Raw genomic sequence first — 57,671 nt, 5'->3', positions numbered from 1 at the left:
GCGCAGCGCCCGACCCCACCACCGGCGCGCGTGCCACGCCGATCTACCAGACTACGTCGTTCTCGTTTCGCGATACCGATCATGCGGCGTCGCTGTTCAACATGGAGCGCTCGGGCCACGTCTATTCGCGCATCTCCAATCCGACGGTCGCCGTCTTCGAAGAGCGCGTCGCCGCGCTCGAGAACGGCGCGGGCGCGATCGGCACCGCGAGCGGCCAGGCCGCGCTGCATCTCGCAATCGCCACGCTGATGGGCGCGGGCGCGCACATCGTCGCGTCGAGTGCGTTGTACGGCGGCTCGCACAACCTGCTGCACTACACGCTGCGCCGCTTCGGCATCGAGACGACGTTCGTGCGCCCCGGCGACCTCGCCGCATGGCGCGCTGCGCTGCGGCCGAATACGCGGCTGCTGTTCGGCGAAACGCTCGGCAACCCGGGCCTCGACGTGCTCGACATCGCAGCAGTCGCTCAGATCGCGCATGAGCATCGCGTGCCGCTGCTGGTCGACTCGACGTTCACGACGCCCTATCTGCTGCAGCCGTTCGCGCACGGCGCCGATTTCGTCTATCACTCCGCGACCAAATTCCTCGGCGGCCACGGCACCACGATCGGCGGCGTGCTGGTGGACGGCGGCACGTTCGACTTCGATGCGTCGGGCCGCTTCCCCGAATTCACCGAGCCCTACGAGGGCTTCCACGGCATGGTCTTCGCCGAGGAAAGCACCGTCGCGCCGTTCCTGCTGCGCGCGCGGCGCGAAGGGTTGCGCGACTTCGGCGCGTGCCTGCATCCGCAGGCTGCGTGGCAACTGCTGCAGGGTATCGAGACGCTGCCGCTGCGGATGGAGCGCCACGTCGCGAATACGCGCAAGGTGGTCGAATTCCTCGCGGCGCACGCAGCGGTCGAATCGGTGGCTTACCCCGAGCTTGCATCGCACCCGGATCACGCGCTCGCGCAACGTCTGCTGCCGCGCGGCGCGGGTGCGGTGTTCAGCTTCAACCTGCGCGGCGACCGCGCGGCCGGGCGAAGTTTCATCGAGAGCCTGTCGCTGTTCTCGCATCTGGCGAACGTCGGCGATGCGCGCTCGCTCGTCATACACCCCGCATCCACCACGCACTTCCGGATGGACGCCGCCGCGCTCGCGGCAGCAGGTATCGCGGAAGGCACGATCCGGCTGTCGATCGGTCTCGAAGATCCCGACGACCTGATCGACGATCTGAAACGCGCGCTCAAGGCCGCGCAGAAAACCAGTGCGCCGGCAGCTCCCGCGCGCAAGGAGTCCGCATGATCGTCGACGTCCGTGGCACCCCCGCCTATGTCTACACCGGCGGCAAACCGTTCGACCCCGCACTGCCCTGCGCCGTGTTCCTGCACGGCGCGGAACACGATCACAGCGTATGGGCGTTGCAGACCCGTTACTTCGCGCACCACGGTTTCACGGTGCTCGCCCCCGACCTGCCAGGCCACCATCGCAGCGCTGGTCCCGCGCTGACCAGCATCGCCGCGCTGGCCGACTGGCTCGCCGCGCTGCTCGACGCGATGAAGGTATCGCGCGCGTTCGTCGCGGGACACAGCATGGGCTCGCTCGTCGCGCTCGATTTCGCCGCCCGCTACCCCGACCGCGCGACGCATCTCGCGCTGCTCGCGACCGCCGTGCCGATGACCGTTTCGGCGACGCTGCTCGACGCAGCACGCGACCGCGAACCCGAAGCGATCGACATGGTGAACCAGTGGTCGCACTCGACGATCGCCGCTAAACCGTCGAGCCCCGGCCCCGGCTTCTGGCTGCACGGGATGAATCAGCGTCTGATGGAACGCGTATCTGCGACCGGCGAAACACACCTGTTCCACACCGACTTCGCCGCCTGCAACGACTATGCGGACGGCATCGCCCGCGCGGCGAACGTGCGCTGCCCGGTGCGCTTTGTCGTCGGGCGGCGCGATGCGATGACGCCACCACGCGCGGCGCGAGCGCTGGCCGATGTGTTCGCCGCAGCAGGCGTCAAGGCAGACACCGTCACGCTCGACGCCGGCCACGCGCTGATGACCGAGCAGCCGGACGCGACGCTCGACGCGCTGTTTACGTTCGCATCGAAGGCACCATCGGGCACCATTGAACTGAACGCCACGACCTCAAGATAACCGCGCCCGAGGCCGCGCGCCATTGGCCGAACGGCCTGGTTGCGCGCCACGGTCGATCGCAGCACAATGGTCTGGCAGAAGGGTAACGAGCTACGGAACAGGGGGCGACCATGGGCCAAACCACTCATACCGACCACTTCGCGAATTTCGCGGAGTTTTATCCGTTCTATCTCGACGAGCATCGCAACCGCACGTCGCGGCGGCTGCATTTCATCGGGTCGCTAGGCGTGATCGGCTGTCTTGCGATGGCGCTCGCCACCGGCGACTGGCTATGGCTGCCGGCTGCTGTTGTGTGCGGTTACGGCTTTGCGTGGGTCGGCCACTTCTTCTTCGAGAAAAACCGGCCGGCCACGTTTCGTCATCCGCTCTACAGCCTGATGGGCGACTGGGTGATGTTCAAGGACATCTGTGTGGGGAAGATTTCGCTTTAGGAAGATTTCGCTTTAATCCGTCCGGCAAGAATCAAGGCTGTTTTCACACGCTCGACGCCCGGAAAAGCATGCCAAACGAACGATCTGATTTCTTTACCCGGGTCTATCGAGAGAACCTTTGGAACAACAACGAGAGCCGGTCCGGACACGGCTCCGGGCTGGACTACACCCGGCCGCTGATTGAATCGCTTCCCGCGGCGCTACGCTCGCTGGAGGTGTCTCGTCTGCTCGATCTGCCATGTGGAGATTTCCACTGGATGAAAAACGTCGACCTGACCGGCATTGACTATGTTGGCGGCGACATCGTGTCGAATCTGGTGGAAGCCAATAACGCCACGTATGGTTCTCCGTCCCGCCAGTTTGTCGTGCTGGACATCGTCAAAGACTTGCTGCCGCCGGCAGATATGGTCTTTGTCCGTGACTGCTTCATCCATTTCTCGAACGCGCTCATATTCGACGCGCTGAAAAATATCGCTCGTAGCGATATCCGGTATCTGTGTACGACGACGCTCGACGCGGCCCACTACCAGGGTGTGGCGAACGTCGATCTTGATCGCACGCAACATGGAGTGAACTTCGAGTTCAGGCCGATCCTGTTCGAAGCGCCACCGTTCTCTTTCCCACCCCCCGTTCAGAAAATCAGGGACGACGGCGGCGGTACGGGAAACTGGCGGACGATCATGGGAGTCTGGGAAGTTGCCACCCTTCGCGATCTGCTGCGTGGCGCGATGAAGTGACCAGAAGCGCGCACGGCGCACCGCGCAAAATCACGCCGTCTGATGCGGCATCGCCGACGCGCGGCGACCCTCCTCAGCCGCACGCGCACGTGCCGCCGCACGCGCGGCCAGCAACGTCGCGAGCGATACGCCCAGCTTGTCGTTATCGAGCGCGCCGAGCAGCACCGTGCCGTCGACCCGCGTCGAATCCAGCTTGAGCTGATACTCCAGTTCAGAGCGATCGATCACGAACAGATCGAACAACCGCTCCACGGTCACCTGCGCCGGATTCGCCAGCAGCACGAAACGCGGTCGCGCGCTGTTCTCCTCGATGCGCGCAACCCATTCGATATCTTCGAGTTCTTCGAGCAACCGCGTCGTGGTCTCGAGGTCGCGGCGCAGCATCCGTGCAAGCTGCTGCACCGGGTGGCCGCGGTTGCCCGCATCGCGTGCTTCCGCTAACCGTGCGAGCAGTTCGAGCGAGTCGAACAGATCGCTGCCGGGAAACTGCGGTCGGTGGAATTGTCCGGTGCGGATCGCCGGCAACGCCGACGAGATCATCGCGCCAGCCAGCGTGATGAACCACGTCAGGTACATCCATAACAGGAACATCGGCACGACGGCAAATGCGCCGTACACGGCCGTGTAAGTCGGAATGCGCCGGATGTAATAGCCGAAGCCGCGCTTCGCCAGCTCGAATGCGACTGCTGCGCAGATTCCGCCGACCACCGCATCGCGCCACTCCACCCGACAGTTCGGCAGATAGACATAGAGCATCGTGAACGCGAGGATCGTCAGCGGCAGCGCCGCGCCGGTCAGCGCCCATTCGATCACCGGCGTGATGCGCTGCGCGGCATGAAACGCCATCGACTGCGTGAACAGATACGACGAGATCGACAGGCTCACGCCGATCAGGATCGGCCCGAGCGTCAGGATCGCCCAGTAGACAAGCACGCGCTGCGCGAACGGCCGCGCCTTGCGCACGCGCCAGATCACATTGAACGCGGACTCGACGGTCATCATCGTCATCACCGACGTGACCACCAGCACGATCAGCCCGAGCGTGGTCAGGCTCTTCGCCTTCGCCGCGAACTGGTTCAGGTAGCGGAAGATCTGGCTGTTGAACTGCGCGGGCATCAGATGATCCGCGAGGAAGCCCTGCAGCGATGCCTGGAACGACGAGAAAATCGGGAACGCGGTGAACAGCGCGAACGCGACCGTCGCCAGCGGCACGAGCGACAGCATCGTGGTGAACGTCAGACTGCCCGCCACCTGGGGAATACGATCTTCGCCGCTGCGCTGCGCGGCAAAACCCGCGAGACGCTTGAGCATGTCGAGATCGATGCGCACTCTGCGCCCTGTGGACAACGACAAAACCTTTCTCCTTCCATACCGTCAACCTGCAGAACCTGGCCACCGCGCAGCCTTGCCGCAAGCCCGGCACAAAGCCTAACCCCTATAATAACCGCTCAACGAAAAGGCCTATGAAAGACATCCTCGTGCTTTACTACAGCCGCTACGGCACCACGCGCGATCTCGCCCTCGCGATCGCGCAGGGCGTCGACAGCGTGGCCGGCATGCAGGCGCGCATCCGCACGGTGCCGCCGGTTTCGACAGTCTGCGAAGCGACCCAGCCGGACATCCCGGCCGAGGGTCCGCCGTACGCCGAACTGCGCGACCTCGAAGAATGCGCGGGCCTCGCGCTCGGCTCGCCGACCCGCTTCGGCAACATGGCCGCGCCGCTCAAATATTTTCTCGACAGCACGACGCCGCAGTGGCTGTCCGGCGCGCTGGCCGGTAAGCCCGCGTGCGTGTTCACGTCGACCGGCAGTCTGCACGGTGGCCAGGAAACGACGCTGCTGTCGATGATGCTGCCGCTACTGCATCACGGCATGCTGATTGTCGGTGTGCCGTACACCGAGAGCGCACTCACCACCACGCAAACCGGCGGCACGCCGTACGGCGCATCGCACTTTGCGCGCGCCGGATCTGCGCACCAAGGTCTTTCCACCGACGAAAAAACGCTCGCAGTCGCGCTCGGCGTACGCATCGCGCGCACCGCCTCCGCACTGGACGAACGGCCATGAACGCGCCTCAAGCATCGATCTCCGCGGACGTACCGGTCAGCGCCAACCGCTTCGCGGCGACCGTCGCGTCCGTTGCACTGCTGGCGCTGATCGCGCTGTGCATCGCGTGGGAATGGCGGCTCGCGCCGCTGCGTCCCGGCGGTTCGCTGCTCGTGCTGAAAGCGATTCCGCTGCTGTGCGCGCTCAATGGCGTACTGCGGCGCCGGCTGTACACGCTGCAATGGGCGTCGATGCTGATACTGCTGTATCTCGCCGAAGGCATCGTGCGCGGGATGTCGGACCCAGGTTTCAGCGCGACGCTCGGCTGGGTCGAGGTGGTGCTGTCGGTCATCTTCTTCGTCGCGGCGCTCGCGTATGTCGCGCCGTTCAAGCGTGCTGCGAAGCGCGCGCGTCAACCGCATTAGCCACGTTAACTGCCTATGAGCGAAACACGTTGCGCGCATTGCGTCGTACAACGCTTCATACGCCATTGCGTGCACCATTCCACGCACCGCCTCGAATACCTGCCCCGATCATGACCGACACTGCCGCCCCCACTTCCGCCCAGCCGTTCGTCGACGCATGCCGCAACGCGATCGGCGCCGCGCACGTGCTGACCGATCCGCACGACACCGCGCCGTTCCTCACCGACTGGCGCCGCCGCTACACCGGCGCAGCGTGCGCAGTGCTGAACCCGGCGACCGCGGAAGAAGTCGCAGCACTCGTGAAGCTCGCGGTCGAGCACCGCATCGCGCTCGTCCCGCAAGGCGGCAACACGGGCCTCGCAGGCGGCGCGACGCCGGATGCGACCGGTCATCAGGCAGTGCTGAGTCTGCGTCGACTGAACCGCGTCCGCGACATCGATCCGCACAACAACACGATCACCGTCGAGGCCGGCGTCGTGCTCGCCGACGTGCAGACACGCGCAGAAGAAGCGGGCCGTCTGTTTCCGCTGAGTCTCGCCGCCGAAGGCAGCTGCACGATCGGCGGCAATCTCGCGACGAACGCGGGCGGCACCGGCGTGCTGCGCTATGGCAACACGCGCGAGCTGTGTCTCGGGCTCGAGGTCGTGACACCGCAGGGAGAACTGTGGGACGGTCTGCGTGGACTGCGCAAGGACAACACCGGCTACGACCTGCGCGACCTGTTCATCGGCGCGGAAGGCACGCTCGGCATCATCACGGCTGCGGTGATGAAACTGCATCCGCAGCCGGCCGCGCGCGTGACGGCGCTTGCCGCGCTCGCGTCGCCGCATGCCGCGCTCGATTTCCTCTCGCTCGCTCAACGGATGGCCGGTCCGCTGCTGACCGGTTTCGAACTGATGTCGGATTTCTGTCTGCGGCTGGTCGGCCGGCATTTTCCGCAACTGCGCTATCCGTTCGCCGATACGCACGCGCAGATCGTGCTGCTCGAACTGTCCGACAGCGAAAGCGAAGCGCACGCGCGCACGCTGTTCGAGCAGTTGATGGAAGCCGCGCTCGAAGCCGGTATCGTCGACGATGCGGTGGTCGCGGAAAGTCTCGCGCAGTCGCAGGCATTCTGGAATCTGCGCGAGCACATTCCGCTCGCGCAGGCTGAGGAAGGGCTGAACATCAAGCACGACATTGCGGTGCCGATCTCGCGGATCGGTCACTTCATCGACGAGACCGATGCCGCGATCGCGCAAGCCGTGCCGGGCGTGCGGATGGTGACGTTCGGGCATCTCGGCGACGGCAATCTGCACTACAACGTGCAGGCGCCGGAGGGGATCGATGCGAAGCGTTTTCTCGCCGAATGGCAGGACCCGATCAACCGGATCGTCTATGACAGCGTGCATCAGCATCGCGGCAGCATCAGCGCCGAGCACGGGCTCGGTCAGTTGAAGGCCGACGAAGCGGCGCACTACAAGCAGCCGGTCGAGGTGCGGTTGATGCACGCCGTGAAGCACGCACTCGATCCGCTGGGGCTGATGAATCCGGGCAAGGTGCTACGCCAGGCGCCTCCCTTCGTTGTCCATCCGCAGGAGTCGCATCCGTGAAAATTCGCGTGCTGTCCGATCTGCATCTGGAGTCCGACGAACCCGAGGCGATTCCGCATGCAAACGCCGACCTGATCATCCTCGCCGGCGACATCCACAATCACGCGGCGGGCCTGCGCTGGGCGGCCGAAACGTTCGACGGCAGTGTGCCCGTCGTCTATGTGCCGGGCAATCACGAGTACTACGACGGCGAGTTCGGCGCGCTCGAAGCGGCGATGCACGACGCGGCCGCGTCGGTCGACAACGTGCACTTCCTGAACAACGCGACGCTCGTCGATCCTGATGGCCATTGGCGCGTACTCGGCACGACGCTGTGGACCGACTTCGCGCTCTACGGCGCGGACGACGACACGCTCGCCGAATCGATCGCGGCGGCGGAAAAAGCGATGCTGGATTTTCGTGGACTGATTCAGGTGACGTGGCCGGATCCGGCGGCTGGACTACCGGCGACGCACGCCGGCCGCAATTTCACCGCCGCCGACAGCCTTGCGCTGCACGAGCGGTCCCGCGCATGGCTCGCGGCGGAACTGGCGAAACCGTTCGCCGGCAAAACGATCGTGGTGACGCATCACGCGCCGCATCGGCTGAGTCTGGCTGCGCGCTATGCGGACGACCGGGTGTCGTCGGGTTTCGTCAGCGATCTGCCGGATCTCGTGCGTGCGCCTGTTGCGCTGTGGGTGCACGGTCATACGCACACCGCGTTCGACTACACGCTGAACGGCACGCGCGTGGTGTGCAACCCGCGCGGCTATATCGACCGGCGCACCGGCCGGCTCGAAAACCCCGACTTCACGTGGGACCGGATCGTCGAAGTGTGATCCGGTCCCCGCGCTGCATTCAGCGGCGCGGTACGTCGCGGCGCACGCGCACCGGAACCAGTTGCGGCGCGCTGCGCATCCGGCGCAGCAGATCGCGCGACGCGGCAACGCCGACCAGCGCGAGCACGACGGCGATGCCGATCATCAGGTTCGTGTCCATGATTCCCTCTTCGTTTCGATGTGTTCAGTATGAAAAGCTGCGCGCGGTGCGATACAAAACCCCGCGCGGTTAACTACACGTTAGCAGGCCCGTTCGCGCGAGGAAGTAAGCAAGTGTTGCACCGAACCATCGGCCTGTCACACCTGCCTGCTCTCAGGTCCGCGCGAACCGCTTCAGCCCATCGGTATCCGCTGCAAACGTCGCCGGCAATTCGTCGCGCAGAAACTCGACCCACGTGCGGATCTTCGCGTCCAGATACTGCCGCGACGGGTACAGCGCATACAGGTTCATCTCCTGCGACATGAGCGGCGGCAGCACCCAGACGAGCTCGCCGCTGCGCAGCCCACCGATCGCCGAATACAGCGGAATCAGTCCGATGCCCATCCCCTCTCGCACCGCCACCACCAGCGCCTCGGCGACATTGACCTGAAACGTCGCCGGGCCAAGTGTGACGGTCTGCTGGCCGTCGGGGCCGTCGAACGTCCATTCGTCGGCGGGAAAGACAGGCGTCACCATGCGCATGCACACGTGATTCTTCAGATCGGCCGGTGTTTGCGGCACGCCGTAGCGTTCGAGATAAGCCGGCGACGCGCACGCGATGCTGAACACCGCGCCCAGTCGTTGCGACACGAGCCCCGAATCGGGCAGGCCGGTCGCGAGCGTAAGCGACACGTCGAAACCTTCGTCGAGCAGATCGGGCATCCGCTGCGCGAGCGTCAGTTCGACCTGCACGTCCGGATAACGCTGCTGATAGCGACCGACCGCCGGCACGACGTAGTGCTGTCCGAAGCTCGTCATCGCGTGGACCTTCAGCTTGCCGGACGGCCGCGCGTGCGCGTCGCTCGCTTCGGCTTCGGCCTGATCGACGTACGCGAGGATCTGTTCGCAGCGCTGCAGATAGCGCTCGCCGGCCTCGGTCAGCGCGATGCGGCGCGTCGTGCGGTTCAAGAGCCGGGTGCGCAGATGCGCTTCGAGATCGGACACCGCGCGCGACGCGTAGGCTGTCGTCGTATTGAGGTACTGCGCGGCACCGGTGAAGCTGCCCGCTTCGACGACGCGGACAAATACGCGCATATTCTGAAGCGTATCCATATCGATTCCTTGCTGGGACGCTCAGATTGTTGCATGGTTTGTGAAAACGATTATCTCAAGATCGGTAAGAATGCTTCGCACTTTTACGGGTTATTCGTTAATCGCCCCGAAAATATAATGCGACGCAGGGTTCTATCGCATTCACGGAGGAAATCGTGCAGTCTCCGGTACGAATTGGGGTCGCCGCAGCAGCGGTTCTTACGATCTCGTTGATAATCGCTGGCTGTGCCAGCACCGGAGGCGTCGCGCCGCAAACCAGTGCGACCGATCCGTCGTCGCTCGACGCCGGCGCCGCCATTCGCGCCGCCGCTGCCGACGCGCACTGGCCGACCGCCGGGTGGTGGCACGCCTACGGCGATCCGCAGCTGAACGCGTGGATCGACACCGCCGAAGCCGGCAGTCCGACGCTCGCGGTTGCGCAGGCGCGCGTTCGCGAAGCGCAGTCGATGGCCGGCGTCGCCGCCGCCGCGCTCGCGCCGCAGATCAACGGCAACCTGTCGATCCAGCGACAGCACTGGCCGGAAAACGTCTACTACGGTCCCGGTCCGCTGTCGAACGCGAACACGTGGAACAACACCGGCACGATCGGTCTGTCGTACAGCCTCGACCTGTGGGGCCGCGACCGGAATGCAGCCGAACGCGCGCTCGATCTCGCGCATGCGCGCGCCGCCGATGCCCGCGCCGCGCAACTCGAACTCGAAGCGAACGTCGTGCGCGCGTATATCGACATGTCGATGAACTACGCGCTGCTCGACATCGCGAAGGCGACCCGCGACCAGCAGCAGCAGATTCTCGCGCTCGCGCAGCGGCGTCTGAAGGGCGGCCTCGGCACGCAACTCGAAGTGAGCCAGGCCGAAACGCCGCTGCCCGACGACGAACGCCAGATCGACTCGCTCGAAGAATCGATCGCACTGAATCGCAACCAGCTTGCCGCGCTTGCGGGCAAGGGCCCGGGTGCCGGCGATGCGCTCACGCGTCCGCAACTCGCGCTGACCACGCCGGCCGGCCTGCCGTCGGTGCTGCCCGCCGAATTGATCGGTCACCGGCCCGATGTCGTCGCGGCACGCTGGAGCGTCGCCGCGCAGGCACGCGGCATCGACGTCGCGAAGGCCGACTTCTATCCGAACATCGATCTGCTTGGCTCGCTTGGCGGCTTCGCGGCGGCCGGTCCGTTGTTCCAGTTCCTGCGTTCGGCGAACGGCGGCTGGACTGCCGGCCCGGCGCTGTCGCTGCCGATCTTCGACGGCGGACGGCTGCGCTCGCAGTTGGGCGCAGCATCGGCGGGCTACGACGAAGCGGTCGGCCAGTACGACCAGACGATCGTCCGTGCGCTGAAGGAAATCGCCGACCAGGTCGTCCGGATGCGCTCGCTCGACACGCAGGCGAAGGACGCGCAGCGTTCGGTCGACGTCGCGCGACGCAACTACACGCTGTCGCGCGAAGGCTACCGGCGCGGGCTGACCGATTACCTGAACGTGCTGGTCGCGCAGAACCAGTTGCTGCATGCGCAGGAAGGCGTCGCGCGGATCGCGGCCGAACGTCTCGCCGCGCACGCGACGCTGGTTGCCGCATTGGGCGGCGGTCTCGCCGATCCGTCTGACGGCCCGGCCCCAGCCGACACGCTGCCCGCTCACGGCAAGAAGAGCGGCACGCCCACGCCCGCCGCTCAGCCGGCAAGGTAAGCGGAGCCGCCAATGTCCACGACACCCTCTCCGACTCCGCGCGTCGCTCCATTCGCCGCCTTCCTCGCAGCCGCCGCCGACTGGGCCCGCACCGACGGCCGCACGTGGCTCTACATGGCGAAGGCCATCGGCGCATCGCTGCTCGCGCTCGGCATCGCGATGAAGCTCGATCTGCCGCAGCCGCGTACCGCGATGACGACCGTGTTCATCGTGATGCAGCCGCAAAGCGGGATGGTGTTCGCGAAGAGCTTCTACCGGATCTGCGGCACGCTCGTCGGGCTTGTCGTGATGCTCACGTTGATCGGCCTGTTCGCACAGCAGCGGGAACTCTTCATTCTCTCGACCGCGATCTGGGTCGGCATCTGCACCGCAGGGGCCGCACGCAATCGCAACTTCCGTTCGTACGGCTTCGTGCTCGCCGGCTATACGGCCGTGCTGATCGGCATCCCGGCGTCACAGAATCCGGACGGCGCGTTTCTCTCTGCGCTCACGCGGGTCACCGAAGTCGTCCTGGGGATTCTCTGCGCGGGCGCCGTCAGCGCGCTGGTGTTTCCCCAGCATGCGGGCGAGCAGATGCGCACGACCATCCGTGCGCGCTTCTCGTCGTTCGTCGACTACGTGTCCGCGACGCTGTCGGGACAGGTCGACCGCACGCAGGTCGAAGCGACCAACGCGCGCTTCGTCGCCGACATCGTCGGCTTCGAGGCGACCCGCAGCGTCGCGGTCTTCGAAAGCCCCGACTCGCGGATGCGCAGCGGCCGGCTCTCGCGACTGAACAGCGAGTTCATGGCCGCGTCGACGCGCTTTCACGCGCTGCATCAGTTGATGAACCGGCTGCACGACAGCGGCGCGACCGTCACGATCGACGCGCTCGAACCGTACTTCAAAGAGATCTCGCCGCTGCTGCAGAAGTCGGGCGAACCGGTGCGCACCGCCGCCGACGCCGTCCACGCCGCCCGTCAGCTCGACGCATACAAGGCGGATTTGCCGAAGCGCGTGCGCGCGACGCGCGCCACCCTCGAAACGCGCGCCGACGTACCGCTGCTCGACTTCGACACGGCCGCCGAACTGCTGTACCGCTTCATCGACGATCTGCACGCGTACACCGCGACCTACGCGTCGCTCGCAGTCGATACGCACGAACGCGAGCGCTGGATCGAGCGCTACGAGCCGAAGACCAATTCGATTGCCGCGGCTGTGTCCGGCGTGCGAGCCGCGATCGTGATGATCGTGCTCGGCGTGTTCTGGATCGCGACCGCATGGCCGAGCGGCGCGACGCTGCTGCTGAACGCGGCGACGACGACGGCGCTCGCCGCATCGTCGCCGTACCCGACGCGCACCGCGTTCCAGATGGCCGCCGGTACGGTGCTCGCATCGGTGCTGGGGTACGTGATCGTGTTCGACGTGTATCCGCACATCGACGGCTTCCCGCTGCTGTGCGCCGCGCTCACGCCGTTCCTGCTGCTCGGCTCGTTCATCACGACGAAGCCGAAGCTCGCCGCGTACGGGATGGGCTACTGCATCTACATCTGCTTTCTCGCCGGTCCGGACCTCGTGATCCACTACGATCCGATGAGCTTCCTGAACGACGCACTGGCGCTGATGCTGTCGATGGCGGTGGCGGCAATCGCGTTCGCCGTGCTGCTGCCGCCGTCGACGCCGTGGCTGCGCAATCGCCTGTTCGCGGATCTGCGCGGCCAGGTGGTGTTCGCATGCCGCGCGCGGCTCTCGGGTCTGCGCACACGCTTCGAGAGCGGCGCGCGCGATCTGATGTTCCAGATCAATGCGCTCGCCGAAAGCGAACCGGAACTGCGGCGCGACACGCTGCGCTGGCTGTACGCGGTGCTCGAAGCGGGCAATGCGGTGATCGATCTGCGGCGCGAGATCGACGGGTTGCCGGCCGACGCGCGCTACGCCGAAACGATGCCGTGGCGTGCCGCGATCCTCACGATGCGGCAGCGGATCGTCGCGCTGTACGGCAAGCCGCGTGCAGATCGGCTCGACGCCGCGCTCGCCGCGACCGCCGATGCAATCGCCGCCGTCCAGCAGATGCTCGCCACCTTCACGCCGCCGCGCGACGAGCGACATCAACTGCAACGCATTCTGAGTCACCTGCATTTCATCCGTACCGCGCTGCTCGATCCGCAGTCGCCGCTCGCCGAACTGGTCGGCGGCGCACGCGATTCGAACGGCCCGGACGACGCCACCCGCGAAGGAGCCCGCCATGCCCCGTGAGATTGCCGTCTTCGACGCCTACGTACCGGCCGTCGTGCTGCTGTTCATCGCCGGCGCGATGCTGACCTGGGTGCTCGACCGGCTGGTCGCCCTGACGGGCGTCTACCGTTTCGTGTGGCACCCCTCCCTGTTCCGGGCGAGCCTGCTCGTCTGTGTGTGCGGCCTGTTGGGCCTCGCCGTTTATCGTTGATCAGAGTCGAATCATGACCATCCGAAATCTCCTGGGCTTCGTCGCGACAGCCGTCATCTTCATCGTCGCGATCCTGATCGGCCGCGCGCTGTGGATTCACTACATGGACGAGCCGTGGACCCGCGACGGCCGCGTGCGCGCCGAAGTCGTCAACATCGCGCCGGACGTGTCGGGCGCCGTCGTCGAACTGCCGGTGCACGACAACCAGCTCGTGAAGAAAGGCGACCTGCTGATGCAGATCGATCCGTCGCACTACCAGATCGCCGTCGAACAGGCGCAGGCCGCCGTCGCCGCGAGCAAGGCCACCCTGCAGATGCGTCGCGACGACGCGCAGCGCCGTGCCGATATGGACAGCCTCGTCGTCTCGAAGGAAAACCGCGAGAACGCGTCGCACTCGGCGACCGCCGCCGAAGCGCAGTATCAGCAGGCGCTCGCCGCGCTCGATGCCGCGAAGCTGAATCTCGAACGCACGCGCGTCGTGTCGCCGGTCGACGGCTACGTGACGAACCTGTCGGTGTTTCGCGGCGACTACGCGACCGCCTCCGTCGCGAAGCTCGCGATCGTCGACAGTCACTCATTCTGGGTGTACGGATACTTCGAGGAAACCAAGCTGCCACGCGTGAAGATCGGCAACAAGGCGGAGATCCGCCTGATGAGCGGCGGTGTGCTACATGGGCACGTCGAGAGTATTTCGCGCGGCATCTACGACCGCGACAATCCGCAGAGCCGCGAACTGCTCGCCGACGTGAACCCGACGTTCAACTGGGTGCGGCTCGCGCAGCGCGTGCCGGTGCGCATTCACATCGACAGCGTGCCGGACGGGCTGGTGCTGTCGGCGGGCACGACGTGTACCGTGGTCGTGTCGCCGAGCTAAATGAAGCGCTGTTGGGCAGCGTTAAGCGTGTAGCCGGAACTTGCCCACGAGTTGCTTGAGCGCGCGCGCCTGATCGTCGAGCGAGCGCGCCGCCGCAGTAGCTTCTTCGACGAGCGCCGCGTTCTGCTGCGTGCCTGAATCCATCTGCGTGACGGCGAGATTGATCTCCTCGATGCCCGCGCTCTGCTCTGCGGACGCCGCCGAAATCTCGCCCATGATGTCGGTGACGCGCTTCACCGCCTTCACCACTTCGTCCATCGTCTGACCCGCATCCTGCGCGAGCGTCGAGCCGTTCGACACGCGCTCGACCGATGCGCTGATCAGCGTCTTGATCTCTTTCGCGGCGGCCGCACTGCGCTGCGCGAGATTGCGCACCTCGCCCGCGACGACCGAGAAGCCGCGCCCTTCCTCACCCGCGCGCGCCGCTTCGACGGCTGCGTTCAACGCAAGAATGTTGGTCTGAAACGCGATGCCTTCAATGACGCCGATGATGTCGCGGATACTCTTCGCGCTGTCGTTGATCTGGCCCATCGTCGCGACCACGCGACTCACCACCGCGCCGCCCTTCTCCGCGATCTCCGATGCGTTGTACGCGAGCGTGCTCGCCTGCTTCGCGTTGTCCGCGTTCTGACGCACCGTCGACGTCAGTTCTTCCATGCTGCTCGCGGTACGCTCGAGTGCCATCGCCTGCTGTTCGGTGCGCTGCGACAGATCGAGATTGCCCATCGAGATTTCGCCCGACGCGAGCGCGATCGCTTCCGCGCTCGCCGCGATGCCGGACACCGTCGTCGACAGTCCGCCCTGCATGTCGCGCAACGCGGACAGCATGCTCGACGTGTCGCGACGGCCGAGCGCGATCTCGTTCGACAGATCGCCCGATGCGATGCGGCTCGCGATTTCCTTCGCGTAGACCGGCTCGCCGCCGAGCTGCCGCGCGAGCCGCCGCACCACCCATTCGCTGATGACGAACGCGAGTACGATCAGCGCGACGGTCATCCCGGCGATCATCACGAACGACGAACGAAAGATGAAGGCCGACGCATCGATGGTCGCCTTCGCGGCGGTGCCGCGCTGCTCGACGAGCGTATCGACGAGTTTTTCGAGCTTGCCCGTTTCGACGAGCAACGACACGTCCTGCGTGCCGACCTGCCAGTTCATCTGCGACAGATCGAGTGGCTGCGCTTTCACGAGCTTCACGAAATCGCGCAGATGGCCGCTCCACACGCCGACCGCCGTCGCGAACGCCCTCTGCTCCGCGACCGCTTTCGCATCCGACGGATCGACGTAGTGCTGCAGCGTCGTGAGCTGGGTGCCGATCGCGTTCAGACCGCTTTCGATGTCGGCGCCGAGGTCGTCGCGTTCCTTTGCCGTGGTGGCCGTCAGCAGCATCTTCTGCGCGCGGCTTGCACGCAGCACGTAGCCGCGTGTTTCCTCGGCAGCGCGGCTCGCGACGTGTCCCTGATCGTAGATCGAACGGGTCGAACCGTTGAGCCGGCTGATCTGCGTCAGCGAGAACACGCCGATCGCGAGCGTGCCGATCAGCAGCACCGCGAACGCGAGACGCAGTGTCGTCTTGACGGACATGCCCTTCAGCCGTCCACCCGACGTGCCGCCGCTGTTCGATTGCGATGCGTCCCCGGCCGACTCGCCATCCGGAACGAACCCCGCGCCCGGCTGGCTACCCAGCGAAACTGCTTTCATATTTTTTACCCTCACGTGTCGGGCACCGGAAAGGTCTGTTCCGGCATTCCGGCCTGTCTTTCCGGGTCTACGGCATATGTGGTGCGTATCTTTAGCCGCGCCTCCCGCACACGACAGCCCGGTCCCGGGGACGCCGCTTCGTGGGCCGCGCACCCGCGACCGCTTTATACATGGCCAAAATTCGCGTGACGTAGTCGGGCGTGCCCGCCACTTGCGGACCGCTCGTGCGACAACCGCTCCTTTTCGCGAAGACAGCGCGCGTGCTATAGACCTCCGGACCGATGCGACCTGTGCGATGTTCATTCAACGGCCAATCGACGGCCGCCCCTATCCGTCCATGTCCGATCTGCGACAAAGTTTGGCCGGACAATTCATGCGAGCCACATTAAACTTGCATGAAACATAGCCTGAACGATTACCCGCCGGTCAATGCGTCGCGACGTCGCAGCGAGGAGATACCGGTCCTCTCTTACTTTCTTCAGATCAATATGGAAACCAGCCTCGACAAGCGCACGCTGGCCGGCGGCACCGCCCCGGCGAACGCCGCCGGCAGTCCGGCGGCCAAGGTGCAGCGCACTGTGTATTCGGTGCTCGGTGCGATCAGCTTTTCGCATCTGCTGAACGACATGATCCAGTCGCTGATCCTCGCGATCTATCCGATGCTGAAGGACAACTTCTCGTTGTCGTTCGGACAGATCGGGCTGATCACGCTGACTTACCAGATCACCGCATCGATGCTGCAGCCGCTCGTCGGCATGTACACGGACAAGCATCCGAAGCCGTATTCGCTGCCGGTCGGCATGGGCTTCACGCTGGCGGGTCTGCTGCTGATGTCGGTCGCGCCGAACTTCGGTGTGCTGCTGGTTGCGGCGGCGCTGGTGGGTTGCGGATCGTCGGTGTTTCATCCGGAGTCGTCGCGGGTTGCGCGGATGGCATCGGGCGGCCAGCACGGTCTCGCGCAGTCGCTGTTCCAGGTCGGCGGAAATGCGGGCTCGTCGCTTGGACCGTTGCTCGCGGCGCTGATCGTGATTCCGCATGGACAGCGCAGCATCGCGTGGTTCTCGGTGGCGGCGCTGGTCGCGATGGTCGTGTTGACGCAGATCGGCCGCTGGTACAAACGGCATCCGGCGACGAAGAAGGCGCGCGGCGCGCAGGCCGGTCATCCGGTGCTGTCGCGCGGCAAGGTGATGGGCGCGATGGGCGTGCTGATCCTGCTCGTGTTCTCGAAGTACTTCTATCTTGCGAGCATCAACAGTTACTTCACGTTCTATCTGATCGACAAGTTTCATCTGTCGGTGCAGACGGCGCAGATCCATTTGTTTGTGTTCCTCGCGGCCGTTGCGGCGGGCACGATTGCGGGCGGGCCGATTGGCGACCGGATCGGGCGCAAGTATGTGATCTGGGTGTCGATTCTGGGTGTTGCACCGTTCACGTTGCTGTTGCCTTATGCGAATCTGTTCTGGACTAGCGTGCTGACGATTGTGATTGGGCTTGTGCTTGCTTCGGCGTTTTCCGCGATTCTCGTGTATGCGCAGGAGTTGATTCCTGGGAACGTGGGGATGGTGGCCGGGTTGTTTTTTGGGTTTGCGTTTGGGTTAGGGGGTATTGGTGCTGCGGTGCTTGGGCAGCTCGCCGACGCTACCAGTATCGGGTATGTGTATAAGGTTTGTTCGTTCCTTCCGTTGATTGGGGTGTTGACTGTGTTTTTGCCGGATATGGAGAGGAAAGTAGCTGCTTGAGATTGCTGGCGCGGCGCGGTTTTTTGCCGCCGGCGGGTTTAGAGTTGTTTTGCGGCGCATGGCTTTGTTGGCATGCGCCGTGTTGTTTTTGGTTTTGCTTGTTGTTTGCCTGTGCAGGTGGCTTTCTAGTTTGTGCCTCGCGGCGCGGGTGTTGCTGTTTGCTTTTCTGTTTTTCTGTTTTTCTGTTTTTCCGCGCGGCGGTGCTTATTCGCGCCTCGCGGCGCAGGCGTTGCCCCTGTGCGGGGCGGCACCTACTTTTCTTTGCAGCGGCAAAGAAAAGTAGGCAAAAGAAAGCCGCCGACACGAAGCTTCTCCTTTCCGTGTGTGACCCCAGTGGCACTCGCCTAAGTGGGCGCCACGCCCACCCTGCTTAGTGGTCCGAGACGAGATCCGCCCTCGCGCCGCTTACCCTCGTGACAAGGCAGTCATCCGTTCCGGCGGGCTTCGCCGCCGAAGGGCATAACCCCTCTGCTTAATGTCATCGCATAGCGCGTGCGACCACTGCATGAAACCATATCTTCGCGGCGCGGTAGCTCAACGCGGTCACGCTCACGCTTTGCCTCTGCCTGCACTTTGCCTCTGCCTTCAATCTCCCAGATGGTTTCCCAAGCAGACCCGTCCGCGCGCACGCAGTGCGCTGCGGGATGTGCGGGCGCCTTGTCACTTCGGGTTATGGTGCGAGTGACGATCTCGTCTCGGACCACTACACTGTGTGAGCGTGGTGCCCACTTAGGCGAGTGCCACTGGGGGCATCACGCGGAAAAGACCTGGTAACGTGTCGAGCGGCTTTCTTTGCCTACTTTCTTTGCCGCGGCAAAGAAAGTAGGTGCCGCCCCGCACAGGGGCAACGCCTGCGCCGCGAGGCGCAAATTAGCACCGCCGCGCGGGAGGACAGAAAAGCACACGCAAGAAAAAAGCAACGCTCGCGCCGAGAAGCAAAAAATTGCAGCCGCCGGCACAGGCAAAACCACAAGCAAAACCACAGACAGAACAGAACGAACCAGCACAGCACCCGGGAGGCCCACCAGATGCCAGTCAGCTACCAGGATTTCCACCGCCGCTCCATCGAAAACCCCGAAGCCTTCTGGCGCGAAGAAGCAAATCGCATTCACTGGGAAACACCATTCGATACTGTCCTCGACCGCTCGAATCCCCCCTTCGCCCGCTGGTTCTGCGGCGGTCGCACGAACCTCTGCCATAACGCCGTCGACCGGCATCTCGCCGATCGCGCGCAACAGAACGCGCTCGTCTACGTATCAACCGAAACAGGCATCGAGCGCCGCTACACCTACGCCGAACTGCACGCCGAAATCAACCGGATGGCCGCTTCGATGCGCTCGCTCGGCGTGCAGCGCGGCGATCGCGTGCTGATCTATCTGCCGATGATCCCCGAAGCCGTGTTCGCGATGCTCGCGTGCGCGCGGCTCGGTGCAGTTCACTCGGTCGTGTTCGGCGGCTTCGCAGCACCGAACCTCGCCGCGCGGATCGACGACGCCAAGCCCGTACTCATCGTCACCGCCGACGCCGGCGCGCGCGGCGGCAAGGTCATCGACTACACGCCACTCGTCGACGAAGCGCTCGCGCGTGCCACGCACAAACCGCCGCACGTGCTGCTGATCGATAGGCAACTCGCGCCCGAACGGCTCGACGCCAGCTATCTCGTCGACTACGAACCGCTACGTGAGCAGTTTTTCAACGCGCACGTACCGTGCGAATGGCTCGAATCTAACGAGCCGTCGTACGTGCTGTACACGTCCGGCACAACGGGGCGGCCGAAAGGCGTGCAGCGCGATGTCGGCGGCTATGCAGTGGCGCTCGCAGCATCGATGGAATACATCTTCGGCGGACGGCCCGGCGATACGATGTTCACCGCGTCGGACATCGGCTGGGTGGTCGGCCACAGCTATATCATCTACGCGCCGCTGCTCGCGGGTCTCACGACGGTGATGTACGAAGGCACGCCGATCCGTCCCGACGGTGGCATCTGGTGGCGGCTCGTCGAGCAGCATCGGATCAATCTGATGTTCACCGCGCCGACCGCGATCCGTGTGCTCAAGAAGCAGGATCCGGCGCTACTGAAACAGGCGGATCTGTCGAGCCTGCGCACGCTGTTCCTCGCCGGCGAACCGCTCGACGAACCCACTGCTTCGTGGATCGGCGACGCGCTCGGCAAACCAGTCGTCGATAACTACTGGCAGACCGAAACCGGCTGGCCGATGCTCGCGATCCAGCGCGGCATCGAAGCACTGCCGCAAAAGCTGGGGTCGCCCGGCGTGCCGGTCTACGGCTACAACCTGACACTACGCAACGAGCACACCGGCGAGCCGTGCGCGCCCGGCGAAAAAGGCGTCATCTCACTTGGCTATCCGCTGCCGCCCGGCTGCATGACGACGGTGTGGGACGACGATGCGCGTTTCGTCGATACGTACTGGTCGAACGTGCCGAATCAAACCGTGTACTCGACGTTCGACTGGGGCGTGCAGGATGAAGACGGCTACGTGACGATCCTCGGTCGCACCGACGACGTGATCAACATCGCGGGCCATCGTCTCGGCACACGCGAAATCGAGGAAGCGTTGTCGGGTCACGCAGCGGTCGCGGAAGTCGCGGTGGTCGGCGTGACGGATGCGCTGAAGGGGCAGGTCGCGCTCGCGTTCGTCGTGCTGCGCGACACGGCGCCGTTCGCATCCGACGATGCGCGCCGCACGCTCGAAGCGCAATTGACCATGACGGTGGACCGGCATCTCGGCGCGATTGCGCGACCGGCGCGTGTGCATGTGGTATCGATGCTGCCGAAGACGCGTTCGGGCAAGCTGCTGCGCCGCGCGATAGCGGCGCTCGCGGAAGGCCGCGATCCCGGCGATCTGCCGACTATCGAAGATCCGGCCGCGTTGCAGCAGATTCGCGACGCGTTGCAGATTTAGGGTGGTGCGTGGCGTAGCAGCGCGGCGTTCGTGAACAACGATCGATGCGCCGTCGCCGCGACGCACACATGCACGCACGCGAAAAATCGGTCGCGCGTCAGCGCAACGACGTTGCGTAAGCGCGCAGGAAGTGCTGCAGCATCTCCGTCGAATACGCGCCGGCGATATCGGTCAGGAAAGTCTTGAACGAAGCCGGCGCATGCGCGTCGCGCGTGGCAGATGTCGAGCGGGACATAGACAGCAGCGCCGCTACATCACCGCAAGCTATCCGCGTAGCTACGCAAAAACCGCTGCAAAATCCCCGTCGAATACGCACCGGCGATATCGGTCAAGAAGGTCTTGAACGAAGCCGGCGCATGCGCGTCCGCGGTATCGGAAATCGTCCGCACGACTGCGCACGGCACGCCGTACTCGTAGCAGACCTGCGCGATCGCCGCGCCTTCCATCTCGACCGCGAGCGCATCGGGCAACGCGTCGCGCAGCGCTTCGACTTCCGCCGCGCTCGCGACGAAGCGGTCGCCGCTGATCACGAGCCCGCGATGCACGCACGCCTGCTGCGTGCCGAAGCGTGTCGCAAGCGACGCGCCCTCTTCCGCGACGAAACGCTCGCACGCCTCCGCGAGTCGAGCGGCAAGCGCAGCATCGGCGTTAAAGCGCGACACGCCGAGCAACGGCACTTCGTAGCGAGGAAAAATCGGCGATGCATCGAGATCGTGCTGCAGCAGCGCATCGGACACGACGATGTCGCCGATCCGAACCGCGCGTCCGACACCGCCCGCGACCCCGGCGAACACCACCGCGTCGACATCGAATGCGTGAATCAGCGCGCTCACCGTCGCGGCCGCCGCGACCTTCCCGACACGCGCGAGCGTCACCACGCACGACACGCCGTGCACGGTGCCCACGTGATAGTCGCGTCGCCCGTGCGTGACGGTGCGCATGCCGCCGTCCGCGCGCATCGATGCGATCAGATCGCCGAGTTCTTCGGGCAGCGCCGCGAGTACACCGAGCGGTCGGCGAGCCGTGTTGTTCGTTTCCATCATCGCCGCACTCATTCGACCGCCTGCAGTTTCGCGACCGCCAGTGCGAGCCACTTCTCGCCGTGCCGCTTGAATTTCACCTGCGCCTTCGCGTCGGTGCCGCCGCCTTCGAGCGCGGTGATCGTGCCCTCACCGAACTTCGTATGGAACACCTGCTGACCGACACGGAAGCCGCTTTCCGCCGCGCGCTGCGCGTTCGCAAACGCGGGCAGCGGCGCGCTGACCGCCGGATCGCTGTATTCGCGCTGACGGTCAGGCCGCGAGAACCAGTCGCGTCCATAGCCCGCGTTGTCGGAACGACCGCCCCACCGCGCGCCGGCCTCGACCTTCGGCGTGAGCCACTTCAACGTCTCTTGCGGCAGTTCGTCAAAGAAGCGCGATCGGATGTTGTAGCGCGTCTGTCCGTGCAGCATCCGGCTCTGCGCAAACGACAGATACAGCCGCTCCTTCGCGCGTGTGATCGCGACGTACATCAGCCGGCGCTCTTCTTCGAGGCCATCGGATTCGATCGCGCTGTTCTCGTGCGGGAAAAGCCCTTCTTCGAGGCCCGTGATAAACACGGCGGTGAATTCGAGTCCCTTCGCGGCGTGCACGGTCATCAACTGCACGGCGTCCTGGCCGGCCTGCGCCTGGTTGTCGCCGGCTTCGAGCGATGCATGCGACAGGAAGCCCGCGAGCGGCGTCATCGTATCGGGATTCTGCGCGGGATCGGTGATCTCGGCGGCATCGAGCACGATCACGCCACCATCGTCCGTTTCGAGTTCCGGCGCGGACGTCGCGCCCGGACGCAGCGGAATCGAACGGGCCGGTGTGTCGAGTCCATAGCCCGCTTCGCTGACGAACGCCGCCGCAGCGTTGACCAGTTCCTGCAAGTTCTCCAAACGGTCCTGACCTTCGCGCTCGTTCTGATAGAAATCCGCGAGACCGCTCGCACGCACGACGTACTCGACCGTTTCGGGCAGGCTCATCTGCTGCGTTTCCGCGCGCATCTTCGCGATCAGGTTCGCGAACGCACTGAGACTCGAACCCGCCTTGCCGGCCACATACACGATCGCCGCAGCCATCGAGCAGTTGTAGCTACGCGCGGCATCGGCGGCCTGTTCGATCGAACGCGCACCGATGCCGCGCGTCGGGAAATTGACGACGCGTGCGAACGCGGTGTCGTCGTTCGGATTGTCGATGAGCCGCAGATACGCGAGCGCATGCTTCACTTCCTGGCGCTCGAAGAAGCGCAGGCCGCCATACACGCGATACGGAATGCCCGCGTTGACGAGCGTGTGTTCGATCGTGCGCGACTGCGCGTTGCTCCGGTACAGCACGGCGACTTCGCCGCGCGAGAGCCCGGTGTCGAGCAGCGCGCGAATCTCTTCGACGATCCAGCCGGCTTCCTGCGAATCGGTCGCGGCCTCGTACACGCGCACCGGCTCGCCGTGGCCTGCGTCGGTACGCAGATTCTTGCCAAGCCGCTTTGAATTGTTCGCGATCAGCTGGTTCGCCGCATCGAGAATATGGCCGTGCGAACGGTAGTTCTGTTCGAGCTTGATCAGGTTGCGGACGTTGAACTCGTTCTCGAAGTCGCGCATGTTGCCGACGTTCGCGCCACGGAACGCATAGATGGACTGGTCGTCGTCGCCGACCGCGAAGATTGCGTTGCTCGCGCCCGCGAGCATCTTGAGCCACGCGTACTGCAGCTTGTTCGTGTCCTGGAACTCGTCGACGAGGATGTGACGGAAGCGCGCCTGATAGTGCGCACGCAGCGGCGGATTGTGCGCGAGCAGTTCGTAGCAGCGCAGCAGCAGCTCCGGAAAATCGACGACGCCTTCGCGCTGGCACTGCTGGTCGTACGCTTCGTACAGCTCGACGAACTTGCGGTTGAAGTTGTCGGTCGCGTCGACGTCCTTCGGCCGCAGTCCCTGCTCCTTCGCGTTGTTGATGAAGTACTGCAGGTTCTTCGGCGGATATTTCTCGTCGTCGATATTGAGGCCCTTCATCAGGCGCTTGAGCGCCGACAGCTGATCGGCGGTATCGAGAATCTGGAACGTTGACGGCAGCGCCGCGTCGCGATGATGCGCGCGCAGCATCCGGTTGCACAGGCCGTGGAACGTGCCGATCCACATGCCGCGCGTGTCGATCGGCAGCAGCGCCTGCAGACGCGACATCATCTCGCGCGCGGCCTTGTTCGTGAACGTCACCGCGAGAATCGTCATCGGCGACGCGTAGCCCTGCTGGATCAGCCACGCGATCCGCGTGATCAGCACGCGTGTTTTGCCGCTGCCGGCACCGGCCAGAATCAGGGCCGGTTCGTTGGGCAACGTGACGGCGGCGTGTTGTTCGGGGTTCAGATTCGCGAGCAGTTCGGGCATGGGTGCTGGAGGGAAACGGCTGGTGGCGGCAGATGGCGGGCGGATCGGGATGTCGTGCTGACCGCGTGCGGACAGGTCGTTCGACATTATATGTCCCGCGCCTTCGCGCGGCTCGCCGCCCTGCGTGTCGCCCTGCATGTCGCCCTACGTATCGCACGTGCGGCGCTCGAAAAAGAGCGCCCTCGCCGTCGCGACAACCCCGCCCCTGCGCCCGAAGGCCGGTTTGCCGCGCACTCCCTTTATAATTCAAGGTTCCAGGCACCTTTCCACGCATTCAGAGCAGATCCCCATCCATGAGCGACAGCACGCTTGCCAAGAGTTTCGAGCCCCAGACCATCGAGGCCCATTGGGCACCCGAGTGGGAAAAACGCGGCTACGCCGCCCCTGCCTTCGAGCCGGGCAGCAAGAATTTCTCGATCCAGTTGCCGCCGCCGAACGTCACGGGCACGCTGCACATGGGCCACGCGTTCAACCAGACGATCATGGACGGCCTCGCGCGCTATCACCGGATGCTCGGCGAGAACACGCTGTGGGTGCCCGGCACCGATCACGCGGGTATCGCGACGCAGATCGTCGTCGAACGGCAGCTCGATGCGCAGGGCGTCTCGCGGCATGACCTCGGCCGCGAGAAATTCGTCGAGCGCGTGTGGGAATGGAAGCAGCAGTCGGGCTCGACGATCACGGGCCAGGTGCGCCGCCTCGGCGCATCGATCGACTGGTCGCGCGAATACTTCACGATGGACGACAAGATGTCGGCCGCCGTGCGCGACGTGTTCGTGCAGCTGTACGAACAGGGCCTCATCTATCGCGGCAAGCGGCTCGTGAACTGGGACCCGGTGCTGCTCACCGCGGTGTCAGACCTTGAAGTGGTCAGCGAGGAAGAAGACGGCCATCTGTGGCACATCCAGTATCCGCTCACACAAGGTAGCGGCCATCTGACGGTCGCAACGACGCGCCCCGAAACGATGCTCGGCGACGTCGCGGTGATGGTGCATCCGGAAGACGAGCGCTACGCGCATCTGATCGGACAGACCGTGAAGCTGCCGTTGAGCGATCGCGAGATCCCGATCATCGCCGACGACTACGTGGACCGCGAGTTCGGCACCGGCGTCGTGAAGGTCACGCCCGCGCACGACTTCAACGACTATCAGGTCGGCCAGCGCCACGGTCTGCCGCAGATCGAGATTCTGACGCTCGACGGCAAGATCAACGACAACGCGCCGGAGAAATATCGCGGCCTTGACCGCTTCGCCGCGCGCAAGCAGGTGGTTGCCGATCTCGAAGCGACCGGTGCGCTCGAATCGGTGAAGCCGCACAAGCTGATGGTGCCGCGCGGCGATCGTACGGGCGTCGTGATCGAACCGATGCTCACCGATCAATGGTTCGTCGCGATGAGCAAGCCGGCACCGGAAGGCACGTTCAATCCGGGCAAGTCGATTGCCGAAACCGCGCTCGACGTCGTGCGCAACGGCCAGATCCGCATGGTCCCGGAGAACTGGACGTCGACCTACTACCAGTGGCTCGAAAACATTCAGGACTGGTGTATCTCGCGGCAGTTGTGGTGGGGTCACCAGATTCCCGCGTGGTACGGCGAGAACGGCGAGATCTTCGTCGCGAAGGACGAAGCGGCCGCGCGCGAACAGGCTACCGCGAAGGGCTACACCGGCGCGCTGAAACGCGACGACGATGTGCTCGACACGTGGTTCTCGTCGGCGCTCGTGCCGTTCTCGTCGCTCGGCTGGCCGCAGGAAACGCCTGAATTGAAGGCGTTCCTGCCGTCGTCGGTGCTCGTCACCGGCTTCGACATCATCTTCTTCTGGGTCGCGCGGATGGTCATGATGACCACGCACTTCACCGGCAAGGTGCCGTTCGATACGGTCTACGTGCACGGCCTCGTGCGCGACGCCGAAGGCCAGAAGATGTCGAAGAGCAAGGGCAACACGCTCGACCCGATCGACATCGTCGACGGCATCGGTCTCGATGCGCTCGTCGCGAAGCGCACCACCGGGCTGATGAATCCGAAGCAGGCCGCGTCGATCGAAAAGAAAACCCGCAAGGAATTCCCCGACGGCATCCCCGCGTTCGGCACCGACGCGCTGCGCTTCACGATGGCGTCGATGGCGACGCTCGGCCGCAACATCAACTTCGATCTCGCGCGCTGCGAGGGCTATCGCAACTTCTGCAACAAGCTGTGGAACGCGACGCGCTTCGTGCTGATGAACTGCGAAGGCCAGGACTGCGGCTTCGGCAAACCCGGCGACTGTGCGCCAGGCGATTGCGGTCCCGGCGGCTACACGGATTTCTCGCAGGCGGATCGCTGGATCGTGTCGCATCTGCAGCGCGTCGAAGCGGACGTCGCGAAGGGCTTCGCCGACTACCGTTTCGACAATGTGGCGAATGCCATATACAAGTTCGCGTGGGACGAATACTGTGACTGGTATCTCGAACTCGCGAAGGTGCAGTTGCAGACCGGCGCGCCCGAACAGCAGCGCGCGACGCGACGCACGCTGCTGCGCGTACTCGAGACAGTGCTGCGGCTCGCGCATCCGGTGATCCCGTTCATCACCGAAGCGTTGTGGCAGAAAGTCGCGCCGCTGACGGACCGTTATCCGGCCGGGCAAACGGAAGGCGAAGCATCGATCATGGTGCAGCGCTACCCGGTCGCCGAGCCGAAGAAAATCGACGAGGCGGCCGAGCAATGGGTGGCCGACCTGAAGGCGACGATCGACGCATGCCGCAACCTGCGCGGCGAAATGAACCTGTCGCCGGCAACGAAGGTGCCGCTGCTCGTCACCGGCAACGCCGATCGTCTGCGCTCGTTCGCGCCGTACGTGCAGGCGCTCGCGCGACTGTCGGAAGTGCAGATCATCGCGGACGAGGCAACGCTCGACGCCGCAGCCCATGGCGCGCCGTTTGCTATCGTAGGGAATGACAAGCTCGTGCTGAAGGTCGAGATCGATATCGCGGCTGAGCGCGAACGTCTGTCGAAGGAAATTGCGCGGTTGACCGGGGAAGTGTCGAAAGCGGATGCGAAGCTGCAGAACGAGAGCTTCGTCGCAAAGGCCCCGCCGGCCGTGGTGGAGCAGGAACAGCGACGGCTCGCGGAGTTTCGCAGCACGCTCGAGAAGCTCGGCGCCCAGCTCGCGCGTCTGCCGGGCTAACTCCCGCCGCGCGACAGGTCACGTAACCAGGGTAACCAAGAAGATCAGGGTAATCACATGCTAAAAGTTACAAAAGCTGTCTTTCCGGTAGCAGGTCTGGGCACCCGGTTCCTGCCGGCCACGAAGGCGAGCCCGAAGGAAATGCTGCCGATCGTCGACAAGCCGTTGATCCAGTATGCGGTCGAGGAAGCGATGGCCGCCGGCATCACCGAAATGATCTTCGTCACGGGCCGCAGCAAGCGTGCGATCGAAGATCACTTCGACAAGTCGTATGAGATCGAAGCTGAACTCGAAGCGCGCGGCAAGGTGAAGCTGCTCGAACTCGTGCGCAGCATCAAACCGAGTCACGTGGACTGCTTCTATGTGCGTCAGCCGGAAGCGCTCGGTTTGGGTCATGCGGTGCTGTGCGCGGAGAAGCTGGTCGGCGACAACCCGTTCGCCGTGATTCTCGCGGACGATTTGCTGTACGGCACGCCGCCGGTGATGGCGCAGATGATCGAGGTGTTCGACCACTATCACAGCTCCGTGATCGGCGTCGAAGAAATTCCGCCATCGGAGACGAAGTCGTACGGGATCGTCGACGGCAAGGAGTGGGAGGATTCGATCATCAAGATGTCGGGCATCGTCGAGAAGCCAGCACCGGACGTCGCGCCGTCGAACCTCGGTGTGGTCGGACGCTATGTGCTGAAGCCGCGCATCTTCGAACATATCCGCGCGCTGAAGCCGGGTGCGGGCGGTGAACTGCAACTCACCGACGCGATCCAGTCGCTGCTCGCCGACGAACAGGTGCTCGCGTACAAGTATCACGGCACGCGTTTCGATTGCGGCAGCAAGCTGGGGTATCTGAAGGCGACTGTCGAATTCGCGTTGCGGCATCCGGAAGTTGCCGCCGAGTTCGAAGCGTATTTGCGCAACCGTTCGCCGGTGCTTGAAGGGTAGTAAGCGACGTTCTTATCGTTTTCTTCTCATGCGCGAAGGTCTGTGTCCGTACACGACCTTCGTGCTGTCTCCCCCCTCTCCCGCCCTGTCCTGCGTCAGCCCCATTTCCCCTGGTCGTCAGACTCGCCCCGGCGATTCGACGGCGTCGCGCCGCCTCCTGAAATCTGGTCGAAGCTGCGATCCGCGATGCGTTGACCGAGCATCGCGAGATCGACGTCGGTCGACGCCGAGATCAACGCATACACCAGCTCACCCTGACGCCACGTGACGACGTGCATGCCGTTCGCGGTCTGTCGCGCGATCGGCTGATCGGGGCCGGGCTGCTTCATCACGCACAGCGCGACCGGCTCGCCGCGCGCCGGCAGATAGACAAGCTGCACGAGCGGCCTGCCGTTAAAAGTCAGCCGCTGGATCTCGCTGAACTTCATGCCGGCATCGCGCAGATCCGGCACGCGCAGCGCGAGACGGTCGTCGCGGCGTACTGCGTCGATCGTGTGCGAGACCGCATCGGGATCGGGCCGCGCATCGGCGACGGTCGCGCGCGAATAGAGCTGCAGATAACCGGTCGCGGCCTGCACCCAGGGCGTCGGCATGCCTGCGCCGTCGGGTGCGAAGCGCAGCACTGCGCCGATGCAGAACGCGCCCGCGACGAACGCCACCGCGAGCCACGCGGGCGCAATGCGCAGCCGCGAACGGATCGGTGTTTGAGGTTGGGAGGATGTGTCCGGGCCGACTGCGTCGTTGCCGCTTTCGGCGTAATGCTGGCCCTGCTGGCCATGCTGGCCGTGGTCCGCACGCGCATCGCTGCGCGGTGCATGCTGACGCGCGAGTTCGTCGATGCGGGCCGCGAGCGCGGGCGGAACAGGCGGCAGGTTCTGATGCGCGAACGCGTCGCGCACGCCACGATAAGGCAGCCGCGACGCTTCGAGTTGCGCGACGCATTCCGCGGCGTCGGATGAACCGGCGATCTCGCGTTCGACGTCGTCGCGCTCGTCCATCGACAGCGTACCGTCGACGTAAGCCATCAACCGTGCTTCGTCCATGCTCATGGACCCGTTCCCTGCCCGTTCATGCCACTCGTTCCGTTGTTGCGTCGCTTGTTACGTCATTCATTACGTCGTTCTCGACATTTTCGCTCGTCTCGGGGCTCCGAAGCGAGCACCGATCGTCTGCCGCGCACGCGACAGCCGGCTCATCACCGTGCCGATCGGCACGCCGAGCGCATCGGCGGCTTCCTGGTAGCTCAACCCTTCGACGGCCACCAGCAGCATCACCGCGCGCTGCGCATCGGGCAACTGCTGCACTTCGCGGATGATCTGCGCATGCATCGCCTCGGCCAGCGGATCGCTCGCGGTTTCGTCCGCGACTGAATCGACGAGTTCGTCGTCCCACTCGACCCGCGAACGCTGCCTGACCCGCCGCGCGCGCAACTCGTTGAGCCACATCGTATGCAGGATCGAAAACATCCAGCTGAGCGGCGCAGTATCCGGCTGCAGATGATGCGTGCGTTCGAGTGCCCGCAGACAGGATAGTTGCACAAGATCCTCCGCGTCGTGCGTGTCGTCCGACAGGCGGAGCGCGAACGCCCACAGCCTCGGCAGCATCTGCGGGAGCGCTTCCACCAGCGCGGAGCCCGCGCCTATAACAGGTCCGGCCATGATCGTGCCTGTGTCCTTTTAGCGAGTTCCGATGGGGTCAGTCGGTGCGTGGTTCGCGAGACGCGCCGGACAAGTCCGACGGTTCGATCCACGCTTTCACCGTGGCGATCCAGGCGGTCCATCCGTGCGATGAATCGCCCTGCCGTGCCTGTGCTTCTTCGCCGATGCGACGGCGAAACGATTCCGCGTAAACCGTCGAACGCGCCGCGAGCAGCGGATCGTTCGATGCAGCGATGCCGGCCGGCAGCACCAGCGGATCGAAGTTGACGTCGCGGCACGGTCCATCGACCTGCGCCTGCACACGATCGATCACCAGCGTCCCTGCATCGATCTCGCGATGCAGACCGTCGTCGGGCCATGCGCGCGTCGCGTCGTCGAGCGGATCGCCGGGCCGTGCTTCGGTCAGTACGAGATGCCAGCGCACCGGACCCTGCGCGACGTCGTGTGCAAGCTCATGCGCGAGAAAATCGGGATCGTCGGTCGGCGCATCGCTCACCGGCTGATACGCGCGCTGCGGTTCGACGCGCCAGCGCACCGCATGCGTCGCGCCTGCTGTGTCGGTGAGGCGAAACGAATCGATGCTGTAGTACGCGGCATTGTCGAAACCCGACGACGGCGGATGCCCGCGTTCCCAGTCGAGCAGCGCGCGCGTTTCCGGATGCCGTTGCTGGAACGCGTCGAGTCGCGCGGGATCGGCGCGGCCCGTGCGCGGATCGGGTCGCGATGCATCGAGCTGTTCGAGCACGGCCTGCGGCGTCGCGACCATGAACACCGGTGCGGAATTCATCGCTGTGCGCCACTGCTCGCCGTTTTTCAGTCTGAACAGCAGTGCGAAGCTGCGCACCGTGGTGTCGACGTCTTCCTGCTGCGGGTTGCCGCCCGGCGCAGAGAAGCGACCGATCACCGGCACGCTGCCGCGCCCGAACACCGACGCATGCGACAGCCCAGCGCCCTGCCCATCGCTATCGAAATGCCCGCTCACGCAGACGCCCTTCGCGTGATTGCGCCGGAAGCCCGGATGACGTCCGCTGTCGCGTTCGAACTGATTGACGATGCGTACGGGGGTCGGGACATTTTCGGCGCGCACGTGCAGCGCCACCGTGAACAGCGCGCCCGCCACGACGGTCGTGCTGACGGCCGCGACCGCGTAGAACCGGCGGCGGGTCCGCCGGACAGGTCGTGGGGGCACAGCTGGATCTTGCGGGTAGTGCATCGGGTCAACCCCGTTAGTGCAGTAACGATCTTGCATGGAACCGCAGCAGGCATGGTGCATCGCACGAACGTGCACTTTTGCTCGCCGGGTGGGCCACTATATTGCCACACGCTTTCAATTCTTAGATAAGCGATATGTAGATGTGCGACGGAAACGTGCGCGGGAATAAAGATCGCGAGTGCAGTGTTTTATTTGTAGAGGGATGCGATGCGTGAAGCGTCGCGGGAAGAAGCCGTGTTGTGGTGTGCGGCGTGGTTCTTTTCGGTCCGGCATCGTGCTGCCGGACGCGTGCTGTTACTTCTGCACAAACGCAATCGCTATCGCTATCGCTATCGCTATCGAAGCCGACGTCATCGCTTCGATGCTCACACAGCTGTGCACAGGCTGCTCGTTCGCTCACGCGACGAACGCCCAAAAATCTCCGCTACACGCGATCGCAGAGTCGCAGGCTCCGACGCTATCTCCATGCATCCATGCGATTCGCGAGAGCCTGCATCACCGTGCCCGATCTGCTACCGCCTCATTCGCGCCCATCAAGCAGATCGGCCATATCGTCCGCGTGTTCTTCCTCGACCTCGAGGATTTCTTCGAAGAGACGCCGCGTCGTCGTGTCCTTGTCGCCGAGGTAGCGAATGATCTCGCGATACGAGTCGATCGCGATCCTTTCCGCAACGAGGTTCTCGCGAATCATGTCGGTCAGATTCTCGCCCGCCCGATACTCAGAATGCGAACGCGACTTCAGGCCGGCCGGATCGAAATCGGGCTCGCCGCCCAGTTGCACGATCCGCTCCGCGAGACGGTCCGCATGGCCCTGCTCTTCGGCGGCATGCTGCGCGAACTCGGCAGCGACCGCTTCCGAATTGATGCCCTTCGCCATGAAGTGATGGCGCTTGTAGCGCAGCGTGCAGACGATCTCGGTCGCGAGCGCGTCGTTCAGCAGCTTCAGCACGGTGTCGCGATCGGCGTGGTAAGTCTCGGTGACCGGCCCTTCCGACATATGCTTGCGCGCCTGTTCGCGAATGTGCTGCACGTCCATCACGAACGTGTCCTTCGACTGTTGTGCGCCAGATTGCTTCGACATTTAGCTACTCCTTGACCGGTTTGCGGGGACTCCGCGCGGGCGGACCGGAAGCACAGCCCGCGCGGACGATGTGTCGTTCTTTTTGTTCGATAAAGTCGCTACGTCCTGAACACACCAAACAACAGCGTGACGACAAAGACGACAAGAAAAATGTAGAACAGGATCTTCGCGATCTCCGCTGCGCCGGCCGCGATGCCGGTAAAACCGAACACGGCCGCGATGATCGCGATCACGAAGAACACCAGTGCGTAATGCAGCATGTGCGCCTCCTGGTTCCGATGAAGTCCTGATGAAGTCCTGATGAAGTGCCGACGAATGAGACCGCACGTCGCCCGAATACGAGCGACGTAGCGACGCCACGGCTTTCGCTAGTCGACGATTTTCTTCGTCACGACGAAGCCGAGCACGAGGAACACGACGCACAGAATCAGGAACAGCACGAACAGGAACTTCGCGATCGCTGCCGCGCCTGCCGCGATACCCGTGAACCCGAGCACACCTGCAATGACGGCAATCACTGCAAAAACCAACGCCCATTTCAGCATGTCGACTCCTTCCGCCTGATTGTTGAATGAAGTTTTGCACCATCGTTAAACCGCAACTGCATGGCGGCCTGTACCGGAAGCAGCAGATTCCGCGCCTGCCCCCGCAAGGCCCGTGACATGGGCAGGTGTCGGTTATATGGGCCCGTACGGCGGGGCAGGCACATGGATTGCTGCGTACGATGCCGACCTGGCTCGATGCAGTTGCAATCTGGATTGCAACGCGACCGGATCGAACGATGCCTTCTTACAAGGGAGAACCCACCATGAATCGACTCATCGCGCTGTTTCTGATCGCCGGTGCCACGCTGCTCGCCACCGGCTGCAACACGGTGGCCGGCGCAGGCCAGGACATTTCGAAGGGCGGCCACGCGATCACGAACTCCGCCGACAAGGCATCGGAGTAACGGCAGCGATGCCGTCCGCGCTGCGCGCAGCAGTGCGGCGTTCGACGTAACCGCAAAAAAAGCGACGGCTCTCTTTCGGGGGCCGCCGCTTTCCGTTTTTCTACTCTTCCGGTGACTTCACGCGCTTCGTACCGAAGCACCGAAGCGCGTGTGATTCCTTTTCTACTACTGACCGTTCAACGTATTCGTCAACTCGAGTGCCGGCTGCGACGTGTTGCCGCCCTGTGCAACGAGCAGATGAATCTGGTTCGGCAACAGCTGGCTCAACGCACCTGCGATCGGCACGGAGGTCACGAGCCAGTCGGCGTTGTTGGCCAGGTTGAACGACGCGGACTGGAAGATCGGCGTCTTGCTGCCCGCCTGCGTCGCGATCAGCACATAGGTGCCGCCCGACACGTAGATCGAATCCTGACCGCTTGCCGGTACGGCATTCTTGAATGCGATACCCGCCATCGTCGGGCTGATGTTAGTGACGTCGGTGGTGCCGGCGGGGACGAGGTAGAGGTCGAGATTCGACGCGTTCACCGATGCGTTGAAGCCGCGCAGACGCGCATCGTCGGACAGCAGCCCCTTGTCGAACGGATCGTCGATCAGACCGATGTCGCTTGCCGGCGTGCCGGGCAGCGCGATCACCGTGTACTCGTGGCCCTTCGCGACATCGGAGAACGCGCCGCTCGCGATCGCCGTCGTCGTGCCGGTCGGCGCATACGCCACCGACGTCTGACCGGTGTTGATGTTCGCGAAGTTCGTCACGCCCTTGTAGCTGATGTTCGATTGCAGCGCGGCGCCGTTGACGAGAAAGTCGACAGCAGGTCCGCCGGGAATCGCGTGAACGAAATGGATCTCCGGGTTTTGCAGGCCCAGTTCCTTGCCGACGTCGTGCCCGCCGCCACCGCACGCAGCAAGTATCGAGGCTGCGCCCGCAAGCACCGCCATGGTCCGGATAAGCTTCATGTTTCCACCTCTTCGATGATGGGCATCCACCCGTTGATATGCGGTCGCCGCAACGTCGGGATGCATCGTTCGTAGAGAGAGGAACGGCACCGGACGTCGTCGGAAATAGCGGCGACCTTTCGTATCCCTGTGCATGCAGGCGACACCTCCCGGTGTTGCAAAAAATTGCACGCGTCTTTCGGATGCTCGCATTCAGCAATCGATGTGCCGCACGATGGTGCAGACGGGCGCGCGCCCGACGAGACCCACGTGAGCCCCGCTCAGCGCGGATTAGAATTTTTCCTCGGAGGTTTGGCGCAGAACGCGGTGTATTGTTCGTGCGCACCCAAACTTTACAAGGGTCCCTGCATGTCTTACCCAAACTTGCTCGCCGAACTCGATCTCGGCTTCACGACGCTGCGCAATCGCGTCGTGATGGGTTCGATGCACACCGGCATGGAAGACCGCTTCTGGAATTACCCGAAGCTCGCCGCGTATTTTCGCGAACGCGCGAAAGGCGGTGCGGCCCTGCTGATCACCGGCGGCATCTCGCCGAATCGCGAAGGCTGGCTGCTGCCGTTCGGCGGCACGCTGAACTCGGTGTTCGATCTGCGTAACCATCGGTTGATCACGCGTGCTGTTCACGAAGAAGGCGGCAAGATCGCGCTGCAGATTCTGCATGCGGGACGTTATGGTTATCAACCGTTCGTCGTGTCGGCGTCCGCGATCAAATCGCCGATCTCGAAGTTCAAGCCGCGCGCGCTGACCGAAGCGGGCGTCGCGCGCACCGTGCGCGCGTACGCGCGTTGTGCGCGGCTCGCACAGCGCGCGGGTTACGACGGCGTCGAGATCATGGGTAGCGAAGGCTATCTGCTGAACCAGTTCCTGTGTCCGCGCACGAACCATCGTACCGATCGCTACGGCGGCAGCATCGAGAACCGGATGCGGCTCGCACGTGAGATCGTCGAAGCGGTACGCGCTGCATGCGGCGAGCGCTTCATCGTCGTGTACCGGCTGTCGCTGATCGATCTCGTCGACGGCGGCAATACGTGGGACGAAACCGTGCAGGTCGCGCAGGCGCTCGAAGCGGCCGGCGTGACGATGTTCAACACCGGCATCGGCTGGCACGAGGCCCGTGTACCGACGATCGTGACCTCCGTGCCGCGCGCGGCGTTCGCGCCGTTGAGTGCGAGATTGAAGGCCGCGGTGCGCGTGCCGGTGATCGTGTCGAACCGCATCAATACACCGGATGTCGCGGACCGTCTGATCGCGGAAGGCACCGGCGATCTCGTATCGCTCGCGCGACCGCTGCTCGCGGATCCGGACTTCGTCGTAAAAGCCGCTGAAGATCGCGCGCACGAAATCAACACGTGTATCGCGTGCAATCAGGCGTGCCTCGATCACACGTTCCAGAACAAGCGCGCGACCTGTCTCGTGAATCCGCGTGCGGGTCGCGAAACCGAACTCGTGTACCGGCCGGTAAGCGGTGAATCCGCTCGACGTCGCGTCGCGGTGGTCGGTGCGGGACCGGCGGGTCTGTCGGCGGCGTCGGTCGCTGCGTCGCGCGGGCATCGCGTGACGTTGTTCGATGCAGCAGCGACGCTCGGCGGGCAGTTCAATCTCGCGATGCGCGTGCCGGGCAAGGAAGAATTCGCGGAGACGATCCGCTATTTCGGCAGCCAGCTTGAACGGCACGCGGTGGACGTGCGGCTCGGCACACGCGTCGACGCCGCGTTGCTCGCAGCGGGCGGTTACGACGACGTGATCGTCGCGACCGGCATCGTGCCGCGCAAGCCGAAGATCGCCGGTATCGATGCGCCGAACGTGTTGTCGTATGTCGAGGTGCTGCGCGGTGCGCCAGTCGGCCGCACGGTCGCGGTGATCGGTGCGGGCGGTATCGGCTTCGATGTCAGCGAGTTTCTGCTGCATCCGGCGGGCGCGCCGTTGCCGATGCCGCGCGATACGTGGCTCGATGAATGGGGCGTGGATCTCGATGTACTTGAACGCGGCGGTCTGAAGCCTGCGGTCGAAGCGCATGCGCCGCGTGAGATCTGGCTGCTTCAACGTAAAGCCGGCAAGCTCGGTGCAGGACTCGGCAAGACGTCGGGCTGGGTGCATCGCGCGACACTGATCCGCAACGGCGTGCGCATGCTCGACAACGTCACGTACGAGGAAATCGGTGCGCAGGGGTTGAAGATTTCGCGCAATGGCGAGGCGCAATGGCTCGACGTCGAGACGATCGTCGTGTGCGCGGGGCAGGAGTCGCTGCGGGAGTTGTATCCGGATGCGCAGCAGAACGGCGGTACGCGTTATCACCTGATCGGCGGGGCGGCGCTCGCGACCGAACTCGATGCGAAGCGGGCGATTCGGGAAGGGGCCGAGCTGGCGGCGCGGTTGTAGGCTAGCTTTTGGCGCGAGCGTTGCCGTTTGCTTTTCTGTCCTTCCGCGTGGCGGTACTAATTTGCGCCTCGCGGCGCAAGCGTTGTTGTTTGTCTTTTGCTTTAGCCGGCGGCTACGATCTCGCGCCTCGCGGCGCAGGCGTTGGCCTTTATCTTTTGCCCTGGCAGGCGGGTGCTTATTTGCGCCTCGCGGCGCAGGCGTTGGCCTTTATCTTTTGCCCTCGCCGGCGACTGCGATCTCGCGCCTCGCGGCGCAGGCGTTGCCCCTGTGCGGGGCGGCACCTACTTTTCTTTGCCGYGGCAAAGAAAAGTAGGCAAAAGAAAGCCGCTGAAACGAAGCTTCTCCTTTCCGTGTGTGGCCTCGGTGGCACTCGCCTAAGTGGGCGCCACGCTCACATTGGTCAGTGGTCCGAGACGAGATCGTCCCCCGGATCGCAAATGGGAGTGACAAGGCACCCGCACATCCCACGGCGCACTGGCGTGCGCGTGGATCGGTCTGCGTGGGAAACCATCTGGGAGATTGGCGGCGCAAACAAAACGCGATCGCGTTTAGTCTCAATGAGTGGCGCCGGAAACATACGACCGACCGCAATGGCCGTCCGTGCCGGGCGATCACACTGAGCGAAGGGGGTTATGCCTTTCGGCGGCGAAGCCCGCCGGAACGGATGACTGCCTTGTCACCAAGGCACGCGGTGCGAGGGCAGGTCTCGTCTCGGACCACTATGCAGGGTGAGCGTGGTGCCCACTTAGGCGAGTGCCACCGAGGCAACACACGGAAAGGAGAAGCTTCGTCTCAGCGGCTTTCTTTTGCCTACTTTTCTTTGCCGTGGCAAAGAAAAGTAGGTGCCGCCCCGCACAGGGGCAACGCGCGCGCCGCGAGGCGCAAATTAGCACCGCCGCGCGGAAGAACAGAAACTCACCCACAAGGAAATCGCAAAAAAACGGGCACTACCCTCACACTGGCGCAGGCTGCCTGCGCGCCGTCCGCGTAGCCGGAAACCGCACGGAAAACGTACTCCCCCGCCCTTCCTCGCTCTTCACCTCAAGCTGCGCATCGTGACGCTGCAGCACATGCTTCACGATCGCGAGACCAAGACCCGTACCGCCGGTATCGCGCGAACGACTGCGATCCACGCGATAGAAACGCTCGGTCAAACGCGGAATATCGGCGGCCGGAATACCGAACCCGCTGTCCACCACCGAGAACAGCGCGCATTCCCCCTGTGCCGCCCACGTAACGTGAATCGTGCCGCCGTCGGGCGTATAGCGGATCGCATTCGTCACGAGATTACCGAACGCGCTCAGCAATTCGGTTTCGACACCGGTGACGGTCAGCACTTCGTCCGCATCGAACGTGATGCGATGGCGATCGCCGGACAGGCTCTGCGCGTCTTCCTTCAAATGACGCAGCACCGCGCGCATATCGATCATCTGGCTGCTGCTCGGCGGCTTGCCGTCGCCTTCGAGCGTCGCAAGCACGAGCAGATCGCTGACGATGTGCCGCATCCGCGACGCCTGCTGTTCCATCAGTTCGAGGTAACGCGTGCGCTCGGCTTCGGCGAGCGGCAGTTCACGCATCGTCTCGAGAAAACCGGACAGCACGGTGAGCGGCGTCTTCAGTTCGTGCGACACGTTCGCGACGAAATCGCGGCGCATCGCGTCGGTGCGTTCGAGTTCGGTAATGTCCTGCGACAGCACGAGCTTGCGATTTTCGCCGTATGGAAACACCTGCACGGACAGCACGTTCTGCCGCTTGTCGCCCATCCCGCGCATGATCAGCATCTCGTCGTACAGATGCGAATTCAGGTAGCGGACGAACTCAGGTTGACGCACAAGATGGGTGATGTGCTGACGCAGATCGCGGCGCGCATCGAGACCGAAATGCACTTCGGAGATCGCGTTGCACCATTCGATCTGATCGTGATCGTCGAGCATCGCGACGCCGTTCGGCGACGCCTGAATGGCCTGGATGAAACGCGAATGCGCCTGTTCGACCTGGCGCACCTGCGCGTGCCAGCGCTTCGCGAGCTTGTGCAGACGGTAGTAGATTTCGCCCCAGATGCCGGGCGCGCTCGGTACTTCGCCGTACACCGGCGCATCGAGCAGGCGCCACAGGCGCTGCTTGTGGAAGGTACCGAAGAAGCTTTGGACGAGCAGCACGAGGACCGCTACTGTCAGCGCCGTCTCGACGTTGAAGAGCACGCCAAGCACCGTGCACAGAACGGCAAGCAGCACGACCGACACGATGGAGCGTGCCCAGATGACGTTCATGTTCTAGCGATCGAAGAAAGGAGAACGCGCGGCGACCGAGGCCGCGGCGAACCATGTACCGGGCAGTCGCGCCGTCGCGGAAACGGCGTCGAAATGCCGGTTAAGCGCTCTTCGCGAGCCGGTAGCCGCTGCCGCGTACCGTCTCAATCATAGCATCGCACCCGGCCGGCTTGAGCGCGGCGCGCAGACGCTTGATATGCACGTCGACGGTCCGTTCCTCGACGAACACGTGGTCGCCCCACACCTGATCGAGCAGCTGCGTGCGGCTGTGCACGCGTTCCGGATGCGTCATGAAGAAGTGCAGCAGACGGAACTCGGTCGGACCGAGATCGAGCTTGACCTCGCTGCCCTGCGCATGCGCGGCGACCCGGTGCGTGGCCGGATCGAGTTTCAGGCCGTTGATCGCGACGACGTCTTCGGTCAGCTGCGGCGCACGGCGACGCAGCACGGCCTTGATCCGCGCCATCAGTTCCTTCGGCGAGAACGGCTTCGTCACGTAGTCGTCGGCGCCGATCTCGAGGCCGAGCACCTTGTCCTGCTCGTCGCCGCGAGCGGTCAGCATGATGATCGGGATGTGCTTCGTGCGCTCGTTGTTGCGCAGGTCGCGTGCGAACGCGATGCCCGACTTGCCGGGCAACATCCAGTCGAGGAGGACGAGGTCGGGCAGCACGTCGCTGATCAGGTTTTGCGCCTGCTCGGCGTTGTACGCACGAATCGGGCAATGTCCCGCGTGCTGAAGATTGACCGAAATCAGTTCGGAGATTGCGGGCTCATCTTCGATGACGAGAATGCTGCTGGGCATCGGCACCTCTTTGACCTTTGACTAGGAGTAACGGGATCAGCTGAGCGCTTCGCGCTCGAGGGCGTCGCGCGACTTGTGGCGCACGTCGGTCCCCTTGACGATATAGATGATGAATTCGGCGATGTTCTTCGAGTGGTCGCCGATCCGTTCGATCGCCTTCGCGATGAACAGGAAGTCGAGCCCGGCGGAGATCGTGCGCGGATCTTCGGTCATGTACGACACGAGCTTGCGCACGAACGCGCGGAATTCCTCGTCGATCGCCTTGTCGTCGCGCACGATCTGCGCGGCGGCCACGGTGTCGAGACGCGCGAACGCGTCGAGCGCGCGGCGCAGGATCGACACGGCCATCTCGCCCGACAGCTTGATCTCGGCGATGTTGATGTTGCGCGACGAACCTTCTTCCATCAGACGCTTGGTACGCTTCGCGATCTTCTCGGCTTCGTCGCCGGCGCGTTCGAGATTCGTGATCGTCTTCGAGATCGCGATCAGCAGACGCAGGTCGCGTGCGGCCGGCTGGCGGCGCGCGATGATGTTGCTGCACTCTTCGTCGATCTCGACTTCCATCGTGTTCAGACGGTCTTCGGCAGCGATCACCTCGTCGGCGATTTCGCCGTCGAAGCCGTTCAGCGCCTGCATCGCCTTGACGATCTGCGATTCGACGAGGCCGCCCATTTCAAGAACCTTCGACGAAACGAGGTTCAGGTCGGCATCGAACTGGCTGGAGAGATGCTTATCGGTCATGTCTTGCTCCCTTCTGGCACTGCGTAACGGGTAACGGCAGCGCGTAACGCTCAGCCGAAGCGGCCGGTGATGTAATCCTCGGTTTCCTTGCGGACCGGCTTGATGAAGATCTTTTCGGTATCGCCGAATTCGATCAGCTCGCCAAGGTACATGTAAGCAGTGTAGTCGGAACAGCGCGCCGCCTGCTGCATGTTGTGCGTGACGATCACCACCGTGTAGTCGCTCTTCAGCTCAGCGATCAGTTCCTCAATGCGGCCCGTTGAAATCGGGTCGAGCGCGGAACACGGTTCGTCGAGCAGCAGCACTTCCGGACGGATCGCGATACCGCGCGCGATACACAGACGCTGTTGCTGACCGCCGGACAGACCGTAGCCGCTCTGCGCGAGCTTGTCCTTCACTTCGTTCCACAGCGCGGCCTTCGTGAGCGCCCACTCGACGCGATCGTCCATCTCCGAACGCGACAGCGACTCGAACATCTTCACGCCGAATGCGATGTTGTCGTAGATCGACATCGGGAACGGCGTCGGCTTCTGGAACACCATGCCGATGCGCGCACGCAGCAGCGAGATGTCGCGCTTCGTCGTGAGCAGGTTCTCGCCGTCCATCAGGATTTCGCCTTCGGCGCGTTGCTCCGGATAGAGCGCGTACATCTTGTTGAAGGTGCGCAGCAACGTCGACTTGCCGCAACCCGACGGGCCGATGAACGCGGTCACCTTGCCTTCGGGAATCTTCAGGTTGATGTTCTTCAGCGCGTGGTACTTGCCGTAGAAGAAGTTCAGGTCGTTGACCTCGATCTTCGGCTGTGCCGGCGCCTGCGCGCGTTCGCCCTGGGCGGGATCGAAACCCGCGGGCGCTGTGACGTCGCCGACCGGGTTGAAGTGACTCTCTGCCATATTCATCGGATTACTCCGCCCTTACTTTTTCGAGAAGATCGAACGCGCGAGGATGTTCAGTCCCAGCACACCGAGCGTAATCAGAAACACCGCCGCCCATGCGAGCGACTGCCATTGCGAGAACGGACTCATGGCGAACTTGTAGATCGTGACCGGCAGGTTCGCCATCGGTTGATTCAGGTTCAACGAGAAGAACTGGTTCGACAGCGCGGTGAACAGCAGCGGTGCGGTTTCGCCTGCGATCCGCGCGACCGCCAGCAACACGCCCGTCACGATGCCGGCAATCGATGCCTTCAGCGTGATCGACAGCACCATCTTCCACTTCGGCGTGCCGAGTGCAAAGGCAGCTTCGCGCAGCGCGTTCGGCACCAGCTTCAGCATGTTCTCGGTCGTGCGGATCACGATCGGAATCTGCAGTAGCGCCAGCGCGATGACACCGGCCCAGCCGCTGTAGTGGCCCATCGTCGGCACCATCAGCGCGTAGACGAACAGGCCGACGACGATCGACGGTGCGGACAGCAGAATGTCGTTGATGAAGCGCGTGACGCTCGCGAGCCAGCGCTTCTGGCCGTACTCGGCGAGATAGACACCGGCCAGCACGCCGATCGGCGTACCGACAAAAGTAGCGAGCACGACGAGAATCAGACTGCCGACGATCGCGTTCGCGAGACCACCGCCGTCGGTGTTCGGCGGCGGCGTCGACTGCGTGAACAGTTCGATCGACAGACCGCCGATGCCGAGGCTCAGCGTCGTGTACAGGATCCACACGAGCCACAGCAGCCCGAAGGCCATCGCGGCCAGCGACATCGCGAGCGCGACCGCATTGGTCCCGCGGCGACGACGCTGCAGACGGTTACGCGTGGCTTCGAGTGCGGCCGGATCGGTGAGACCCGGCATGTTCAGAGTCGGATCGCTCATTTCGCGCCCTCCCCTTTCTCGAGACGCAGCAGCATCAGTTTGGAGATCGTCAGCACGATGAAGGTAATCACGAAGAGGATCAGCCCCAGTTCCATCAGCGCCGACATGTGCAGGCCGGGATCGGCTTCCGCGAATTCGTTCGCGAGCGCCGACGTGATGCTGTTACCCGGCGAGAACAGCGAGATGTTGTCGAGCAGATTCGTATTGCCGATCACGAACGTGACGGCCATCGTTTCGCCGAGCGCGCGGCCGAGGCCGAGCATCACGCCGCCGATCACACCCGACTTCGTGAACGGCAACACGATCTTCCACATCACTTCCCACGTCGTGCAACCGATGCCGTAAGCCGATTCCTTCAGCAGCACGGGCGTCACTTCGAACACGTCGCGCATCACGGCGGCGATGTACGGAATGATCATGATCGCGAGGATCACGCCGGCGCACAGGATGCCGATACCGATCGGTGCTCCGCGGAACAGCGCACCCACCACGGGCATGCCGCCGAGCAACTGGCCGAGCGGCTTTTCGAAGTACGTCGCGAAGATCGGCGCGAACACGAGCAGACCCCACATCCCGTAGACGATCGACGGAATCGCGGCGAGCAGTTCGATCGCGATGCCGAGCGGACGACGCAGCCACGCGGGCGACAGTTCAGTGAGGAAGAGCGCGATGCCGAAGCTGACCGGCACGGCGATGACGAGTGCGATGACCGACGTGGCGATCGTGCCGTAGATCGGGACGAGCGCGCCGAACTGCTTGCTGGGTGGATCCCAGTCGGCGGTCCAGAGAAAGCTGAAACCGAACTGGTGGATCGACGGCCACGAGGCGACGATCAGCGAGACGATGATGCCGCCGAGCAACAGCAGGGTCACGATCGCGGAGAACCGTGCAAGGCCGCCGAAGATCACATCGCCGGCCCGGCTGGGGGCTTTCTGTTGTGCTGCGCTGCCGGGCGGTCTTGAGCCGGGCGCGCTCGACACGAATTGGATGTCGGACATGAGAGCCTGTTTCCGAATGCGGCGCGACACGATGCCGGCCGCCGGTACTGCAGCCGCCCGGTCGCGCGTTTTCGCGCGGCCGGGCGGCGGGTCACACAACTATTGGACGACGCTTACTCGGCGATTGCCTTGCCCGACGTATCCTTGACCTTTTCCTTCCATTGCGAACGGATTTCGCTCACCACCGACGACGGCAGCGAGATGTAGTCCAGATCGTCTGCAGCCGAGCCGCCGTTCTTGAACGCCCAGTCGAAGAACTTCAGCGTTTCCTTGCCTTGATCCGGCTTGTCCTGCGCGGTGTGCAGCAGCACGAACGTCGCGCCGACGACCGGCCATGCGTTCTTGCCCGGCTCGTTCGTCAGGATCTGGTAGAACGACTTCTTCCAGTCGGCGCCGGCAGCGGCGGCCTTGAACGTGTCCGTCGTCGGCTCGACCACGTTGCCCGACTCGTTCTTCATCGACGTGTACGTCATGTGGTTTTGCTTGGCGTACGCCCATTCCACATAGCCGATTGCGCCCGGCAGACGTTGCACGAATGCAGCGACGCCGTCGTTACCCTTGCCGCCCGTACCGACCGGCCAGTTGACCGTCGTGCCTTCGCCGACCTTCGACTTCCATTCCGGGTTCACCTTCGACAGGTAGTTCGTCCAGATGAAGCTGGTGCCCGAACCGTCAGCGCGGCGGACCACGGCGATGTCCGTATCCGGCAGCTTGACCTTCGGGTTCAGCGCGGCGATTGCCGGGTCGTTCCACTTCTTGATCTTGCCCAGATAGATGTCGCCGAGCACTTCACCCGACAGAGCCAGTTCGCCCGGCTTCACGCCCGGCACGTTGATCGCCGGCACGACGCCGCCCACCACCGTCGGGAACTGGAACAGGCCATCCTTCGCGAGTTCGTCGTCCTTCAGCGGAGCGTCCGAACCAGCGAAATCGACCGTCTTCGCGACGATCTGCTTGATGCCGCCCGACGAACCGATACCTTGATAGTTGATCTTGCCGCCGCCCGACTTTTGATAGGCGTCAGCCCATTTCGTGTAGATCGGTGCTGCGAAGGTGCTGCCCGCGCCGGTAACGTCGGCGGCTTGCGCTGCGATCGCGAAGAGCGCGCCAGCCATGCCAGCGAGCGCGGTTTGCATCAATTTCATGAGACCTCCAGTGGTGTGAGCGGATGACACGACACCGCGAAGCTTAGGGTCTCTTTATGACAGTAACATGACTATCCGTGAAGCTGACGTGACAGTCTAATTACGGTGGTGAAAGGCGAAGCGCATCGGGAAAATGCCAGGGAAGCGGCGTTTTCGACGCTTTGGTAGAGATTAGGCGAAGAAAAGCGGGGAGCGAACGTTTGCGCGACGCAGGGATGGCTGCGCGGGCGGTGCGGCACAATGCCGCGCACCGCTGCGCCAGTTTGGTGTGGACTGCGTTTGAATGAATAACTAGGCGGTAGCCTGCTTAACGACGTCCGCGATCGTTTCCGCGTGCAGGACTGCGTCGCGCTCGCGCTCAGCCTCGACCATCACGCGCAGGACGGGCTCGGTGCCCGACGCGCGGATGAGCACACGTCCGCGGTTGTCGAGCGCGCGCTCGGCCTCGGCGATGGCCTTGCGGATCGCATCGCTGCTCTTCCAGTCCGCGCCCGGCTTCATCCGGACGTTGATCAGCTTCTGCGGGAACAGCGTCACGCCGTCGAGTAGATGCGCGAGCGAGTGGCCGTCGCGCTGAATGGCTGCGAGCACGAGCAGCGACGACACGATGCCGTCGCCGGTCGAATGCCGGTCGAGCGACAGGATGTGGCCCGAGCCTTCCGCGCCCAGCTGCCAGCCGTGCTCGCGCAACTGCTCGAGCACATAGCGGTCGCCGACCGCCGCGCGGACGAACTTCACGCCCAGCCGCTGCAGCGCGACTTCGACTGCCATGTTGGTCATCAGCGTGCCGACTGCGCCGTCGACCTTGCCGTCGGTGACGATGCGGTCCTTGACCAGCACATACAGCAACTCGTCGCCGTTGTAGAGACGGCCGGTCGCATCGACGATCTGCAGGCGGTCCGCGTCGCCGTCGAGCGCGATGCCGAGGTCCGCGCGATTCGCACGCACCGCGCGGACCAATGCGTCCGGCGCAGTCGCGCCGACGCCGTCGTTGATGTTGAAGCCGTTCGGTGCGACGCCGATCGGGATCACGTCCGCGCCGAGTTCGTGGAACACCTTCGGTGCGACGTCGTATGCAGCACCGTGCGCGCAATCGACGACGAGCTTCATCCCCCGCAGATCGAATGCGGCCGGGAACGTGCTCTTGCAGAACTCGATGTAGCGGCCGGCCGCGTCATCCAGACGACGCGCCTTGCCGAGTTGTTCCGATGCCGCACAGTCGAGCGGCCGGTCCAGCTGCTCTTCGATCTGCAGTTCGACTTCGTCGGGCAGCTTGTTGCCGTCTGCGGAGAAGAACTTGATGCCGTTGTCGTAGTACGGGTTGTGCGACGCGCTGATCACGACGCCTGCAGCAAGACGCAGTGCGCGCGTCAGGTACGCGACACCCGGCGTCGGCATCGGACCAGCCAGCATTACGTCGACACCGGCCGCGGAAAAGCCCGACTCGAGCGCCGCTTCGAGCATGTAGCCGGACACCCGCGTGTCCTTGCCGATCAGCACCGTGGGCCGCGTACCGGTGCGCGCCCAGCGGTCCGCGCCGGCCAGCACCTTGCCCGCCGCATAGCCGAGCCGCAACACGAAATCCGGTGTGATCGGCGCATCGCCGACCTTGCCGCGAATCCCATCCGTACCGAAATAGCGACGTGCCATTGTGATTCTTTCCTCTCTTGCTTGAAGGGTTCGTTCAGCCGCGATGCGCCGCGTCGCACATCGCGCTCCAGACTTTCAACGCGTCGACGGTCTGCGCAACATCGTGCACACGGATGATCGCCGCGCCTCGCTCGGCCGCGCACACCGCAGCGGCGACGCTCGCCGCGAGCCGCTCGCCGGCAGCGCGGCCCGTGACGGCACCTAGCATCGATTTGCGCGACATCCCGGCGAGCACCGGCATCGGCGGAGTCGTGCGCGGCGCGGTCTGCGTGAGACGCGCGAGCAATGCGTAATTCTGTTCGATGACCGTCTTGCCGAAACCGAAGCCCGGGTCGACGCTGATGCGAGCCTGCGCGACGCCGGCCTCGCGCAGCGCCGTGACGCGCGCCTCGAGAAAGTCGCGTACGTCGGTTACCACGTCTTCGTAGGCGGGCTCGCCCAGCTGCATCGTGCGCGGCTCGCCCAGCATGTGCATCACGCACAGGCCGCATGCGCTGTCGCGCACGGCGTCGATCGCGCCGGACATCCGGAAGCCCCACACGTCGTTGATCATGTCCGCGCCGGCCGCAAGCGCTTCGCGCATCACGTCGGGCTTGTAGGTATCGATCGACAGCGGCACGTTCGCGCCACGCAATGCCTCGACGAGCGGCACGACGCGTTCGAGTTCTTCGTCGAGCGGAACCGGCGGCGCACCGGGCCGCGTCGACTCACCGCCGATGTCCAGCAGATCCGCGCCGTCGAGCATCATCCGCTCGGCCTGCCGCAGCGCTTCGTCGCGCGCAACATAGCGGCCGCCGTCGGAAAACGAATCGGGCGTGACGTTCAGGATGCCCATCACGAGCGGGCGTTCGAACGACAGCGTGAAGCGTCCGCATTGCAGCGGACCCGGAACGGCAGAAGACGATGAAGCGGCGTTGGACACGAATGGCACGAACGGGTGAGCGACGGTTGAATGCAAAACGGGCCGGTGTGTATCACACCGGCCCGTGCTCTGAGGCGGTTCGCGTCAGGCCGGTGCGGTAGCGCTACCTGACTTGACTTCGGTTCCCGTGCTGCCACCCGACGGTGCATCGCCAGCCGGCGGCGTGCTCGAACTGGTCTTCGGCGAGCGCGGCGGACGACCGTCCATGATGTCGTTGATCTGATCGGCGTCGATCGTTTCCCACTCCATCAGCGCGGCGGTCATCGCTTCGACCTTGTCGCGGTTCTCTTCGAGCAAACGACGCGCGAGGTGATACTGCTCGTCGAGCACGCGGCGGATTTCAGCATCGACCTTCTGCTGCGTCGCTTCGGAAATCGTCCGCGTGAAACCGCGGCCGAACGGCGACGCATCGTTCTCGTCGTCGACGTAGACCATCGGTCCAAGCGCATCGGTCATGCCGAAACGCGCAACCATTGCACGGGCGGTGGTGGTCGCCTTGTTGAAGTCGTCCGATGCGCCAGTGCTGAGCAGGTTCAGGAACACTTCTTCCGCAGCACGACCGCCGAACAGAATGGCGAGACGGTCAAGCAGGTAGTCCTTCGAATACGTTTCGTTGTCGTGCTCCGGCAGCTGCCAGGTCACGCCCAGCGCGCGACCGCGCGGGATGATCGTGACCTTATGCACCGGGTCAGCCTTCGGCAACAGCTTCGCGATCACCGCGTGGCCCGACTCGTGGTACGCCGTCGCACGCTTCGATTCTTCGCGGATCACAGCCGACTTGCGCTCCGGACCCATGAAGATCTTGTCCTTCGCGTCTTCGAAATCCGTCATTTCAACGATGCGTTTGCCACGGCGGGCCGCGAACAATGCCGCTTCGTTCACGAGGTTCGCGAGGTCCGCGCCCGAGAAACCCGGCGTGCCGCGTGCGATCACGGCTGCATCGACGTCGTTCGAAATCGGCACCTTGCGCAGATGCACCTTCATGATGTGTTCGCGGCCGCGGATATCCGGCAGACCGACGTAGACCTGACGGTCGAAACGACCCGGGCGCAGCAGCGCCTTGTCGAGCACGTCCGAACGGTTGGTCGCGGCGATCACGATCACGCCGGAATTCGCTTCGAAGCCATCCATCTCGACGAGCATCTGGTTCAGCGTCTGCTCGCGTTCGTCGTTGCCGCCGCCCATGCCGGCGCCACGATGACGGCCGACCGCGTCGATTTCGTCGATGAACACGATGCACGGTGCGTGCTTCTTCGCCTGTTCGAACATGTCGCGCACGCGGGCCGCGCCCACGCCGACGAACATTTCGACGAAATCGGAACCCGAGATGCTGAAGAACGGCACCTTCGCTTCACCCGCGATCGCGCGGGCGAGCAGCGTCTTGCCGGTTCCCGGAGGGCCGACCAGCAGCACGCCGCGCGGAATGCGGCCGCCGAGCTTCTGGAATTTTTGCGGATCGCGGAGGAAGTCGACCAGTTCGGACACTTCTTCCTTGGCTTCGTCGCAACCGGCGACGTCGGTGAAATTGATGGCGTTGTTGTTTTCGTCGATCAGACGTGCGCGGGATTTGCCGAACGAGAACGCGCCGCCTTTCCCGCCCCCCTGCATCTGTCGCATCATGTAGAACCAGAACCCGATGAGCAGAATGGTCGGCCCGAGGTAGGTCAGTGCGGAAACCAGCAGGCTCGGTTCTTCATCAGCCTTGCCGCTGACCTGCACGCCGTACTTCATCAGGTCGCCGACCATCCAGATGTCGCCCGGCGACACGATCTGGTACTTCTGGCCTTCAGCGGGAGTGACGGTGAGACTCCGCCCCTGAACGGTGACGCTCTTGACCTTGCCGTTCTTCGCGTCGTCCATGAATTGCGAATACGAAACGCCTTCCTGGACACGGGGCTTGTCAAATTGCTTGAACACCGTAAACAGCACCAGTGCGATAACCAGCCACACTGCTGCCTTCGAAAACATGTTGTTGTTCAAAGCACCACTCCTTCACTCATAGACGGGCGCCTACATTTGCCTTGCGGCACCACTCAGGCATTCTAATCCAGTACGCCGAGGACTGTCATAACGAATCGCTACTGCACAAATAGCGCCCGACGGGGCTCCGGCGGGCATCTCCGGGCTTTCCGGAGGACCTGCGCCGCGCAGTTGCGCCCGTCATCGGGGCCGTTTCAAATGCCGACCTAAAATAAACGTTTCAGACGATTTATCCCGCGACGCCTTCGGCTTGCGGGCAGCAACCGTTTTAAATTGTTGCTTGAACTTCTCGACAATCTGGCTATACCCGCTGCCGTGAAAACATTTGACTAAAAGGGCACCATCTGGCTTCAGGTGGTTCTGCGAGAATTCCAGCGCGAGATCGCAAACGTGCTCGATACGCGCGGCGTCCGCGATCGCCACTCCCGACAGGTTGGGCGCCATATCCGAAATTACAAGGTCTACCGGACGCTCGCCCAACACTTCTTCGAGTTGCGCGAGCACGCTGTCTTCGCGGAAATCGCCGAGGATGAAATGGACGTCGGCGATCGGCTCCATCGGCAGCAGGTCGAGCGCAATCACCGTGCCGTCGATTCCGCCTTCCCGCGTCGCGTCGCGCTTCGCACCGAGCGCGAGCTTGTTGCGCACGTACTGACTCCAGCTGCCGGGGGTCGCGCCGAGATCGACGATCACCTGGCCGGGCTGGATCAGCTTGTCCTGCTCGTCGATTTCCTTCAGCTTGTAGGCCGCGCGGGCGCGATAGCCTTCCCGCTGCGCCATCTTCACGTACGGGTCGTTGATGTGGTCATGCAGCCACGAGTGGTTGAAACGGTTTTTTGCCATTAATGATGAACTCTTGCTGCGTAATGCCGCGCTTTTGCGGATAATACGCGTTTAATTTACGCGGCTGCCGCCTGCCGGGCGACGTTCCGGGCGCATAGGCCCGGGTTTTTCCCTCGGATTTTCCCCGCTACGCACTCCACCCGCTCCTGCCGACATCGTCGCGCAGACAGCCGGACCACAGCGGCGCCATTTTAGTCGAGTCTTTCATACCCTCATGCCAGCCCTCACTGTCTCTTCCGATCAACGCGCCGAGTTGCGCTCCCAGGCGCACGCGCTGAAACCGGTGGTGCTCGTCGGGGCCGAAGGGCTCACCGACGCGGTGCTCACCGAAATCAAGGTCCACCTTGCCGCGCATCAACTGATCAAGATCCGCGTGTTCGGCGACGAACGCGAAGAACGGATCGCGATCTACGACGAAATCTGCGACCGCCTGAAGGCCGCGCCGATCCAGCACATCGGCAAGCTGCTGGTGATCTGGAAGCCGGAAGGCGCTCCCGAACCGGCCACGCGAGGCCGCCGTAGCACCATGCCGCCGAGCGCACGCGAAGCCGCTGCCGCCGAAACGAAAACCGGCAAGGGCCGTGCGCCGCGCGTCGTGAAGGTCGTCAAGCCGACGGATAGCCCGGTGCGTCGTCCGAAAGCGCAAAAGATGGTCGTGCGCGGCAACGAACGCGTGACCGCCGGCGGCAACATCAAGCGGGCGAAGAAGCGGCAGACCAGCGCAAAGCGCCAGCACCAGTCGTCGAAGTAAGTCGAAGTAACTCACAGCGAGCGGCGCGCGTCTTTTCTAACGACTAACGCGCGCGCTGCCCCTGCTCCACTGCGGATAACATGCCGGCGCCAGCCGGCAGCTTCCACACGAGCACGAGACCCAGCAGGCTCTCGATCAGATAAAACAAGCTCGACACGCCGTGCAGAATACCGAAGCGTGTCGCATAGGCCGAGTGGCCGACGTCCACACCCGCATTGAGCGCGTCCATGCGCAGCGCATTCATGAACGGCTGCAGCGCGAAATAACCGATCAGCACACACAGCAGCATGCCCGCCACCAGCCAGCGCAGCCGGCGATACGTGTCGTCGCCGAGACGCACCAGCCGGTTGGCGAGCACGAGCAGCAGGACACCGCATACCGCGCCCGTCATCCCTTCGATGCGAAACAGCTGGGCAGCCACCGCGCCGGCCGCCATCCGGTCGAGCGACGTGAACAGCACCGGTGCCGCGACATAACCGATGGTCAGCATGCTGCCGACCCACAACACGGTCAGCAGCCGGAACACCCGATGGGGCATGGTCGACACGACGGCGTTCAAACGTAGCGAACCGCGATGATCTCGTATTCGCGCACGCCGCTGGGTGCCTGCACCGATGCAACATCGCCTTCCGATTTACCGATCAACGCACGAGCGATCGGCGAGCTGACCGAGATGAGGCCATGTTCGAGATCCGCTTCGTCGTCGCCGACGATCTGATAGGTCACCGTTGCGCCGGAACCGAGGTCTTCGAGTTCGACGGTCGCGCCGAACACGATGCGACCATCCGCGTCGAGCGATGAAGGATCGATGACCTGCGCGCCAGCCAGCTTCGATTCGATATCCGCAATACGGCCTTCAATGAAGCCCTGCTTCTCTTTTGCGGCATCGTATTCCGCGTTTTCGGACAGGTCGCCCTGCGCGCGCGCCTCGGCGATCGAATTGATCACCGACGGACGCTCTACCGATTTCAGACGCTGAAGTTCGTCGCGCAGCTGATCCGCGCCGCGCTTCGTCAAGGGAATAGTGCTCATAAACAACTCTAGTGGCAAAAAACAGCCGTAAAAAAAATCACCGCGGTTAAGTGCATCCCCGACGCGCCATGGCTGCAGTAAAACTGACTGGCCGACACGTGGAGGGACGCCGCTTAACCGCGGCACTTACATCATCTGACAGATTGTCGAAGCCTTAGTTTAGGCGAGCGTGGAGGCCTTGTAAATCATAGACTTCCAGGTCCTTCAGGTAACGCAGGCCCTCGACCGCGGCGCGCGCACCCGACATCGTCGTGTAGTACGTGACCTTGTTCGCCTGCGCGCTCATGCGGATCGAACGCGAATCGGCGATCGCCGCGCGCGTTTCGTCGACCGTCGTGAACACCAGCGCGATCTCGCCGTTCTTGATCATGTCGACGATGTGCGGACGGCCGTCCTTCACCTTGTTGACGACCTTCACCGGCACGCCGGCCGCTTCGATCGCCGCAGCCGTGCCGCGCGTCGCGACGAGCGGATAGCCGAGTTCGTGCAGCATCCGCGCGACTTCGACGGCCTTGTCCTTGTCCGCGTCCATCACGGTGAGCAGCACGGTGCCCGACTCGGGCAAACGCGAACCCGCCGCGAGCTGCGACTTGAAGAGCGCTTCGCCGAACGTCTGGCCGACGCCCATCACTTCGCCCGTCGAACGCATCTCGGGTCCGAGCACCGGGTCGACGGCCGGGAACTTCACGAACGGGAACACCGCTTCCTTCACGCTGAAGTACGGCGGCACGACTTCCTTCGTCACGCCTTGCGCCTCGAGCGTCTGGCCGACCATCGCGCGCGCCGCGATCTTCGCGAGCGGCAGGCTGGTCGCCTTCGACACGTACGGCACCGTGCGCGACGCACGCGGATTCACTTCGAGCACGTAGATCACGTCGGCCTTCGAGCCGTCCGGCTGCGGCACCTGCTGGATCGCGAACTGCACGTTCATCAGGCCGATCACGTTCAGCGCCTTCGCCATCGCGGCCGTCTGACGCTTCAACTCGGCGACGGTTTCTTGCGACAGCGAGTACGGCGGCAGCGAACATGCCGAGTCGCCCGAGTGGACGCCTGCCTGTTCGATGTGTTCCATCACGCCGCCGATGAACACCGCTTCGCCATCGGAGATGCAGTCGACATCGCATTCGATCGCATCGTTCAGGAAGCGGTCGAGCAGCACCGGCGAATCGTTCGATACCTTCACGGCCTCGCGCATGTAGCGTTCGAGATCGCGCGGCTCGTGGACGATTTCCATCGCGCGGCCGCCAAGCACGTACGAAGGACGCACGACGAGCGGATAGCCGATTTCGTCGGCAAGCTTCAGTGCTTCGTCTTCGGCACGCGCGGTGCGGTTCGGCGGCTGGCGCAGGTTCAGGTCCTGCAACAGCTTCTGGAAACGCTCGCGGTCTTCGGCTGCGTCGATCATGTCCGGCGACGTGCCGATGATCGGCACACCGTTCGCTTCGAGATCGAGTGCGAGCTTCAACGGCGTCTGGCCGCCGTACTGCACGATCACGCCGACCGGCTTTTCCTTGTCGACGATTTCGAGCACGTCTTCGAGCGTCAGCGATTCGAAGTACAGGCGGTCCGACGTGTCGTAGTCGGTCGACACGGTTTCGGGGTTGCAGTTGACCATGATCGTTTCATAGCCGTCTTCGCGCATCGCGAGCGCCGCGTGCACGCAGCAGTAGTCGAACTCGATCCCCTGGCCGATCCGGTTCGGGCCGCCGCCGAGCACCATGATCTTCTTGTTGTTCGTCGGGTTCGCTTCGCACTCTTCCTCGTAGGTCGAGTACATGTACGCGGTTTTCGTCGCGAACTCGGCAGCGCAGGTGTCGACGCGCTTGTACACCGGACGCACGTTCAGCTCGATACGGCGCGCGCGCACGTCGGCCGGTTTCGCGCCGAGCAGCTTCGCGAGACGACGATCGGAGAAGCCGCTCTGCTTCAGATAGCGCAGTTCTTCCACCGACAGGCTCGCCAGCGTGCGGCCGTCGAGCGCCTTTTCCTTCAACACGATCTGTTCGATCTGCGCGAGGAACCACGGATCGATCGCGGTTTCCTCGAAAATTTCCTGCTGCGTCATGCCCGCGCGGAACGCATCGCCGACGTACCAGATCCGGTCCGGACCCGCTTCGCCGATCTCGCGGATGATCTCGTCGCGATTGGTCGTCTTTTCGTCCAGACCGTCGACGCCCACTTCGAGACCGCGCAGCGCTTTCTGGAACGACTCCTGGAACGTGCGGCCGATCGCCATCACTTCGCCGACCGACTTCATCTGCGTCGTGAGGCGCGAATCGGCCTCGCGGAATTTCTCGAACGCGAAACGGGGGATCTTCGTGACGACGTAGTCGATCGTCGGTTCGAACGACGCCGGCGTCTGGCCGCCGGTGATTTCGTTTTTCAGTTCGTCCAGCGTGTAGCCGCACGCGAGCTTCGCCGCGACCTTCGCGATCGGGAAGCCGGTCGCCTTCGATGCAAGCGCCGACGAACGCGACACGCGCGGATTCATTTCGATCACGATCATCCGGCCGTCTTTCGGATTGATCGAGAACTGCACGTTCGAGCCGCCGGTGTCGACGCCGATTTCGCGCAGCACCGCGAGCGACGCGTTACGCAGGATCTGGTATTCCTTGTCGGTCAGCGTCTGTGCCGGCGCGACCGTGATCGAATCGCCGGTGTGGATGCCCATCGGGTCGAGGTTTTCGATCGAGCACACGATGATGCAGTTGTCCTTTTTGTCGCGGACCACTTCCATCTCGTACTCTTTCCAGCCGAGCAGCGATTCTTCGATCAGCAGTTCGCGCGTCGGCGACAGGTCGAGGCCGCGCTTGCAGATCTCTTCGAATTCTTCGCGGTTGTACGCGATGCCGCCGCCCGAACCGCCCAGCGTGAACGACGGCCGGATCACCACCGGATAGCCGCCCGACTGGGTCAACTCGGCGATCTCTCCCTGCACCTTCAACGCCTCTTCCATCGAATGCGCGACACCCGACTTCGCCGAGCCGAGGCCGATCTTCGTCATCGCGTCCTTGAACTTCTGACGGTCCTCGGCCTTGTCGATCGCTTCCGGCGATGCGCCGATCAGCTCGACGTTGTATTTCGCGAGCACGCCGTGGTGATGGAGATCGAGCGCGCAGTTCAGCGCGGTCTGGCCGCCCATCGTCGGCAGGATCGCGTCGGGGCGCTCCTTCGCGATGATGCGTTCGACCACTTCCCACGTGATCGGCTCGATGTACGTGACGTCGGCCGTGTTCGGGTCGGTCATGATCGTCGCCGGATTGCTGTTGACGAGGATGACCTTGTAGCCTTCCTCGCGCAGCGCCTTGCATGCCTGCGCGCCCGAATAATCGAACTCGCACGCCTGGCCGATGATGATCGGACCCGCGCCGATGATGAGGATGCTCTTGATGTCTGTCCGCTTGGGCATAACGCTCTCGCTAATTTATTCCTGAATTCTTTCTGTCGGCGCGCGGCGCGGGCTGGTCCCGGATCGAATCCCGGGCTGGTCCCTTCGCGTCGTGCGCCTGCTCCCGTGTGCTGTGCGCGAGTGGCGCTTATGCCGCGGAAGCCGTGCCGGCCTTCTTCGCATCCATCGCCGCGGTGAAGCGGTCGAACAGATAGCCGACGTCGCTCGGACCGGGCGAGGCTTCCGGGTGACCCTGGAAGCAGAACGCCGGGCGGTCGGTCAGTTCGAAGCCCTGCAGCGTGCCGTCGAACAGCGACACGTGCGTCACGCGGGCGTTGGCCGGCAGCGAATCGGCATCGACCGCGAAGCCGTGGTTCTGCGACGTGATCACGACACGCCCGTCGCGCAGATCCTTCACCGGATGGTTCGCGCCGTGGTGGCCGGTTTTCATCTTCATCGTCTTCGCGCCGACCGCAAGGCCCATGATCTGGTGGCCGAGACAGATGCCGAAAGTCGGAATGCCGCGCTCGATGAATTCCTTCGTGGCAGCGATCGCGTAGTCGCACGGCTCCGGGTCGCCGGGACCGTTCGACAGGAACACGCCGTCCGGTGCGAGCGCCAGTGCATCGGCTGCGCTCGACTGTGCAGGCAGCACCGTGACGTGGCAGCCCCGTTCGGCCAGCATGCGCAGGATGTTGCGCTTCACGCCGTAGTCGAACGCGACGACGCGGTACTTCGGTGCGTTCTGTTTGCCGTAGCCGATGCCGAGACGCCATTCGGTCTCGGTCCATTCGTACGGCTTGTCGGCCGACACGACCTTTGCGAGATCCATCCCGGCGAGACCCGGGAACGAGCGCGCGAGTTCGATCGCCTTCGCTTCATCGGTCGAGCCCGCGACGATCGCGCCGTTCTGCGCACCCTTGTCGCGCAGCACGCGGGTCAGGCGGCGAGTGTCGATGCCGGCGATCGCGACCACGCCTTCGGCGGCGAGATAGTCGGACAGCGTGCGTTCCATCCGGAAGTTCGACGCGAGAACCGGCAGGTCGCGGATGATGAGGCCGGCGGCATGGACTTTCGTAGCTTCGACGTCTTCAGCGTTGACACCGACGTTGCCGATATGCGGATACGTCAGCGTGACGATCTGCTTTGCATAGCTGGGGTCGGTGAGAACTTCCTGGTAGCCGGTGATGGCCGTATTGAAGACGACTTCGCCAATCGTGTGACCAGGGGCGCCGATCGAATAGCCACGAAAGACCGTGCCGTCGGCGAGCGCGAGCAGAGCGGGAGAAAAAGACGGCAACACGGGAGGCTCCTTGGGGAACACCCTGTTGCCGACCTGTCTATCCGACCGTGCGGGCCGCAGCGAAGCGCATCGAGGATGATGCGCGCGCAGGCTCGCTCGCGCTGACCGCTGCCAACGTCGCAGAGGCGCGATGTAGCCGATTAAGGCTGCTCGGGCGGGTGCGGGGCGTTGACTGCGCGCGGCGGATGAACGGTATGGGAGCGGTAGGCGCTAGGGTGCGGGTTGATAAGCTCAAACCTTGGAATTATAGCCTCAAACCACCCCTTCCTTCAAATCCAGGATAGCTCAGGTTGCGGGGAGATCCGCCGGAAAGGCCGCCGGGCTTGCCGCCTGAACGTTGCCTGAAGATGCCGTACTCCCGCGGCATGGCACCGTCCAGGTGCCCAGATGAAAACGCCGTCACACATGTGACGGCGTTGGAAAAACGAGGTGTGATCGGAGCGCACTTCCATGCGATGCCCCCGCAACGCATGTGGTCACCCCCGTGGGAGCCGCTTTGCTTTACTTGCTCTTCTTCGCGTGGGCCGCGGTTTTCGGGCGGCTGGTTGCCGCGGCCTTCGACGCCTTGCTGGTCGCGCCCGAAGCAGTTGCCGTCGACTTGCCCTTGACGGCCTCAGACTTGCCGGATTTGCCGACCGGGTCCGCCACCTTGACGACGCCCGAGCGCCCACGACCATGCTTCTTATCGTAGCGCGGTTCGTCTTTGGTGTCTGCCACACGCGTACCGATCTTTTCGACGTTGCCGCCGCGCACATTCGTAGCGAGCCGCTGCGGTCCCGGCTCGCTCGGCATCACCTTGCCGACCGGCACGTGCAGCACGATCACCTGCCCCGGCGTCACGAGGTCGCGATGCGTGCGGTTCCACGCCCTCAGTTGCGACACCGACACGCCATAGCGGTCGGCGAGCGTCGACATCGACTGCTTGCGACGCACGCGGATCAGCATCTTGCGCGTGTCGGGTACGTCGGGTTCCATCGCGAGCACCGCGCTTTCGGCGACGTCCGCGCTGATGTCTTCATCAGCGTCGTCGTCACCGCGCGGCACGACGATCGTCGAACCCGGTTTCAGCCGCATGCCGGCCGGAATCTTGTTGACGCTCATCAGCGTGTCGGCATCGACACCGATCTTTTCGGCGATCGCTGCAGGCCGCGCGCGTTCGGTCACCGTGTAGGTGGTCCACGACGACAGCTGGCCGGAAAACGCCTTCAGGTTGCGCTCGAACGCGCTCGCGTTATCGAACGGCAGCAGGATCTGCGGCTGCGTCGCACCGAGAATCACCGGCTTCTTGAACGACGGGTTCAGCGAACGGAATTCGTCGAGACTCATGTTCGCGAGCTTCGCGGCTGTATCGACGTCGATATCGTGCGCCGTGGTCACCGTGACGAAGTACGGGTGGTTCGGAATCGACGGCAACGTGAGCCCGTACATCTGCGGGTTCATCACGATGTTCTTCACGGCCTGCAGCTTCGGCACGTAGTTACGCGTCTCACCCGGCATGCGCAGGCTTTGGTAATCG

49 protein-coding genes (2 of these 49 only partly in view) are annotated in these 57,671 nt (G+C 63.9%); 19 read left to right on the top strand and 30 right to left on the bottom strand.

Annotated features, from left to right (window positions below; genetic code table 11):
• The 4 genes from E1748_RS15545 to E1748_RS15530 all read left to right on the top strand — a co-directional run.
• A protein-coding gene (locus E1748_RS15545; protein WP_133648093.1) for an O-acetylhomoserine aminocarboxypropyltransferase crosses the window boundary here: on the top strand, positions 1–1,283 show its 3' portion. Its footprint begins 40 nt before the window's first position; only the last 1,283 of its 1,323 coding nucleotides appear in the window; the start codon falls outside the window, past its left edge; it ends in the stop codon at positions 1,281–1,283.
• Positions 1,280–2,137 carry an alpha/beta fold hydrolase gene (locus tag E1748_RS15540; RefSeq protein ID WP_133648092.1) on the top strand — a complete coding sequence of 286 codons (858 nt, stop codon included), beginning with the start codon at positions 1,280–1,282 and terminating at the stop codon, positions 2,135–2,137. Before E1748_RS15545 ends, E1748_RS15540 begins: the two co-directional genes overlap by 4 nt.
• 110 nt (positions 2,138–2,247) lie before the next feature.
• Complete coding sequence (locus tag E1748_RS15535; RefSeq protein WP_133648091.1) at positions 2,248–2,568, top strand: Mpo1-like protein; 321 nt, start codon at positions 2,248–2,250, stop codon at positions 2,566–2,568.
• A 68-nt stretch (positions 2,569–2,636) separates the two neighbouring features.
• Positions 2,637–3,305 carry a class I SAM-dependent methyltransferase gene (locus E1748_RS15530; protein ID WP_133648090.1) on the top strand — a complete coding sequence of 223 codons (669 nt, stop codon included), beginning with the start codon at positions 2,637–2,639 and terminating at the stop codon, positions 3,303–3,305.
• Positions 3,306–3,335: 30 nt separating this feature from the next.
• Here the strand turns inward: E1748_RS15530 and E1748_RS15525 are convergent, their stop codons facing one another.
• A complete protein-coding gene (locus E1748_RS15525; RefSeq protein ID WP_133649379.1) occupies positions 3,336–4,616 on the bottom strand; it encodes a YihY family inner membrane protein in 1,281 nt (426 codons plus the stop codon).
• A 152-nt stretch (positions 4,617–4,768) separates the two neighbouring features.
• Here E1748_RS15525 and wrbA point away from each other — a divergent pair, with 152 nt between their 5' ends.
• The 4 genes from wrbA to E1748_RS15505 all read left to right on the top strand — a co-directional run bounded on the left by wrbA (position 4,769) and on the right by E1748_RS15505 (position 8,185).
• On the top strand, positions 4,769–5,371 hold the full coding sequence (gene wrbA / locus E1748_RS15520) for an NAD(P)H:quinone oxidoreductase (RefSeq protein ID WP_133648089.1): 603 nt from the start codon (positions 4,769–4,771) through the stop codon (positions 5,369–5,371).
• Positions 5,368–5,775, top strand: a complete 408-nt coding sequence (locus E1748_RS15515) for a DUF2069 domain-containing protein (protein WP_133648088.1) — start codon at positions 5,368–5,370, stop codon at positions 5,773–5,775. The genes wrbA and E1748_RS15515 overlap by 4 nt, the downstream gene beginning before the upstream one ends.
• A 110-nt stretch (positions 5,776–5,885) precedes the next feature.
• Positions 5,886–7,367, top strand: a complete 1,482-nt coding sequence (locus tag E1748_RS15510) for an FAD-binding oxidoreductase (RefSeq protein WP_133648087.1) — start codon at positions 5,886–5,888, stop codon at positions 7,365–7,367.
• Positions 7,364–8,185: a metallophosphoesterase gene (locus E1748_RS15505; RefSeq protein ID WP_133648086.1), complete on the top strand. Its 822-nt coding sequence runs from the start codon at positions 7,364–7,366 to the stop codon at positions 8,183–8,185. Before E1748_RS15510 ends, E1748_RS15505 begins: the two co-directional genes overlap by 4 nt.
• 19 nt (positions 8,186–8,204) lie before the next feature.
• Here the strand turns inward: E1748_RS15505 and E1748_RS31495 are convergent, their stop codons facing one another.
• Positions 8,205–8,345 carry a hypothetical protein gene (locus E1748_RS31495; protein WP_166653572.1) on the bottom strand — a complete coding sequence of 47 codons (141 nt, stop codon included), beginning with the start codon at positions 8,343–8,345 and terminating at the stop codon, positions 8,205–8,207.
• Positions 8,346–8,498: 153 nt separating this feature from the next.
• Positions 8,499–9,437 (bottom strand): LysR family transcriptional regulator, encoded by a 939-nt coding sequence (locus E1748_RS15500; RefSeq protein WP_133648085.1) that lies wholly within the window; start codon positions 9,435–9,437, stop codon positions 8,499–8,501.
• A gap of 155 nt (positions 9,438–9,592) precedes the next feature.
• Here E1748_RS15500 and E1748_RS15495 point away from each other — a divergent pair, with 155 nt between their 5' ends.
• Genes E1748_RS15495 through E1748_RS15480 form a run of 4 tightly spaced genes read left to right on the top strand, consistent with a single transcriptional unit; the run spans position 9,593 to position 14,418 of the window.
• Entirely contained in the window at positions 9,593–11,119 is a 1,527-nt protein-coding gene (locus E1748_RS15495) for an efflux transporter outer membrane subunit (protein WP_133648084.1), read from the top strand.
• A 12-nt stretch (positions 11,120–11,131) separates the two neighbouring features.
• Complete coding sequence (locus tag E1748_RS15490) at positions 11,132–13,354, top strand: FUSC family protein (RefSeq protein WP_133648083.1); 2,223 nt, start codon at positions 11,132–11,134, stop codon at positions 13,352–13,354.
• Positions 13,344–13,544 (top strand): DUF1656 domain-containing protein, encoded by a 201-nt coding sequence (locus E1748_RS15485; RefSeq protein ID WP_133648082.1) that lies wholly within the window; start codon positions 13,344–13,346, stop codon positions 13,542–13,544. The genes E1748_RS15490 and E1748_RS15485 overlap by 11 nt, the downstream gene beginning before the upstream one ends.
• A gap of 13 nt (positions 13,545–13,557) precedes the next feature.
• Complete coding sequence (locus tag E1748_RS15480) at positions 13,558–14,418, top strand: efflux RND transporter periplasmic adaptor subunit (protein ID WP_133648081.1); 861 nt, start codon at positions 13,558–13,560, stop codon at positions 14,416–14,418.
• A 21-nt stretch (positions 14,419–14,439) separates the two neighbouring features.
• Here the strand turns inward: E1748_RS15480 and E1748_RS15475 are convergent, their stop codons facing one another.
• Entirely contained in the window at positions 14,440–16,119 is a 1,680-nt protein-coding gene (locus tag E1748_RS15475; protein ID WP_133648080.1) for a methyl-accepting chemotaxis protein, read from the bottom strand.
• Between the two features lie 488 nt (positions 16,120–16,607).
• Between E1748_RS15475 and E1748_RS15470 the strand changes: the two genes are divergently transcribed.
• Together E1748_RS15470 and E1748_RS15465 are read left to right on the top strand one after the other, a co-directional pair.
• On the top strand, positions 16,608–17,858 hold the full coding sequence (locus E1748_RS15470) for an MFS transporter (protein WP_133649378.1): 1,251 nt from the start codon (positions 16,608–16,610) through the stop codon (positions 17,856–17,858).
• Positions 17,859–18,595: 737 nt separating this feature from the next.
• Entirely contained in the window at positions 18,596–20,782 is a 2,187-nt protein-coding gene (locus E1748_RS15465) for a propionate--CoA ligase (protein ID WP_240766635.1), read from the top strand.
• A 97-nt stretch (positions 20,783–20,879) separates the two neighbouring features.
• On the opposite strand, the gene E1748_RS31490 is transcribed toward E1748_RS15465, so the two are convergent.
• From E1748_RS31490 to E1748_RS15455, 3 genes are read right to left on the bottom strand one after another with little or no spacing between them, the layout of a single operon-like run.
• Positions 20,880–21,017: a hypothetical protein gene (locus tag E1748_RS31490; protein WP_166653571.1), complete on the bottom strand. Its 138-nt coding sequence runs from the start codon at positions 21,015–21,017 to the stop codon at positions 20,880–20,882.
• Positions 21,018–21,036: 19 nt separating this feature from the next.
• The gene (locus E1748_RS15460) at positions 21,037–21,822 is read right to left on the bottom strand and encodes a 5'-methylthioadenosine/adenosylhomocysteine nucleosidase (RefSeq protein ID WP_133649375.1); all 786 of its coding nucleotides are present in this window, start codon (positions 21,820–21,822) and stop codon (positions 21,037–21,039) included.
• 11 nt (positions 21,823–21,833) lie between these two features.
• Complete coding sequence (locus tag E1748_RS15455) at positions 21,834–24,185, bottom strand: UvrD-helicase domain-containing protein (RefSeq protein ID WP_133649376.1); 2,352 nt, start codon at positions 24,183–24,185, stop codon at positions 21,834–21,836.
• 293 nt (positions 24,186–24,478) lie between these two features.
• Between E1748_RS15455 and E1748_RS15450 the strand changes: the two genes are divergently transcribed.
• The gene (locus tag E1748_RS15450) at positions 24,479–27,346 is read left to right on the top strand and encodes a valine--tRNA ligase (protein ID WP_133648079.1); all 2,868 of its coding nucleotides are present in this window, start codon (positions 24,479–24,481) and stop codon (positions 27,344–27,346) included.
• A 57-nt stretch (positions 27,347–27,403) separates the two neighbouring features.
• A complete protein-coding gene (gene galU / locus E1748_RS15445; RefSeq protein WP_133648078.1) occupies positions 27,404–28,285 on the top strand; it encodes a UTP--glucose-1-phosphate uridylyltransferase GalU in 882 nt (293 codons plus the stop codon).
• Between the two features lie 95 nt (positions 28,286–28,380).
• Here galU and E1748_RS15440 read toward each other — a convergent pair whose 3' ends face one another.
• The 6 genes from E1748_RS15440 to E1748_RS15415 form a co-directional block, all read right to left on the bottom strand.
• Positions 28,381–29,334, bottom strand: coding sequence for an anti-sigma factor family protein (locus tag E1748_RS15440; RefSeq protein ID WP_133648077.1), 954 nt, complete (start codon positions 29,332–29,334; stop codon positions 28,381–28,383).
• 63 nt (positions 29,335–29,397) lie between these two features.
• Entirely contained in the window at positions 29,398–29,943 is a 546-nt protein-coding gene (locus tag E1748_RS15435) for an RNA polymerase sigma factor (RefSeq protein ID WP_133648076.1), read from the bottom strand.
• Between the two features lie 37 nt (positions 29,944–29,980).
• Positions 29,981–31,156: a catalase family peroxidase gene (locus E1748_RS15430; RefSeq protein WP_133648075.1), complete on the bottom strand. Its 1,176-nt coding sequence runs from the start codon at positions 31,154–31,156 to the stop codon at positions 29,981–29,983.
• Between the two features lie 520 nt (positions 31,157–31,676).
• Positions 31,677–32,237 carry a ferritin-like domain-containing protein gene (locus tag E1748_RS15425; protein ID WP_133648074.1) on the bottom strand — a complete coding sequence of 187 codons (561 nt, stop codon included), beginning with the start codon at positions 32,235–32,237 and terminating at the stop codon, positions 31,677–31,679.
• Positions 32,238–32,335: 98 nt separating this feature from the next.
• Positions 32,336–32,497 carry a DUF1328 domain-containing protein gene (locus tag E1748_RS15420; protein ID WP_133648073.1) on the bottom strand — a complete coding sequence of 54 codons (162 nt, stop codon included), beginning with the start codon at positions 32,495–32,497 and terminating at the stop codon, positions 32,336–32,338.
• A 108-nt stretch (positions 32,498–32,605) separates the two neighbouring features.
• Positions 32,606–32,782 (bottom strand): DUF1328 domain-containing protein, encoded by a 177-nt coding sequence (locus tag E1748_RS15415; RefSeq protein ID WP_133648072.1) that lies wholly within the window; start codon positions 32,780–32,782, stop codon positions 32,606–32,608.
• Between the two features lie 263 nt (positions 32,783–33,045).
• Here E1748_RS15415 and E1748_RS15410 point away from each other — a divergent pair, with 263 nt between their 5' ends.
• On the top strand, positions 33,046–33,186 hold the full coding sequence (locus E1748_RS15410) for an entericidin A/B family lipoprotein (RefSeq protein WP_133648071.1): 141 nt from the start codon (positions 33,046–33,048) through the stop codon (positions 33,184–33,186).
• Positions 33,187–33,351: 165 nt separating this feature from the next.
• On the opposite strand, the gene E1748_RS15405 is transcribed toward E1748_RS15410, so the two are convergent.
• The gene (locus E1748_RS15405; protein WP_133648070.1) at positions 33,352–34,140 is read right to left on the bottom strand and encodes a DUF4397 domain-containing protein; all 789 of its coding nucleotides are present in this window, start codon (positions 34,138–34,140) and stop codon (positions 33,352–33,354) included.
• Positions 34,141–34,488: 348 nt separating this feature from the next.
• Here E1748_RS15405 and E1748_RS15400 point away from each other — a divergent pair, with 348 nt between their 5' ends.
• Positions 34,489–36,519 carry an NADPH-dependent 2,4-dienoyl-CoA reductase gene (locus E1748_RS15400; RefSeq protein ID WP_133648069.1) on the top strand — a complete coding sequence of 677 codons (2,031 nt, stop codon included), beginning with the start codon at positions 34,489–34,491 and terminating at the stop codon, positions 36,517–36,519.
• A 953-nt stretch (positions 36,520–37,472) separates the two neighbouring features.
• Here E1748_RS15400 and phoR read toward each other — a convergent pair.
• The 11 genes from phoR to E1748_RS15340 all read right to left on the bottom strand — a co-directional run bounded on the left by phoR (position 37,473) and on the right by E1748_RS15340 (position 49,681).
• Positions 37,473–38,789 (bottom strand): phosphate regulon sensor histidine kinase PhoR, encoded by a 1,317-nt coding sequence (gene phoR, locus E1748_RS15395; RefSeq protein WP_133648068.1) that lies wholly within the window; start codon positions 38,787–38,789, stop codon positions 37,473–37,475.
• Between the two features lie 100 nt (positions 38,790–38,889).
• Positions 38,890–39,591, bottom strand: coding sequence for a phosphate regulon transcriptional regulator PhoB (gene phoB, locus E1748_RS15390; RefSeq protein WP_133648067.1), 702 nt, complete (start codon positions 39,589–39,591; stop codon positions 38,890–38,892).
• A 36-nt stretch (positions 39,592–39,627) separates the two neighbouring features.
• Positions 39,628–40,332, bottom strand: a complete 705-nt coding sequence (gene phoU / locus E1748_RS15385) for a phosphate signaling complex protein PhoU (RefSeq protein ID WP_133648066.1) — start codon at positions 40,330–40,332, stop codon at positions 39,628–39,630.
• Positions 40,333–40,382: 50 nt separating this feature from the next.
• Positions 40,383–41,231, bottom strand: a complete 849-nt coding sequence (gene pstB, locus E1748_RS15380) for a phosphate ABC transporter ATP-binding protein PstB (protein WP_133648065.1) — start codon at positions 41,229–41,231, stop codon at positions 40,383–40,385.
• A 15-nt stretch (positions 41,232–41,246) separates the two neighbouring features.
• On the bottom strand, positions 41,247–42,143 hold the full coding sequence (gene pstA / locus E1748_RS15375) for a phosphate ABC transporter permease PstA (RefSeq protein WP_133648064.1): 897 nt from the start codon (positions 42,141–42,143) through the stop codon (positions 41,247–41,249).
• The gene (pstC, locus tag E1748_RS15370) at positions 42,140–43,141 is read right to left on the bottom strand and encodes a phosphate ABC transporter permease PstC (RefSeq protein WP_133648063.1); all 1,002 of its coding nucleotides are present in this window, start codon (positions 43,139–43,141) and stop codon (positions 42,140–42,142) included. The genes pstA and pstC overlap by 4 nt, the downstream gene beginning before the upstream one ends.
• Before the next feature lie 113 nt (positions 43,142–43,254).
• On the bottom strand, positions 43,255–44,286 hold the full coding sequence (gene pstS, locus E1748_RS15365) for a phosphate ABC transporter substrate-binding protein PstS (RefSeq protein WP_133648062.1): 1,032 nt from the start codon (positions 44,284–44,286) through the stop codon (positions 43,255–43,257).
• A gap of 291 nt (positions 44,287–44,577) precedes the next feature.
• Positions 44,578–45,936 carry a phosphoglucosamine mutase gene (gene glmM, locus E1748_RS15355; RefSeq protein ID WP_133648061.1) on the bottom strand — a complete coding sequence of 453 codons (1,359 nt, stop codon included), beginning with the start codon at positions 45,934–45,936 and terminating at the stop codon, positions 44,578–44,580.
• A 34-nt stretch (positions 45,937–45,970) separates the two neighbouring features.
• Positions 45,971–46,858, bottom strand: coding sequence for a dihydropteroate synthase (gene folP, locus E1748_RS15350; RefSeq protein ID WP_240766631.1), 888 nt, complete (start codon positions 46,856–46,858; stop codon positions 45,971–45,973).
• A gap of 84 nt (positions 46,859–46,942) precedes the next feature.
• Positions 46,943–48,838 carry an ATP-dependent zinc metalloprotease FtsH gene (gene ftsH, locus E1748_RS15345; RefSeq protein WP_133648060.1) on the bottom strand — a complete coding sequence of 632 codons (1,896 nt, stop codon included), beginning with the start codon at positions 48,836–48,838 and terminating at the stop codon, positions 46,943–46,945.
• A 180-nt stretch (positions 48,839–49,018) separates the two neighbouring features.
• Positions 49,019–49,681 (bottom strand): RlmE family RNA methyltransferase, encoded by a 663-nt coding sequence (locus E1748_RS15340; protein WP_133648059.1) that lies wholly within the window; start codon positions 49,679–49,681, stop codon positions 49,019–49,021.
• Between the two features lie 214 nt (positions 49,682–49,895).
• Here E1748_RS15340 and E1748_RS15335 point away from each other — a divergent pair, with 214 nt between their 5' ends.
• The gene (locus tag E1748_RS15335) at positions 49,896–50,432 is read left to right on the top strand and encodes a YhbY family RNA-binding protein (protein ID WP_133648058.1); all 537 of its coding nucleotides are present in this window, start codon (positions 49,896–49,898) and stop codon (positions 50,430–50,432) included.
• 43 nt (positions 50,433–50,475) lie between these two features.
• Here the strand turns inward: E1748_RS15335 and E1748_RS15330 are convergent, their stop codons facing one another.
• The 5 genes from E1748_RS15330 to E1748_RS15310 all read right to left on the bottom strand — a co-directional run.
• Positions 50,476–50,970 carry a DUF4149 domain-containing protein gene (locus E1748_RS15330; protein WP_133649373.1) on the bottom strand — a complete coding sequence of 165 codons (495 nt, stop codon included), beginning with the start codon at positions 50,968–50,970 and terminating at the stop codon, positions 50,476–50,478.
• Between the two features lie 17 nt (positions 50,971–50,987).
• Entirely contained in the window at positions 50,988–51,464 is a 477-nt protein-coding gene (greA, locus tag E1748_RS15325) for a transcription elongation factor GreA (RefSeq protein WP_133648057.1), read from the bottom strand.
• A 154-nt stretch (positions 51,465–51,618) separates the two neighbouring features.
• The gene (carB, locus tag E1748_RS15320) at positions 51,619–54,873 is read right to left on the bottom strand and encodes a carbamoyl-phosphate synthase large subunit (RefSeq protein ID WP_133648056.1); all 3,255 of its coding nucleotides are present in this window, start codon (positions 54,871–54,873) and stop codon (positions 51,619–51,621) included.
• Positions 54,874–55,000: 127 nt separating this feature from the next.
• Positions 55,001–56,155 (bottom strand): glutamine-hydrolyzing carbamoyl-phosphate synthase small subunit, encoded by a 1,155-nt coding sequence (carA, locus tag E1748_RS15315; protein WP_133648055.1) that lies wholly within the window; start codon positions 56,153–56,155, stop codon positions 55,001–55,003.
• Positions 56,156–56,656: 501 nt separating this feature from the next.
• Positions 56,657–57,671: the 3' portion of a transglycosylase SLT domain-containing protein gene (locus E1748_RS15310; protein ID WP_133648054.1), read on the bottom strand. The gene runs 674 nt beyond the window's last position; 1,015 of the gene's 1,689 nt are visible here — the last part of the coding sequence; the start codon falls outside the window, past its right edge — the gene reads right to left on this strand; the stop codon is at positions 56,657–56,659.

Origin of the sequence: Paraburkholderia flava, from assembly GCF_004359985.1 — a bacterium.
Classification (GTDB): Bacteria; Pseudomonadota; Gammaproteobacteria; order Burkholderiales; family Burkholderiaceae; genus Paraburkholderia; species Paraburkholderia flava.
This window is presented reverse-complemented; position numbering and strand designations above follow the sequence as displayed.

What these genes read in the sequence shown, in the direction of transcription:
- E1748_RS15540 (WP_133648092.1), top strand. Translation starts at nt 1,280, where the DNA reads ATGATCGTCGACGTCCGTGGCACCCCCGCCTATGTCTACACCGGCGGC.
- E1748_RS15535 (WP_133648091.1), top strand. Translation starts at nt 2,248, where the DNA reads ATGGGCCAAACCACTCATACCGACCACTTCGCGAATTTCGCGGAGTTT.
- E1748_RS15530 (WP_133648090.1), top strand. Translation starts at nt 2,637, where the DNA reads ATGCCAAACGAACGATCTGATTTCTTTACCCGGGTCTATCGAGAGAAC.
- E1748_RS15525 (WP_133649379.1), bottom strand. Translation starts at nt 4,616, where the DNA reads ATGCTCAAGCGTCTCGCGGGTTTTGCCGCGCAGCGCAGCGGCGAAGAT.
- wrbA (WP_133648089.1), top strand. Translation starts at nt 4,769, where the DNA reads ATGAAAGACATCCTCGTGCTTTACTACAGCCGCTACGGCACCACGCGC.
- E1748_RS15515 (WP_133648088.1), top strand. Translation starts at nt 5,368, where the DNA reads ATGAACGCGCCTCAAGCATCGATCTCCGCGGACGTACCGGTCAGCGCC.
- E1748_RS15510 (WP_133648087.1), top strand. Translation starts at nt 5,886, where the DNA reads ATGACCGACACTGCCGCCCCCACTTCCGCCCAGCCGTTCGTCGACGCA.
- E1748_RS31495 (WP_166653572.1), bottom strand. Translation starts at nt 8,345, where the DNA reads ATGGACACGAACCTGATGATCGGCATCGCCGTCGTGCTCGCGCTGGTC.
- E1748_RS15500 (WP_133648085.1), bottom strand. Translation starts at nt 9,437, where the DNA reads ATGGATACGCTTCAGAATATGCGCGTATTTGTCCGCGTCGTCGAAGCG.
- E1748_RS15490 (WP_133648083.1), top strand. Translation starts at nt 11,132, where the DNA reads ATGTCCACGACACCCTCTCCGACTCCGCGCGTCGCTCCATTCGCCGCC.
- E1748_RS15485 (WP_133648082.1), top strand. Translation starts at nt 13,344, where the DNA reads ATGCCCCGTGAGATTGCCGTCTTCGACGCCTACGTACCGGCCGTCGTG.
- E1748_RS15480 (WP_133648081.1), top strand. Translation starts at nt 13,558, where the DNA reads ATGACCATCCGAAATCTCCTGGGCTTCGTCGCGACAGCCGTCATCTTC.
- E1748_RS15475 (WP_133648080.1), bottom strand. Translation starts at nt 16,119, where the DNA reads ATGAAAGCAGTTTCGCTGGGTAGCCAGCCGGGCGCGGGGTTCGTTCCG.
- E1748_RS15470 (WP_133649378.1), top strand. Translation starts at nt 16,608, where the DNA reads ATGGAAACCAGCCTCGACAAGCGCACGCTGGCCGGCGGCACCGCCCCG.
- E1748_RS31490 (WP_166653571.1), bottom strand. Translation starts at nt 21,017, where the DNA reads ATGTCCCGCTCGACATCTGCCACGCGCGACGCGCATGCGCCGGCTTCG.
- E1748_RS15460 (WP_133649375.1), bottom strand. Translation starts at nt 21,822, where the DNA reads ATGGAAACGAACAACACGGCTCGCCGACCGCTCGGTGTACTCGCGGCG.
- E1748_RS15455 (WP_133649376.1), bottom strand. Translation starts at nt 24,185, where the DNA reads ATGCCCGAACTGCTCGCGAATCTGAACCCCGAACAACACGCCGCCGTC.
- E1748_RS15450 (WP_133648079.1), top strand. Translation starts at nt 24,479, where the DNA reads ATGAGCGACAGCACGCTTGCCAAGAGTTTCGAGCCCCAGACCATCGAG.
- galU (WP_133648078.1), top strand. Translation starts at nt 27,404, where the DNA reads ATGCTAAAAGTTACAAAAGCTGTCTTTCCGGTAGCAGGTCTGGGCACC.
- E1748_RS15440 (WP_133648077.1), bottom strand. Translation starts at nt 29,334, where the DNA reads ATGAGCATGGACGAAGCACGGTTGATGGCTTACGTCGACGGTACGCTG.
- E1748_RS15435 (WP_133648076.1), bottom strand. Translation starts at nt 29,943, where the DNA reads ATGGCCGGACCTGTTATAGGCGCGGGCTCCGCGCTGGTGGAAGCGCTC.
- E1748_RS15430 (WP_133648075.1), bottom strand. Translation starts at nt 31,156, where the DNA reads ATGCACTACCCGCAAGATCCAGCTGTGCCCCCACGACCTGTCCGGCGG.
- E1748_RS15425 (WP_133648074.1), bottom strand. Translation starts at nt 32,237, where the DNA reads ATGTCGAAGCAATCTGGCGCACAACAGTCGAAGGACACGTTCGTGATG.
- E1748_RS15420 (WP_133648073.1), bottom strand. Translation starts at nt 32,497, where the DNA reads ATGCTGCATTACGCACTGGTGTTCTTCGTGATCGCGATCATCGCGGCC.
- E1748_RS15415 (WP_133648072.1), bottom strand. Translation starts at nt 32,782, where the DNA reads ATGCTGAAATGGGCGTTGGTTTTTGCAGTGATTGCCGTCATTGCAGGT.
- E1748_RS15410 (WP_133648071.1), top strand. Translation starts at nt 33,046, where the DNA reads ATGAATCGACTCATCGCGCTGTTTCTGATCGCCGGTGCCACGCTGCTC.
- E1748_RS15405 (WP_133648070.1), bottom strand. Translation starts at nt 34,140, where the DNA reads ATGAAGCTTATCCGGACCATGGCGGTGCTTGCGGGCGCAGCCTCGATA.
- E1748_RS15400 (WP_133648069.1), top strand. Translation starts at nt 34,489, where the DNA reads ATGTCTTACCCAAACTTGCTCGCCGAACTCGATCTCGGCTTCACGACG.
- phoR (WP_133648068.1), bottom strand. Translation starts at nt 38,789, where the DNA reads ATGAACGTCATCTGGGCACGCTCCATCGTGTCGGTCGTGCTGCTTGCC.
- phoB (WP_133648067.1), bottom strand. Translation starts at nt 39,591, where the DNA reads ATGCCCAGCAGCATTCTCGTCATCGAAGATGAGCCCGCAATCTCCGAA.
- phoU (WP_133648066.1), bottom strand. Translation starts at nt 40,332, where the DNA reads ATGACCGATAAGCATCTCTCCAGCCAGTTCGATGCCGACCTGAACCTC.
- pstB (WP_133648065.1), bottom strand. Translation starts at nt 41,231, where the DNA reads ATGAATATGGCAGAGAGTCACTTCAACCCGGTCGGCGACGTCACAGCG.
- pstA (WP_133648064.1), bottom strand. Translation starts at nt 42,143, where the DNA reads ATGAGCGATCCGACTCTGAACATGCCGGGTCTCACCGATCCGGCCGCA.
- pstC (WP_133648063.1), bottom strand. Translation starts at nt 43,141, where the DNA reads ATGTCCGACATCCAATTCGTGTCGAGCGCGCCCGGCTCAAGACCGCCC.
- pstS (WP_133648062.1), bottom strand. Translation starts at nt 44,286, where the DNA reads ATGAAATTGATGCAAACCGCGCTCGCTGGCATGGCTGGCGCGCTCTTC.
- glmM (WP_133648061.1), bottom strand. Translation starts at nt 45,936, where the DNA reads ATGGCACGTCGCTATTTCGGTACGGATGGGATTCGCGGCAAGGTCGGC.
- E1748_RS15340 (WP_133648059.1), bottom strand. Translation starts at nt 49,681, where the DNA reads ATGGCAAAAAACCGTTTCAACCACTCGTGGCTGCATGACCACATCAAC.
- E1748_RS15335 (WP_133648058.1), top strand. Translation starts at nt 49,896, where the DNA reads ATGCCAGCCCTCACTGTCTCTTCCGATCAACGCGCCGAGTTGCGCTCC.
- E1748_RS15330 (WP_133649373.1), bottom strand. Translation starts at nt 50,970, where the DNA reads ATGCCCCATCGGGTGTTCCGGCTGCTGACCGTGTTGTGGGTCGGCAGC.
- greA (WP_133648057.1), bottom strand. Translation starts at nt 51,464, where the DNA reads ATGAGCACTATTCCCTTGACGAAGCGCGGCGCGGATCAGCTGCGCGAC.
- carB (WP_133648056.1), bottom strand. Translation starts at nt 54,873, where the DNA reads ATGCCCAAGCGGACAGACATCAAGAGCATCCTCATCATCGGCGCGGGT.